Source organism: Desulfobacterales bacterium, assembly GCA_028704555.1.
In the GTDB taxonomy this organism is placed as follows: Bacteria; Desulfobacterota; Desulfobacteria; order Desulfobacterales; family JAQWFD01; genus JAQWFD01.
In genome coordinates this window covers 1-45,504 of sequence record JAQWFD010000032.1, presented here as the reverse complement: position 1 = coordinate 45,504, position 45,504 = coordinate 1, and the positions used below count along the sequence as shown (strand labels likewise).

At 46.9% G+C, this 45,504-nt stretch carries 38 protein-coding genes; 22 read left to right on the top strand and 16 right to left on the bottom strand.

The features are described from left to right. Positions 1 to 165 precede the first annotated feature (165 nt). The 5 genes from PHQ97_11975 to PHQ97_11955 are packed head-to-tail and all read left to right on the top strand — an operon-like array spanning position 166 to position 4,967. A complete protein-coding gene (locus PHQ97_11975; GenBank protein ID MDD4393449.1) occupies positions 166 to 1,749 on the top strand; it encodes a restriction endonuclease subunit S in 1,584 nt (527 codons plus the stop codon). Beyond that, the gene (locus PHQ97_11970) at positions 1,749 to 2,321 is read left to right on the top strand and encodes a zeta toxin family protein (protein ID MDD4393448.1); all 573 of its coding nucleotides are present in this window, start codon (positions 1,749 to 1,751) and stop codon (positions 2,319 to 2,321) included. Before PHQ97_11975 ends, PHQ97_11970 begins: the two co-directional genes overlap by 1 nt. Further along, positions 2,318 to 2,494, top strand: a complete 177-nt coding sequence (locus PHQ97_11965) for a hypothetical protein (GenBank protein ID MDD4393447.1) — start codon at positions 2,318 to 2,320, stop codon at positions 2,492 to 2,494. The genes PHQ97_11970 and PHQ97_11965 overlap by 4 nt, the downstream gene beginning before the upstream one ends. 2 nt (positions 2,495 to 2,496) lie before the next feature. Continuing rightward, complete coding sequence (locus PHQ97_11960) at positions 2,497 to 4,101, top strand: AAA family ATPase (GenBank protein MDD4393446.1); 1,605 nt, start codon at positions 2,497 to 2,499, stop codon at positions 4,099 to 4,101. Continuing rightward, positions 4,098 to 4,967, top strand: coding sequence for a hypothetical protein (locus PHQ97_11955; GenBank protein ID MDD4393445.1), 870 nt, complete (start codon positions 4,098 to 4,100; stop codon positions 4,965 to 4,967). The genes PHQ97_11960 and PHQ97_11955 overlap by 4 nt, the downstream gene beginning before the upstream one ends. Positions 4,968 to 5,657: 690 nt before the next feature. Here the strand turns inward: PHQ97_11955 and PHQ97_11950 are convergent. Next, a complete protein-coding gene (locus PHQ97_11950) occupies positions 5,658 to 7,199 on the bottom strand; it encodes a YifB family Mg chelatase-like AAA ATPase (protein ID MDD4393444.1) in 1,542 nt (513 codons plus the stop codon). 555 nt (positions 7,200 to 7,754) lie between these two features. Between PHQ97_11950 and lpxC the strand changes: the two genes are divergently transcribed. From lpxC to PHQ97_11915, 7 genes are all read left to right on the top strand, one after another. After that, positions 7,755 to 8,666, top strand: coding sequence for a UDP-3-O-acyl-N-acetylglucosamine deacetylase (gene lpxC / locus PHQ97_11945; protein MDD4393443.1), 912 nt, complete (start codon positions 7,755 to 7,757; stop codon positions 8,664 to 8,666). A gap of 152 nt (positions 8,667 to 8,818) precedes the next feature. Continuing rightward, complete coding sequence (locus PHQ97_11940) at positions 8,819 to 9,388, top strand: DUF4390 domain-containing protein (protein ID MDD4393442.1); 570 nt, start codon at positions 8,819 to 8,821, stop codon at positions 9,386 to 9,388. An 18-nt stretch (positions 9,389 to 9,406) separates the two neighbouring features. Next, positions 9,407 to 11,644, top strand: coding sequence for an ATP-binding protein (locus PHQ97_11935; GenBank protein MDD4393441.1), 2,238 nt, complete (start codon positions 9,407 to 9,409; stop codon positions 11,642 to 11,644). A gap of 101 nt (positions 11,645 to 11,745) precedes the next feature. Then, positions 11,746 to 13,116, top strand: coding sequence for a sigma-54 dependent transcriptional regulator (locus PHQ97_11930; protein MDD4393440.1), 1,371 nt, complete (start codon positions 11,746 to 11,748; stop codon positions 13,114 to 13,116). 24 nt (positions 13,117 to 13,140) lie between these two features. Then, positions 13,141 to 13,692: a 16S rRNA (guanine(966)-N(2))-methyltransferase RsmD gene (gene rsmD, locus PHQ97_11925; GenBank protein MDD4393439.1), complete on the top strand. Its 552-nt coding sequence runs from the start codon at positions 13,141 to 13,143 to the stop codon at positions 13,690 to 13,692. Between the two features lie 54 nt (positions 13,693 to 13,746). Further along, positions 13,747 to 14,244: a pantetheine-phosphate adenylyltransferase gene (coaD, locus tag PHQ97_11920; GenBank protein ID MDD4393438.1), complete on the top strand. Its 498-nt coding sequence runs from the start codon at positions 13,747 to 13,749 to the stop codon at positions 14,242 to 14,244. A gap of 1 nt (position 14,245) precedes the next feature. Next, complete coding sequence (locus PHQ97_11915) at positions 14,246 to 15,142, top strand: selenium metabolism-associated LysR family transcriptional regulator (protein ID MDD4393437.1); 897 nt, start codon at positions 14,246 to 14,248, stop codon at positions 15,140 to 15,142. A 43-nt stretch (positions 15,143 to 15,185) separates the two neighbouring features. Here the strand turns inward: PHQ97_11915 and PHQ97_11910 are convergent, their stop codons facing one another. Next, the gene (locus tag PHQ97_11910; protein MDD4393436.1) at positions 15,186 to 15,767 is read right to left on the bottom strand and encodes a DedA family protein; all 582 of its coding nucleotides are present in this window, start codon (positions 15,765 to 15,767) and stop codon (positions 15,186 to 15,188) included. Next, positions 15,768 to 16,409, bottom strand: coding sequence for a protein-L-isoaspartate(D-aspartate) O-methyltransferase (locus tag PHQ97_11905; protein ID MDD4393435.1), 642 nt, complete (start codon positions 16,407 to 16,409; stop codon positions 15,768 to 15,770). Positions 16,410 to 17,053: 644 nt separating this feature from the next. On the opposite strand from PHQ97_11905, the gene PHQ97_11900 reads away from it, so the two are divergent. Continuing rightward, on the top strand, positions 17,054 to 18,052 hold the full coding sequence (locus tag PHQ97_11900; GenBank protein MDD4393434.1) for an NAD-binding protein: 999 nt from the start codon (positions 17,054 to 17,056) through the stop codon (positions 18,050 to 18,052). 98 nt (positions 18,053 to 18,150) lie between these two features. Here PHQ97_11900 and PHQ97_11895 read toward each other — a convergent pair whose 3' ends face one another. Continuing rightward, positions 18,151 to 18,738 (bottom strand): 5-formyltetrahydrofolate cyclo-ligase, encoded by a 588-nt coding sequence (locus PHQ97_11895; GenBank protein MDD4393433.1) that lies wholly within the window; start codon positions 18,736 to 18,738, stop codon positions 18,151 to 18,153. A 380-nt stretch (positions 18,739 to 19,118) separates the two neighbouring features. Here PHQ97_11895 and serS point away from each other — a divergent pair, with 380 nt between their 5' ends. From serS to PHQ97_11875, 4 genes are all read left to right on the top strand, one after another. After that, complete coding sequence (serS, locus tag PHQ97_11890) at positions 19,119 to 20,399, top strand: serine--tRNA ligase (protein MDD4393432.1); 1,281 nt, start codon at positions 19,119 to 19,121, stop codon at positions 20,397 to 20,399. Next, on the top strand, positions 20,389 to 21,891 hold the full coding sequence (gene thrC, locus PHQ97_11885) for a threonine synthase (protein ID MDD4393431.1): 1,503 nt from the start codon (positions 20,389 to 20,391) through the stop codon (positions 21,889 to 21,891). Before serS ends, thrC begins: the two co-directional genes overlap by 11 nt. 120 nt (positions 21,892 to 22,011) lie before the next feature. Further along, positions 22,012 to 23,721, top strand: a complete 1,710-nt coding sequence (locus PHQ97_11880; GenBank protein MDD4393430.1) for a hypothetical protein — start codon at positions 22,012 to 22,014, stop codon at positions 23,719 to 23,721. A gap of 113 nt (positions 23,722 to 23,834) precedes the next feature. Next, positions 23,835 to 24,590, top strand: coding sequence for a tetratricopeptide repeat protein (locus PHQ97_11875; GenBank protein MDD4393429.1), 756 nt, complete (start codon positions 23,835 to 23,837; stop codon positions 24,588 to 24,590). Between the two features lie 279 nt (positions 24,591 to 24,869). Here the strand turns inward: PHQ97_11875 and PHQ97_11870 are convergent, their stop codons facing one another. The 6 genes from PHQ97_11870 to pilM all read right to left on the bottom strand — a co-directional run bounded on the left by PHQ97_11870 (position 24,870) and on the right by pilM (position 32,698). Then, positions 24,870 to 26,954, bottom strand: a complete 2,085-nt coding sequence (locus tag PHQ97_11870) for a hypothetical protein (GenBank protein MDD4393428.1) — start codon at positions 26,952 to 26,954, stop codon at positions 24,870 to 24,872. Between the two features lie 89 nt (positions 26,955 to 27,043). Next, a complete protein-coding gene (gene pilQ, locus PHQ97_11865; GenBank protein ID MDD4393427.1) occupies positions 27,044 to 29,761 on the bottom strand; it encodes a type IV pilus secretin PilQ in 2,718 nt (905 codons plus the stop codon). A 1-nt stretch (position 29,762) separates the two neighbouring features. After that, positions 29,763 to 30,440 (bottom strand): pilus assembly protein PilP, encoded by a 678-nt coding sequence (locus PHQ97_11860; protein MDD4393426.1) that lies wholly within the window; start codon positions 30,438 to 30,440, stop codon positions 29,763 to 29,765. A gap of 6 nt (positions 30,441 to 30,446) precedes the next feature. Next, entirely contained in the window at positions 30,447 to 31,076 is a 630-nt protein-coding gene (locus tag PHQ97_11855) for a type 4a pilus biogenesis protein PilO (GenBank protein MDD4393425.1), read from the bottom strand. A 27-nt stretch (positions 31,077 to 31,103) separates the two neighbouring features. Further along, a complete protein-coding gene (locus PHQ97_11850; GenBank protein ID MDD4393424.1) occupies positions 31,104 to 31,646 on the bottom strand; it encodes a PilN domain-containing protein in 543 nt (180 codons plus the stop codon). Beyond that, positions 31,643 to 32,698 (bottom strand): type IV pilus assembly protein PilM, encoded by a 1,056-nt coding sequence (gene pilM, locus PHQ97_11845; protein ID MDD4393423.1) that lies wholly within the window; start codon positions 32,696 to 32,698, stop codon positions 31,643 to 31,645. Before pilM ends, PHQ97_11850 begins: the two co-directional genes overlap by 4 nt. 889 nt (positions 32,699 to 33,587) lie before the next feature. On the opposite strand from pilM, the gene PHQ97_11840 reads away from it, so the two are divergent. From PHQ97_11840 to PHQ97_11820, 5 genes are all read left to right on the top strand, one after another. Beyond that, the gene (locus PHQ97_11840) at positions 33,588 to 34,361 is read left to right on the top strand and encodes an ABC transporter permease (GenBank protein MDD4393422.1); all 774 of its coding nucleotides are present in this window, start codon (positions 33,588 to 33,590) and stop codon (positions 34,359 to 34,361) included. Continuing rightward, positions 34,358 to 35,098 (top strand): ABC transporter ATP-binding protein, encoded by a 741-nt coding sequence (locus PHQ97_11835; GenBank protein ID MDD4393421.1) that lies wholly within the window; start codon positions 34,358 to 34,360, stop codon positions 35,096 to 35,098. The genes PHQ97_11840 and PHQ97_11835 overlap by 4 nt, the downstream gene beginning before the upstream one ends. Before the next feature lie 115 nt (positions 35,099 to 35,213). Further along, entirely contained in the window at positions 35,214 to 36,710 is a 1,497-nt protein-coding gene (locus PHQ97_11830) for an MlaD family protein (protein MDD4393420.1), read from the top strand. Positions 36,711 to 36,895: 185 nt separating this feature from the next. Continuing rightward, positions 36,896 to 38,317: an ATP-binding protein gene (locus tag PHQ97_11825; GenBank protein ID MDD4393419.1), complete on the top strand. Its 1,422-nt coding sequence runs from the start codon at positions 36,896 to 36,898 to the stop codon at positions 38,315 to 38,317. A 1-nt stretch (position 38,318) separates the two neighbouring features. Continuing rightward, positions 38,319 to 39,701, top strand: a complete 1,383-nt coding sequence (locus tag PHQ97_11820; protein MDD4393418.1) for a sigma-54 dependent transcriptional regulator — start codon at positions 38,319 to 38,321, stop codon at positions 39,699 to 39,701. Between the two features lie 479 nt (positions 39,702 to 40,180). Here the strand turns inward: PHQ97_11820 and PHQ97_11815 are convergent, their stop codons facing one another. From PHQ97_11815 to PHQ97_11790, 6 genes are all read right to left on the bottom strand, one after another. Continuing rightward, on the bottom strand, positions 40,181 to 40,873 hold the full coding sequence (locus PHQ97_11815) for a tetratricopeptide repeat protein (GenBank protein ID MDD4393417.1): 693 nt from the start codon (positions 40,871 to 40,873) through the stop codon (positions 40,181 to 40,183). A gap of 117 nt (positions 40,874 to 40,990) precedes the next feature. Then, positions 40,991 to 41,443, bottom strand: a complete 453-nt coding sequence (locus PHQ97_11810) for an SH3 domain-containing protein (protein MDD4393416.1) — start codon at positions 41,441 to 41,443, stop codon at positions 40,991 to 40,993. Continuing rightward, the gene (locus PHQ97_11805) at positions 41,416 to 42,042 is read right to left on the bottom strand and encodes an MBL fold metallo-hydrolase (GenBank protein MDD4393415.1); all 627 of its coding nucleotides are present in this window, start codon (positions 42,040 to 42,042) and stop codon (positions 41,416 to 41,418) included. The genes PHQ97_11810 and PHQ97_11805 overlap by 28 nt, the downstream gene beginning before the upstream one ends. 339 nt (positions 42,043 to 42,381) lie before the next feature. After that, entirely contained in the window at positions 42,382 to 43,017 is a 636-nt protein-coding gene (locus PHQ97_11800) for a metallophosphoesterase family protein (GenBank protein MDD4393414.1), read from the bottom strand. Between the two features lie 72 nt (positions 43,018 to 43,089). After that, positions 43,090 to 45,270 carry a ferrous iron transport protein B gene (gene feoB / locus PHQ97_11795; protein MDD4393413.1) on the bottom strand — a complete coding sequence of 727 codons (2,181 nt, stop codon included), beginning with the start codon at positions 45,268 to 45,270 and terminating at the stop codon, positions 43,090 to 43,092. A gap of 6 nt (positions 45,271 to 45,276) precedes the next feature. Further along, positions 45,277 to 45,504, bottom strand: a 228-nt coding sequence (locus tag PHQ97_11790; GenBank protein ID MDD4393412.1) for a FeoA family protein, incomplete at its 5' end; no start/stop codon positions are given.

The following is a 45,504-nucleotide window of genomic DNA, read 5'->3' as shown; positions in this document are numbered from 1 at the left end:
TCTGGCAAACATATGAACGCGAGAATCTGGGGGAACTTTCAGCCCTCGCCTTCTCTCAGGTACCGAGCAGCAGCTTAACGATAACCGGATTTTTCGTCAAGCTCGAAAAACTGGATCATCGAGTATATACAATTAATTCAGATACGCGACTTAGGGCCAAATCCTGTGCCTGTGTATATTCCAAAAGACCTGGCATCAAAGTTTTGCACCAAAGGGGATATTCTACTTGGACGATATGGCGCATCAGTAGGAAAGCTTTTTTGGGCATTCGATGGTGCATATAATGTTGCTTTAGCAAAAGTTATACACTCACCTAAAATTATCTGCCCTAAATTCTTATTTTTGACGCTTGAATCAAATGTTTTCCAAAGACATCTCTATTCGGCGAGTAGATCAGCACAGGCTGGTTTTAACAAAGGGGATATTCATCCAATTGTTCTTCCTTTTCCTCCATTTGCAGAACAAAAACGCATCGTAGCCAAAGTCGATGAGCTGATGGCACTGTGCGACAAACTGGAAGCCCAGCAGCAAAAACGCCGCAAGCTGCAAGCCCTCACCCGCACCACCGCGCTGGACGCACTCGCCAACGCCCAAAGCTCCCACGAACTCAAAACCGCTTGGTTGCGGGTTCAGGATCATTTGCCGTTGCTGTTGGATGGGCCGGATAGTGTCGATGCCTTGCAAAGCTTGCTCGCGAAACTTGCGGTTCGAGGTTTTTTTTCTAAATCCTCACAGGATAATGTACAACTTGAATCTATTATCACAACAACGAACAAGGTACGAAAAGAGTACATGAAAAAAAAGTGGCTGAGGAAACAAAAGGTCGTTGGCAAAGCTAAAATCGAAAATCATATCTATCCCAGACACTGGGCGGTTGTTGCGTTTGATGAAGTTGCCATTGTAATTGGAGGAATCACTAAGGGCAGAAATTTAAAAAATCGGAAGACAGCTTTTTACCCATATCTTCGGGTTGCAAATGTACAAAGGGGTTACTTTGATCTTTCTGGAATGAAAGAAATTGAAGTACCAATGGATGAATATGAAAAGTACCAGCTTATGGAAGGAGACCTACTGATAACCGAAGGTGGTGATTGGGATAAAGTGGGTCGTACGGCCATCTGGCATGAACAGATTGGACATTGCTTACATCAAAACCATATTTTTAAGGCTCGCGTGCCCTCAGAATTGATTCTGAATGAATGGGTTGAGTTAGTCTTTAACTCAGATGTCGGCAGAGACTACTTTGCAGGTGCTTCAAAGCAAACAACGAATCTATCCTCAATTAATATGACCCAACTTAGAAATTTTTATTTTCCGGTTCCGCCTCTCTCGGAACAAAATGAAATTTTAAAACGCCTTAAACTTATGATAGAAATATCCCGAACACTGCATAACCAATTGCTAAAAGCACAAACCGTTTCTGGATTTTTTGCTCAATCCGCCATCGCCGCAATCACCGGCACCCACATCAAGGACAAAGAGACCATGAAAGCCCCTGAAACCGAACTGGTAACCAAGCTGAAACTGGCGGCAAGTCCCAACAACCAGTACCATGCACCGCTTTGCGCCATCCTGGCCGGACACCGCGGTGAACTCTCGGCAAAAGCGTTGTGGAACTATTCGGGACTTACGATCGACGGATTCTACCAGCAACTGAAAACCGAAATGGCACGCGGATGGATCGTGGAACCCCAAAAAGCGCGGGTCATTGAAAAGGCGGTTGCGCTGGAAAACGCGGGGGTGCCCTGATGCCCACCTGTTGGATCATCGCCGGTCCCAACGGCTCGGGCAAAACCACCTTTGCCCTGGATTATCTGCCCAAGGTGGCCGGTTGCACCCATTTTCTCAACGCGGATTTGATCGCCTCCGGTCTTTCGCCCTTGGCACCGGCGCGTGAGCTTGTGGCGGCAAGCCGAATTTTTTTGAAAGAAATTGAAGCGAGCATTGCCGGGGGTGTGGACTTTGCCTTTGAAACCACCCTTTCGGGCCGGGGGCATTTAAAACTCATCAACCGCCTGAAAAAGGCCGGCTGGCAGGTCGAACTCATTTATCTGGCACTGCCCAGTATTGAAATGTCCAAACTGCGCGTTGCCGAGCGTGTTGCCCATGGGGGTCATGACATTCCGATAAAGGATATTGAACGCCGCTTTCCGCGCAGTCTCTGCAATTTATTATCCGATTTCAGCAGTGCGGCGGACCGCTGCGTCTGCTTTATGAATGATAGCGACGACCCGGTGCTGGTTTTCGAGCAACAGGGAGAAATCCGGAACATTCTTCATGACGAATATTTTACGCTGTTATCAAAGGAGTCAGGATTATGATTTCCACCCATAAAACAACCCCTTCGGAAAAAAACAAAGAGATATTAGAAACACTCAAAAAAACGGTGGCAGAAACCCTTGAGAAAAAGCGTAAACTTGGCCACTATTCGGTAATCTGGGATGGTAAAAAGCCCGTACAACAAGGTGCCGATGCGCCACTTTCCAAGGATTGACCATGCATATTCAACGGTTGAAGATCAGGGATTTTCGCAATCTGAAGGATTTTGAAATTTCGTTCACGCCATCGACAGAAGATCCTGATGGGGGCAGGCGCAATTTTAACTCCCACGCCGTTATCGGCCAGAATGGTTCGGGTAAGTCCAACCTGCTGGAAGCGATCATCACCATCTTCCGGGATCTGGATTTGAACAATGCCGCCAGCCTGGACTATGAGATGGATTACTCCCTGCGCGGCCATAGCATAAACTTGGTAGCCGCATCCGGAAAGAAACCCAAGGTGGTCATCGACGCTGAGCGCAGCTCTGCGGTTGCTTTGGCCGAGCATGCCCGGGAGTACCTGCCGTCCCACGTTTTCGCCTATTACTCCGGCAAGAACGAACGCATCGAGCAACTGTTTCAGGCCCACCAGAAACGATTCACCCAACTGCTGCGCAATGATCAGGACGAACTGATCCGCCGCCTGTTCTATTGCCGGGGCGGCCACAGCCGGCTGGTATTGCTGGCCTGTTTGTTGTCCCGGGATCCGGTGTTCACAAGCCTGCTGAAAGACCTGAACATTCTCGAGCTGGATTCGGTCTTGTTCGTATTGAAACAACCCTATCACCTGAAACGCACCCTGAATGAAGACGACCTGCTCAATGGCGACAATCGCTTCTGGTATGCCCGGGGCACGGTGGTAATCGGGTTTCTGGACAAGTTATGGCAACTGGCCGTCGCGCCAATAGACGAAGTCAAATCAAAACAGCTGGATTTCCGGGGCCGCAGTGAAAAGCAAGCGCAGCTGTATCTGTTTCTGCCCGACAAGCAGGCGCTGGAAAAGCTCGGCGAACTGGTCGGCCCGCCGGAAATCTTTTTCCGCTATGCCGAAGGCGCTTACATCGGAGATCTCATCGACGAGGTACGCATCAGCGTCAAACACAAAGACAGCCAGGGCAATATCAGCTTTGACCAACTCTCCGAGGGCGAGCTGCAACTGCTGACCGTGCTGGGGTTGATGCGCATCACCAGTCAGGATCACTGTCTGTTCCTGCTGGACGAGCCCGATACCCACTTGAACCCCATCTGGAAACTGCACTACTTTGACAAGATTCAAAACGTCCTTAAACAGAATGAAGACAAAACCCTGACGGGCGATTCGCAAATCATCATCACCACCCACGACCCCATGATGGTGGGTAGCCTGCGCCGTGAACAAGTGCGTATTTTTCACAAAGAAAACGGCAGATTGATTGTTGACATGCCGGACCAACATCCGCAAGGCATGGGGGTCACAGGCCTGCTCAAGAGTGAGCTGTTCGGCCTGCGCTCCACCGTGGACTCGGAAACCCTGCGCCGCCTGGATCGCCGCAACTACCTGTTCGCCATCGGTGATCGCTGTACCAAAGCAGAGGATGAAGAGCTCAAGCACCTGAGCGACGAACTCTCCGATCTGGGTTTTGCCAAAGATTTTAAGGACCCCTATTATGCCAAATTTGTGAGCAAGATGGCGCAACACACCAAATTTCACAAGGAGATTCTGACGCCGGAGGAACAACAAGAGCAGGATGCCATCGCCGATGTCATCATCGATGAAATTTTGCGGGAGGAAAAGGCCGAATGATCTTTATTGATTTTGAAGGCAAAACGCCCGCTAATACCCCGGCACACCCCGATTTCCCCAGCTGGAAGCCTTGGACCCAGGAACGCTGGAATCAATGGCTGCAGACATCCCAAGACTATGCCGAACAGTTGCAGTCGCTGCATCAACAGGGAAAAATGGCAGAGCGCAACCAAATTATCGACGATCACGCCGGCCATTGGGGCAAGCTGAAGCTCTGGTTGCAGGTGCTTTCCTTAGGCAAGTGCTGGTTTTCCGAAGTGCGTGAACTCTACTCCCATTACGATGTGGAACATTTCCGTCCGAAAAAAGAAGCCAGAGAATTGGACGGCACCGTGCGCGATGGCTATTGGTGGCTGACGTTCGATTCCACAAACTTCCGGCTCTGCGGCAATGTCGGCAACCGTAAGAAAGGCGGCTGGTTTCCCCTGAAAGCAGGGACCAACTGCTCGGTATTCGATAATCAGTGCGAAGAGTCTGAATCTCCCTACTTGCTCGATCCTACCGACCTGTATGACGTCAATTTGATTGCATTTGACGAAGAAGGCAACGCCATACCCGCCCCACGCGACTCCGAATGGGAGGCACAACGGGTGGATGAAACGATCAAGCGCTTGAAGCTCAACGAGCATGAGCCTTTAACTGAAGAACGCAAGAACATCTGGCAAACTGTTTCCCGCGAGATCGAGCAATATCTCACAGCAAAATTACGTTGTAGCGGAGGCAATAACCCGGCTGCAAAAGAGAAAGTGCGATATCATCTCAAAACCATTCGAGCGATGACCCGCAGCAGAGCAGAACTGTCAGCCGTTGCTAAATGGTGTCTGATCTTTCGTAACGATCCGCAGTTGTTGAGGTTGATAGCGTGAACATCCGATACGAACCACCATGCATGATAAAACACAAAAAAAACAGGTAAATTATGCTATTTTACCAAAGAGCACACCAGATTGCTTAACGTGCTTTCCATGATTGTAACGTGTCCTAACGTCGTCCTTTCAGGACTCATGCCCGTATGGTTAATTCAACCGGCGGTTAAAACCACCGGCTATACGACTCAACCCCTGTCGGGGTTCCTGTTGAAATCAATTTCGTTTAACTCCATAATTGTTTTGCATAACGGATTGCGTTTTATCCATGGCCTCGAATGACAATCCAGCTACAAAATCGCGGTGGCCCCCTATCGCACAATCAGGAACCTTCTCCAAAAATAAATCCTTTCCCATCCTCTGTGATCGCTGAGAGCTCTGTGGCAATTTTTCCCTTTTCGAACAGATAACCAATTCCCCGACAAACCAAGAAAAGTTTCTTTATTCACCGTTTACTCCATGCTGCCGACTGCATACTCTCTTTTTCCTGGCGAATCTTCCCATTTCGGACGTCACGAAATATCCCCCCCCCCCTCCGCGTTCCTTGCGCCTCAAGCAAAGCGGGCGGGGAATCTTCTTTTTTTGCGCCTTCGCGCCTTTGCGTGAGATATCTTTCATCCTGTCTTAACCACACCCAAAAAGGCTGTATTAACCTGAACCGCAGAAACAGAAACAACATTCCCCAAAATTTCAAATTCCGCCCACTCCCCTGCCCCGGTCAAGGCTCCGGTACTGAATCGCCTCGGAAACATGTTCCATTAATATTTCCGGCCGGTTTTCCAGGTCCGCGATCGTCCGGGCCAGTTTAAGCACGCGGTTATAGGCACGGGCTGACAGCGACAGTTTTTCCATGGCGACTTCCAGCAGGTTTGAAGCGGTTTTATCAATCCGGCAGAAGGCATTGATATGCCGGGTGCCCATCTGGGCATTGCAGTAAATAGGGGCGCCGGCAAAGCGGTCCGACTGGATCTTCCGGGCCGCGGCCACCCGTTCCCGAACGGTTTCCGAAGATTCGGATGCGATTTTTTTCTTCAGATCCCGATAGGGAACGGCCGGCACATCCACATACATATCGATGCGATCCAGCAGCGGACCCGATACCCTGGAGCGGTATTTCTGAATTTGATGCAGACTGCAGGTGCATTCATGTTTCGGATCTGAATAGTATCCGCACGCGCATGGATTCATCGCGGCGACCAGCATGAATGAAGACGGATACGTAATGGTGAACGATGCGCGTGAAATGGTAACCTGCTTATCTTCAAGCGGCTGGCGGAGTACCTCCAGCACATGCTTCTTAAACTCGGGAAGCTCATCTAAAAACAGCACCCCGTTATGCGCCAGACTCACCTCCCCGGGCCTGGGGACATGGCCGCCACCAATCAGGCCGGCATCGGATATGGTATGATGCGGTGCCCGGAACGGCCGTTGCGTGACCAACGCCTGATCTTTTTCAAGCAGGCCGACCACGCTCAGAATTTTGGTGGTTTCGATGGCCTCGTCAAATGTCAACGGCGGCAGAATTCCTCGAAGCCGCCTGGCCAGCATGGTTTTCCCCGAACCCGGAGGCCCGGTCATCAGTAGATTATGCCCTCCGGCAGCGGCAATTTCCAGTGCCCGTTTGGCATGTTCCTGGCCCAGCACGTCAGAAAAATTTTCCTCTATTCGGTCCGGTCCGTCCAGAATCCCGTTCGAATCGATTTCTTCAGGGATAATAGCCGTCCCGAAACGGAAATATTCAACGACCTCTGAAAGATGATTTGCCGCCAGGACTTTAATCCCACTGACCACGGATGCTTCCTGACGATTATCGCTGGGCACGACAATCCCCGAATATCCCGCCTGTTTTGCCGTCAGGGCCATCGGCAGCACACCCCTGACGGACTTGATACGCCCGTCCAGAGAAAGCTCACCCAGAATCAGATATGCTGACAGGGTGTTTTCCGGAATAATCCCGGTAGCCGCCAGTATTCCCAGCGCAATGGGCAGATCAAAGCCCGTGCCTTCCTTTTTAATGTCGGCCGGGGCCAGATTTAGCGTAATTCTGTCATCCGGAAAGTTATACCCGGAATTGTGTATCGCGGATTTAACCCGTTCCTTGCTTTCCTTGACGGATGTTTCCGGAAGTCCAACCGTTGTAAACGATGGCAGACCGCATGCGATATCGATTTCAACTTCCACCAGATACGCATCAATTCCGATCACCGCACTGCTTAATACTTTGGCCAGCACACTTCCTCCTTCCGGCTCTTTTTAACGCACGGGTTACATTAATCCCGATTTATTTATCCCCCTGTTAAAAAACCTGAGTTTTCAATCATATTGCCGAGACCCTTACTGCCCGTAAAATTTTCTTTCCTTATCAAACCAAAAAGGCTATTATTCCTACAATTAATCGTTAAATATTATTTCAGTAACCAAGACGGGGTGTTGCTGCCGGCTGAAAAACAATTCGTCATCCGCCGGATACTTTTTTTTACCGGTTTGATTGTAGCGGGGCAGCGTTTCATCTTTACACATAACTATTTAAACCGTAATACAATATAGCCATAAATTCTTTGTACATACTTAATTAAACAATCGCTTTAAAAGCAATATTAAATATGACATATGAATTGCTTGCAAGTCAATCCTGACAAAGTATCAAAAAAAAAATATCTGCGGTTTTGCCCGCGTCAGGCCAAAAAAACAAGCCTTAAAACACATGGACCATACATACTGTCAAACGCATTATCTTATCAAAAACATGTCTACCCGATTCTGGTCCCTGAAGAGGATACATTACCCATGAGTATATATTTACGGCAGCGAACGATTTCCAGACCGGCCACCTGTTCAGGAATAGGCGTCCACTCAGGCAGAGAGGTCAGCCTGACAATCAAACCGGCACCCGTTAACCATGGCATCAAGTTTATCCGAACCGATCTTCCGGGCAGACCGGAAATAGCTGCTCATTTTAATAAGGTCGTGGACACCAGCCTCGCCACGGTTATCGGATATGACGGTGTTATCATATCCACTATCGAACATATCATGGCCACGTTTTCCGCGTTCTCGATCGACAACGCGCATGTTGAAGTCAATGACTATGAGTTGCCCATCATGGATGGAAGCGCCGCCCCGTTTGTATCCATGATCAGACAGGCAGGCGTTATTGAGCAGGAAGCGCCAAGATATTTTTTTATTGTTAAAAAAACCATCGCATTGCATCAGGGGGACAGGAGCGTCGTTATTTATCCGTCACCCATTTATAAAATTACCTGCAACATCGATTTTAAACATCCCCTGATCAATCAACAGTCCCTTACAATCGATGTCACTGAAAAAACGTTTGAAAACGAAATTGCCGGAGCCAGGACATTCGGGTTTCTTCATGAACTAGAATATCTGAAAAAATATGGATTTGCGCGGGGAGGGGCACTGGATAACGCGATAGTGATCGACAAGCATAATATCCTCAATCCGGATGGGCTGAGATTTCCGGATGAATTCGTGAGGCACAAGATTCTCGACTGCATAGGGGATTTTTCTCTCCTGGGAATGCCCATTTTAGGACATGTGGTGGCAACGCGATCCGGACATTTTTTCAACCACGAATTCCTTAAGCAGTTTTTCAATCAGAAGGGGTCATGGGAAACGTCGTGTCTTCATAAACTCAGTGAACCGGGCAGTTGCGCAACAAAACATCTTGCCATTTGAGGGGGCTTTCGCTATGAACCTGAAGCATATCGTATAACAATAAGAACGGCTGAATGTTCCATGAGGATTTTCTGCAGCATCACAGTCAGATGCCTGAACCGGTTTTAGCTGCCATTGATATGGCCTTACTGAATTTGCACCGACGATTTATTATGATAAAAAAGACACATCGAACCATTGCAATGTTGATAGCGGGGCTGCTGATTTTTTTACAGGTAACCGCTTTTGCACAGGATGCCAGGCTGGCCGATATTATCGTGACAAACACCCGGGATGATCTTCTCGTCTATCTGAACGTGGAGGGGGCATTCAGGGAAAAAATAAAAACAGCGATTTTCAGCGGCGTCCCCACCACATTCTCATTTTTCATAAACCTGTACCAGACCCGTGGATTCTGGCTTGACAAGCGTATTGCCGATATCGAGGTCAGCCACACGATCAAATACAATACGCTGAAAAAAAATTTTGTTATCACCCGCTCCTGGGACACGAATAACCCCGCCATCACCGATTCATTTACCGAAGCCCGAAAACTGATGACCGAAATCGACAGCTTACGGATCATCTCTCTGAATAATCTGGAAAAAGGGCGGCAGTATCAAATCCGGGCAAAAGCCGAACTGAGCAAACGCACCCTTCCTTTTTATCTTCACCATATTTTATTTTTCATGTCATTATGGGATTTTAAAACTGATTGGTATACCATCGACTTTATTTATTAACCATACAGGTATACCGTTATGATTCCCAAAACTCCGCTCTTACAATCACTGTCTGAAATTTCAGAAGCTGACCGCAGACGTAGAAAACGCGAATGTATAATAATCATTGCCATTATCGCAGTGGTTACCGCGCTTACCTTTGCCGAAAACAGAGTCATCCACTTTGGCGCGGACTTTCCCGTTTCAAATACGATTCTGATGTTTGTTTTAATCAACATCAATCTGCTTTTATTGCTTTTATTGATTTTTCTCGTATTCAGGAATTTGGTCAAACTCCTGTATGACAGAAAGCGCAATGTAATGGGGGCGAAGCTCCGCACCCGCCTTGTGGTGACGTTTATATCCCTGACCCTCCTGCCGGCAGTCATTCTTTTTTTCTTTTCCATCAATTTCATCACATCCAGCATCGCCTTCTGGTTTAACGTACCCGTTGAACAGGCACTTGAAAATTCAATAAATGTCGGCCGACGTCTGTATTCGTACACAGAAGAAAACAACCGTTTTTTTCTGGAACAGATTGCCTGTCAAATCCAGACCAAAAATTATCTGGCGCCTGAAAAACTCGACGAGCTGTCTCATTATATTCAGGTAGCTCAACGGTCATTTAACATTCATGCCGTAGAAGTATACGCCCAGAATTATAACCGCATCAGCCTGTCTGTTTCTCCCCAGCTGGAACAGCAAACGATTGAACCTGTCTCAAGAGATAGCCTTCGTAAAAATCCGGAAAAAATGCCTGTCAGATCCATTTCCCAGGCCGTTGACTCCGGCGAGCTCATCCGGACCATCGGAACCGTGCCGTTTGGAGAACCGCACGCTCAAGCCAATGCATTTGTCGTGCTCTCCGTACTGATTCCACCGGATCTATCCGCACACATGGCATCCATATCAAGAGGCGTGGAGCAATATCAGCAGATCAAACTGATGAAAAAGCCCATACAGGTGACGTATTATATTACATTGTCCATTGTCGGGCTTCTGGTTGTTTTCTGTGCCATATGGTTCGGCTTTTACCTGGCCAAAACCATCAGCATCCCATTAATGGAACTGGCAGAAGGAACCCGGAGAGTGGCCGAAGGCGATCTGAGTGTCAGCATCAGCCGGGTTGCCGATGATGAAATCGGAACGCTGGTTGAATCATTTAACAAAATGACCCGGGATCTGAGAAACAGCCGTGAGCAGCTGCAGCTGTCCGCCCACAAACTTCAGGAACAGAATGCGGAAATCGAGGAACGACGACAGTATATGGAAATTGTACTGAAAAACGTCTCTGCCGGGGTCATCACGCTGAATGCTAACGGCATCATTACCACCATCAACACATCAGCCGAAAAAATGCTGACCCTTAAATCCTCGGAGATTCTCAACAAAAGCTATAAAAATCTGTTAAAAACCCATTTTTTGGACATGACGGACGAATTGATTGAAACGCTCAGCGTTTCCAGATCCGATGCCGTGGAACGCCCCCTTAAACTTAAAATCAATGGACGGCCCAGAAGCTTTCTGGTGCATGTCAATGCCCTGAAAAACGATATGGGCAATCATATCGGCATCGTAATGGTGTTTGACGATCTGACCGAGCTGGAAAAAGCCCAGCGAATGGCAGCCTGGCGCGAAGTGGCCCGCCGCATCGCTCACGAAGTAAAAAATCCGTTAACACCGATCTCGCTCTCGGCACAGCGGCTCCAACGAAAGTATTCAGGGAGCCTTAATGAAAAAGTGTTTGACGAGTGTACTCAAATGATCATAGATCATGTGGACTTGATTCGTAACATCGTCAATGAATTTTCCGCCTTTGCCAGATTCCCCACGGCCTCCCCCCTCAGCTGCCAGCTGCCACCCATTATCAACGAAACCATTGCCCTTTATAAAGAAGGGCATCCTGACATTCATTTTGACTTTCACTTGCCAGACCAGATACCTGAACTGAAAATTGACCGAAAACAGATCAAGCAGGTCTTTATCAATCTGATTGATAATGCCGTCAGCGCGCTGAAAGAACAGGGCTGTGTTATGATCTCTCTGTCTCACGATCCGATTCTGAACCTGATTCGGGTGGAAATCGCCGATAACGGCCCCGGTATAACCGATGAGCTGAAGACCCGGTTATTTGAGCCGTATTTTTCGACAAAATCATCCGGTATGGGGCTGGGCCTGACCATCGTCAATACGATTATTACCGATCACAACGGAATGATCCGGGTTCAGGACAACCAGCCGCGCGGGGCAAAATTCATCATTGAACTGCCGACATGATTTTTTGATTAAAACCAATTCAGCTCTTGGTTGAAAAAGCACATTATGATATTTATCATTAATTTCTCGGATCCATCCAACACCATACAAAGGAATGACTGATGTTTCCTTCTATTTTGATTGTTGACGATGAACCGTCGATCCTGCAATCGTTAAGCGGGCTTCTCTCGGATGAAGGCTTTGAGGTCTCTACAGCCTCTAACGGATATGAAGCATTGAAAACGATAGAAATGGAATCCCCTGATCTTGTTTTACTGGATATATGGATGCCGGGTATTGACGGCATTGACACGTTAAAAGAAATCCGGAAAATCAATCCGCATATCCCGGTCATCATGATTACAGGTCACGGCACCATTGAAACCGCTGTAAAGTCATCAAAAATAGGCGCTTATGACTTCATTGAAAAACCGCTTTCTATCGATAAAACCATCGTCTCCATCAACAATGCCCTGAATTTCAGGCGGCTTGAGGAAGAAAACCACTATTTACGAAAAAAAATGATTGAAAAACATTCGATAACCGGAAACAGTCAACCGATTATTGAACTGAAAAAACAGATCGCGCTGGTTGCACCCACGGATGAGGGTATTCTGATCAGCGGCGAAAACGGAACCGGCAAAGAACTGGTCGCCAGAACAATTCACCAGTTCAGCCGCCGTTCAGAGCATCCAATGATTGATATTCATTGCGCCATGATTCCGGATGAGCACATCGAAAGTGAACTCTTCGGTCATGAAAGAGGGGCATTCCCCGGCGCTGCCGCTAAAAACATCGGAAAATTTGAACTGGCTTCCAAAGGAACCATTTTTTTTGACGAAATCGCAGATATGAGCCTGAGAACCCAGGGCAAAATCCTCCGGGTGCTGGAAGAACGCAAATTCCAACGGCTGGGCGGCACACGAACCTTTAACGCAGATATCCGGGTCATCGCCTCGACGAACAAAAATCTGGAAAAAGAAATCGAAAAAGGATCGTTCCGGGAAGATCTGTATTATCGTCTCAATGTCATACCGATCGAAGTTCCGCCACTGAGACATCGACTCGATGATCTTCCACTGCTGATCAACCTGTTTCTTGATGAATCGGCCATACGGCTTCCATCTCAAAAAAAGACCATATCACCAGGGGCGGTTCAAATGCTCCGCCGCTACGACTGGCCCGGGAATATCCGGGAACTGAAGAACCTTGTTGAACGGTTAACCCTGATGGTCACCACCGCCATCATTGACGAGTCTGACATCCCGACGCCCTACAACCCGATTGACCGGCGTTTAAATGATTCCATCGAAGACAGGCTCTTTTCCGTTGATAAACTCGATGAAGCCAAAGCCTTGTTTGAAAAAGAATTCATTCGGAGGAAACTTGAGCAGCATCAGCATAACATCGAAAAAACCGCCGCTGTTTCAGGTATCGAAAAAAATTATTTATACGCCTATGTCAACAGGTTAAAACGCCAATCGCCTGTTTGACGAACAGGTTATAAGGATGTTGCTTTGAGAGTCATCGCGGGAAATCTGAGAGGCAAAACACTTTATTCGGTTCGGGGCACAGATGTCAGACCGACGGCAGACCGTCTGAGGGAGTCTATTTTCAATATTTTATACGGACAAATCCATAACAGAACGGTACTGGACCTGTTTTCCGGAACAGGGGCGCTTGGAATCGAATCTCTGAGCCGGGGAGCCGATCATGCGGTGTTCATCGATAACAATACCGCTGCATTGTCTATAATCAAACGAAACATCGAATCCTGCGCGCTTGAAAAGCAATCAACTGTCGTCAGATGGGATATCAGCAAAAATCTGCACTGTCTGGCATCCTTACAAAAAGAGTTTGATCTGGTATTAATGGATCCGCCATATAATCGAGGTCTTCTCAGGCCGGCGCTGTACCATCTTCATCTGAGCAGGCTGCTCACAGCCGGTTGCCGGATCGTGGTGGAGCACAGCCCTCTGGAGACGGTTCCGGAGGATTTAACCATGTACACATGTGACGATCAGAGAAAATACGGCCATACGCGGGTCACTTTTTTGACCTATCAATAACGATGACACCCCGGCATCCGTTCGATGCCGGGATTATACAGGAAAGCGGAGCCCATGCAGAGAACAGCGATCTATCCCGGTTCGTTCGACCCTGTCACCAACGGACATATTGACATTGTCAGAAGAGGGTTAAAATTATTTGACAGGATCATCGTGACCATTCTTCACAATCCGGCCAAGCAGACGCTTTTCAGCGTAGACGAACGCCTGGAACTGATGGAACTCAGCCTGAAAAAATATCCAGACGTCGAGGTGGCCGCCTTTGACGGTCTGCTGGTGGATTATGCTGTCAAACGAAACGCCCATGCCATTCTCAGAGGTATGAGGGCTGTATCCGATTTTGAACTTGAATTTCAGATGTCGCTCATGAACCGAAGGCTGAACCGGGAGATTCAAACCGTGTTCCTGATGACCGGACTTCAATGGATCTTCACCAGTTCTTCTATTATCAAAGAAGCTGCCCGGTTTGGGGGAGACATCAGCCGGATGGTTCCGCAGGTCGTGAATCAACGGTTGAAAGAAAAATTTGCGGCAATGAAAGAATCCGACTGATATGGATATTTGGCAATTATCGATATTTTGTAAGGTAGTCGAATTGAAAAGCTTTTCCAATGCGGCAAAAGCCGTCTGTCTTTCCCAGCCGACCGTCAGCAGCCACATCAAGGATCTGGAAGAACATTTTTCATGCCGGCTCATCGACCGGCTATCCAAAGAAGCGGTCCCGACTCAGGCAGGCAAACTCCTCTACGGTTACGCGTGCCGGATCATTGCTTTAAAAAAACAGACAGAAACCGCTCTGTCTGAATTCCATGGAACCATCAAAGGGCATCTGACAATCGGGGGAAGTACGATCCCCGGTGTTTATGTCCTTCCCAGATTAATGGGCGCATTCAAGACAAGTTATCCCGACGTCACCCTATCCATACAAATCGCAGATACGGAAAGCATCATTCACGAAATTCTGGCCGGCAATCTGGATTTCGGTATTGTCGGCGCCCGGACCGGCAATAAAAGCATCCATCAGGAGCTGCTGATTGAAGATGAAATGCAGCTTATCGTTCCTTCCGATCACAAGTGGGCGGGGAAAAAAAGCATCGCTTTAAAACACATCTTCAAGGAACCCTTTATCGTCCGCGAACGTGGCTCCGGCACTCTGGCCTCACTTCAGTTCAGTCTTTCTCATATTGGATATGGTATCGATCACTTTAATATCAGCGCAGAGCTGGGCAGTACGGAGGCAATCCGGCAGGGCATCAAAAATCATCTGGGCCTTTCAATCCTGTCTTCTCTGGCGGTTGCAGAAGATCTGCAGACGGGCAGCCTTAATGCGGTTTCTATTTCCGATTTGAATTTAAAACAGTTTTTTTATATCACCCGGCACAAACATCGCAGCCTGCCCCCGCTTTGTGAAACATTTATTGACTTTATCTGTCATCAAATCAACCCATAAGGGTCTTGCCGGACACTGGCATGCAAACCGGGGACATGTCGGGTTAAAACAAATATTTGATCAGTGCAAACCCCGCCACGATCAGCACGGTAACTCCCACAGCCAGCATATTGAAATATTTATCAATAAAGGTCTGTATTTTCGCACCGAAGGTGTATATCAGCGCGCCGATCAAAAAAAACCTTGCCGATCTGGACACCGCTGAAGCCACTGTAAATACGAGAAAATTAATATCAAACGCACCGGCGGAAATCGTAAACACCTTGTAGGGGATCGGCGTAAAGCCGGCAACAGCGATGGCCCACGCGTCATATTTTATATAAAGGGCTTGAATATAATCGAATTTATCGGCCAATCCGTACAGGCGGATGATATGATCCCCGATACCGGCCATAAACTGCCAGCCAATAAAATACCCCAGGCACCCCCCGGTAACCGAACCGACGGAACAGATCAGCGCATATGAAAACGATCTGGCAGGAGCGGCGATTGCCATGGCTATCAATAATATATCGGGCGGTATCGGAAAAAAAGAAGACTCGCAGAAAGCAAGAATAAAAAGAGCCCATGTTCCATATGGAGTTTGGGCCCATTTCAAAATCCAGTCATAGAGATTTCTCAGCATCTACGCTTCCCAGCCATGCTCACCCACCAGTTTTACAAACCGGCATCCCCCGAGATTTTTCGTATGAATCCCGTCTTCATCCCGGGTGATTCTGATAAGTTCCTGAGAATATTCATTTCCAACGGGAATCACCATACGTCCCCCGTCCGCCAGCTGATTCACCAGGGGCTGAGGAATTTCCGGAGCGCCTGCGGTCACAATGATAGCGTCAAACGGACTCTCATCTTCCCACCCGGTTGTGCCGTCGGAATATTTGGTCACGATATTATGGTAACGCAATTCACTGAACAGCCTGCGCGCGTTGACAAGCAAAGGATGGATACGTTCGATCGTATAGACACGAAATACAATCTGAGCAAGAATTGCCGCCTGGTATCCTGAACCGGTTCCGATTTCCAGCACCCGATCATCTTTGGTAAGTTCCAGCGCCTGGGTCATCTCGGCGACAATATAGGGCTGGGAAATGGTCTGCTGCTCACCGATTGGCAGGGGATAATCCCCGTAAGCCTGATCCATCAGTGCTTCACTTACAAACAGATGCCTCGGAACTTTACGGAATGCCGCCAGAACATTCGGATCGTTAATTCCTCGTGGCTCCAGCTGCCGTTTCACCATCTCTTCGCACAGGCGTTCATAGTTCATAATGGTTGTTTCCTCAATTCATGCGGGCCGGAATTATCATCCGATGGCCGCCGCCATCATCGGCACAATCCGCTTTCATAATGCCCTCAGGACTTCAAAAAAATCCGTCGGCAGCGCTTGCGATTCATTCTGATCCAGAATGTGGGGCGATGACGGGCTGATGTCTCAGTCCGCCCATAAGAGAGCTGGTTTACAGAAAAACAGCTCCCCTTTGTTTTATCAGGGATGAAACCGGCTGACCGGCTCTTTTATCCGTCTTATCCGGGCCCCTTCTTTTTTTCACACTATAGAATATTCCATGATTTTTCAACACAATGTTACTCCATCGCGAATGATAGTGATTGCCGTTTTTAAATTTTATCCATATATTATATCATTAAATCAGCGCACTGCGGGCGGACTGATGAGCACTTCTTTTGAGGAAAAAGACAAGCGGCTTTTATCTTATAATCTCCTCAAGGGTACAAAGCACACGGCATCCAAACGTAGCGCCACTCAGCCTGTAACAGACGGATAAAAATAATTAAAAAATAAAAAATCCCAATGCTGTCAAACTGCCAATCCGGGCCAGGGCAAACCAAACCCTTGGATCAGGATAAAAAGCATTTTTTTATAAAAACCGCAATGAAAAATCAGGAAACCATATGAATCGTGCACATCACCTTATCATTGTCTCAATACTGATGATACTGGTAATCGCAATCGGAACTGCCGGATACATGGCCATTGAAGGATGGGATCTTATCGATTCACTGTATATGGCGGTCATAACACTGACGACCGTCGGATATGGAGAGATTCACAAGGTCAGTAAAGCCGGACAAATTTTTACCATTTTTTTTATATTTACCGGCGTAGGCATTTCGATGTATGTTCTTGGGGCCGTTGTACAATTTGTGATTGAAGGACGGATTCAACAAATTCTCGGGAGAAGACGCGTGGACAAAAAGATACTGCAGCTGTCAGGTCATTATATCGTTTGCGGATATGGACGTATCGGACAGGTGCTGTGCAAAAAAATGACAACCCGGCACAAAGAACTCGTTATCATCGAAAATGATGCGGCCATATCCGAGGTACTGGATAAAGACACCCTGCTGCATATAATCGGTGACGCCACGGATGAATCCATACTGTTGAAAGCCGGAATTAAACAGGCGGCAGGCCTTGTCGCAGCACTGGGAACCGATACGAAAAATGTGTTTCTGGTTCTGACCGCCCGGCAACTGAACCCGTCCATTTATATTATGGCCAGAGCCAGTCATCACACCTCAAAATCCAAGCTCACCGCCGCCGGCGCAAACCAGGTGGAATTTCCGTACGATATCGGTGCCGCCAGAATGGCACAGCGGATCCTTCGCCCAACGGTGACAAGCTTTCTGGATATGGCATTTACCCATCACCGCAAAGACATCCAGATGGAGGAATTCCCGGTCGGTGCCCATTCACCGCTGGCAGATGTCATGTTGAAAGCCTCTGGCATCCGCCAGAATTACAATCTGATCATCATTGCCATTAAAAAAGACGACGACACCATGATGTTCAATCCTTCATTTGACACCATCCTCCGCCCCGGCGATACGCTTGTAGCCGTAGGAGAAGAGGCCAATCTCAAAAAACTGGAAAAGATTTTACTGCCCTGATATTTATAACCATTATCAATCGAGGGGCAGCTGGTTTTCGGATATTTTCAAATGACACCGCTTTTTTCGATAAAATCGGAATAAAATGATTGAAGCCGCTATATCTTGTAGATTACCCGTTCTTCTGTCACAATGATATCAACCTGTTTATCATGAGATTCCATTGGCACCTGGTCTACAATCTGGCTCTCAAACGCTAATGATACTTTTCGGGTCGTCATTGACAACTTTGGAATCAGTCTGTCATAATATCCTTCGCCTTTTCCGAGTCTGCTTCCCTTTTCATCGAATACGATCCCCGGAATGATAGCGATATCGATCCGATCGATGGGGACTTCTTTACACAGGGTCTGTTCCGGTTCCGGAATTCCCCTCACGCCGGGCTTCAAATCGGTGGCCAGCGTATCCACCTTGAAAAGTTTTATTTGTCGTTTTTCAGACCGGAATGCCGGAAGAACGACCAATTTATTTAAAGCAAAGCACCTTTCAATAATTCTTTTTGTCATGATCTCATGAGCACTGTTAATATAGAGCAACACAATGTTAGCCTCCAGAAAATTGGCAAATTCAAGCAACCGCTTTTCAACTTGACTTGTCTTTTCTATCAGCTCTTTTTCTGACAGCGCGTCTAATTTTTTTGCTACTTCGTCTCGTAAATTTTGTTTTTTTTCCCGAATTTCATCCATATCTCTTCTCCGTAGCAGTTAATTTTCAAATCTTGTAAGATATACATAATATTACAATAATGTCAACTTCCGATAATCATTGACTCAACTGACCGTACATGGTACTTTTTTAAGCGTATTTAGTCGAAATCAATGCCCCTGATTTCCAACGCTGTAAACAGTGTCTGAACGAACATCCGATAATTTTTACAAGCTCAAAGCGGCCGAAAGCTTTAACTGATTGAATGTATTCCGTATTCTCTGGATCTAAATTTTCGTCCGATGCGAAAACCAGAGATAGCCAGCGGTTTTCATTCGGACACTGAATGCATAAAAAGGACAGGGCAACATAACCGGATAAACGTTTCAAATTATAATTTTCACTAAAAATAGGAACTGTTATGCTGGAAATCAAGTACGTCAGACAGAATCTAATGGAAGTCCAAAAATCGCTTTCAACACGGGGAGAAATTGCTGCCCTCGACACCTTTATTCATTGCGATAACCAGCGCAGATCGATATTGGTTGAAATTGAGGATTTGAGACACAATCGAAATGTCGTATCGGATCAGATCGCCCGGATGAAAAAAACCGGTGAAGACGCTGAAGATCTGATGTCACAAATGCGCGAAGTGTCCACAAAAATCAAAGAACTGGACAAGTCACTGTCGGAATATGACGAAAAAACCAATGCCATTCTGATGCAACTGCCCAATATTCCTCACCGATCTGTTCCCATTGGCAAAAGCAGTGAAGACAACCCGGTCGTCCGGAAGGTCGGGGACCCTCCGGTCTTCGATTACGATCCCCTGCCCCACTGGACATTGGGCGAATCATTACAAATTCTTGATTTTGAACGGGCAGCCCGAATTACCGGCGCCCGATTTCCACTCTATTTCGGGGCCGGCGCCCGAATGGAAAGAGCCCTGATCAATCTGATGCTCGATACCCATACAACCGAACACGGTTATAAAGAGGTTCTCCCGCCGTTTATCGTAAACCGGGACAGCATGACGCATACCGGACAGCTTCCGAAATTTGAGGAAGATCTTTTTAAACTGGAGGGGTTGGATTATTTCCTGATCCCGACGGCGGAAGTTCCTGTCACCAATATCCATTATAACGAAATATTGGATGAGGATAAACTGCCGATTTTATACACTGCCTATACCCCCTGCTTTCGTTCCGAAGCCGGGTCATACGGAAAGGACACCCGCGGGCTGATCCGCCAGCACCAGTTTAACAAAGTTGAGTTGGTTAAATTCAGCGTTCCTGAAACCTCCTATGATGAGCTTGAAAAGCTTCTCATCAATGCGGAAACCATTCTGCAGAAACTGGAGCTCCCCTACCAGGTGGTTAACCTGTGCACCGGGGATCTGGGATTTTCAGCCGCCAAGACATATGATATTGAAGTATGGATGCCTGCTCAGGGCGTTTACAGAGAAATCTCATCCTGCAGCAATTTTGAAGATTTTCAGGCCAGGCGATCCAATATACGATTTAAGCGAAAAGGGAAAAAAGGGACCGAACTGGTTCACACACTCAACGGATCAGGACTGGCGGTCGGACGCACCGTAGCGGCTATTCTTGAAAACTGCCAGCAGGCCGACGGATCGGTCATTGTACCAAAAATCTTAAGACCCTATATGGGGGGAATGGAACTTATAAAACATGAAATTTGAAGATTTTCCAGAACATATTCAACCTTATTTGATACCGGAGCCCAAAGGCTCCCTGATTTACCGCTGTCTGGGTTGCGGGCGCGAGTACGGTATTGAAAAACTGCTTTATATATGTCCGCACTGTGGACAGGTGCTGCTCATCCATGATGAAAATTTTGACCGGTTAAAGCGGATTCCCGGAAAAACCTGGCATCAAATTTTTGATTACCGAAAAATGGTAAATATCCCCGCGCTTAAGGGGATCTACCGATATCACGAATTTATCGGATCGGTGATACCGCTCGAGGCCGTCATCTACCTCGGAGAAGGCCATACACCGGTCATCAAGGCAAACGATTTGCTGCAGCAGCAGGTCGGAATGCCGTTTTATTTTAAAAATGACGGACAGAATCCAAGCGCGTCATTTAAAGACAGAGGAATGGCAAGTGCATTGACGTATATCAACTTCCTGATCCAGCAGGGAATTGTATCCGACGTGCTGGCGGTATGTGCCTCTACCGGTGACACCTCTGCATCGGCTGCTCTTTATGCGGCCTATTTGCAGCCGCACATCAAGTCGGCGGTACTGCTTCCTCACAAAAAAGTTACTCCCCAGCAGCTTTCCCAGCCCCTCGGCAGTGGCGCGCGGGTATTTGAAATCCCGGGTGTATTTGACGATTGCATGAAAGTTGTCGAAGCGCTATCGGAAAACTACAATGTGGCGCTGCTGAATTCCAAAAATTCCTGGCGCATCCTTGGGCAGGAATCCTACGCCTATGAAATCGCACAGAATTTTGAATATGACATGGCAGACAAAGTCATGGTTCTGCCCATCGGTAATGCCGGCAATATTACCGCGGTGATGAACGGTTTCATGAAATTTTTCGAAGCCGGCATTATAAACACACTCCCCAAGATCATCGGGGTTCAGTCCGAGCATGCCAATCCGGTTTACCGATATTATCTGGAGCCGGATGCATCCAGACGAAAATTTATTCCCGTCACCGTAAAACCCAGCGCGGCTCAGGCGGCCATGATCGGAAATCCTGTTTCAATGCCCCGGGTCATCCATCTGGTGGATCAGTATAATACCCTGTCCGGCAGACAGAATGTATTCTTCGAGCAGGTCTCAGAGCAATCCATCATGGACTGGCAGATTACTTCCAACCGCAACGGCCATATTGCCTGTACCCATGGAGGAGAATCGCTGGCCGGACTTATTTGCGCGTTAAAGCGCGGAACCGTTACCGACCGGGAAACGGCGATTGTCGATTCTACGGCACATGCACTCAAATTTTCAGGGTTTCAGCAGATGTATTTTGAAAACGCGTTCCCGGAAGAATTTGGAATCACTGCAAAGGCACACTTGATCAATCGCCCGGAATTAATCCATCCCAAAAATCTGAAGGACGTTCCGGCTCCCGGCAAACCCCTGACAGGTGAGGCCATGGATCGATTTATTCAACGGGTATCGGATGATATCGCTTCAAAACTGGATTTGAAAAAAGTGTAATTTTCTATGATGCCAAACCGCCGCACCCTGTTATTCATCGGTTTAGTTCACATATGCATTTTTTGTTTCCCGGGTTCACCCGGATTTACATACAGTCGTGCACTGTCGTATAAAAGTTATGTGGTTCTAAAGGACGGGGGGCGGGATATTCTGTGTGATGCGTATACGGTACGCAGAAATGACTATGTACTGAAACTGTTCAGGGAACGCGGGGAAATCTCCCAGTCGGATTTCCCCGCGTTCCTGGCTATTTTCCAGCGTATCAACCCGCATATTCCGGACGTCAATCAAATTCAGCCCGACCAGGATGTATATATCCCCCTGAAGATATTATCCAGCGGGATGCTGCCCGGACAAGCCTCCGGAGTAGTAACCCTGCCGTTTGTCACCGTATCCAAAGCATGTGATATTATTAAAGCCTATTCTAAAACCTGTCAAATCAAAAAAGGCGATTATGTCTCACGCCTTATCTCAAATGAATTCGGAGCGTTTAACTCCCGTCAATACCGGGAAGGGATCAAGCTGTTTAAACAGATAAATCCTGAAATTACCGATATCAATAAAATCTACCTCAATCAGATTGTGCTTATCCCCCAGCGATCCCTTACGGATCGGCCCTGGTATTCCGAGCTGTTTGACCCATCCGGAAATGCAGTCAGCCGCCTGAAACATGGAAAAGCCGGGCCGCTGCCCCCCACGGGGACCATAACGGCCGAATTTAAAACATCGCCGGCGATTTCCGCGGCCGCTCCAATGAATCCACCCGAAACGCCGTATCACCTGGCCGCCTCCATCCTGCATGCCCGCTTGGACAAAAACGGAACGACCTATTTCCCCAGAAAGGGGCGTCAGGATTTCAAGCTGGATCTTTCCCGGTTTCCGGTCATGAATTTTGAAAAGGGCCGACGGCTCCTGTTTATCGAATCAGATGACAGAAATAATGAGACGTTGGATCTAAACTGCGTTAAATCCTTCTGGAAAAACGTCAGTACCGTCAAAATTGCCCCAAATCCTTCGGTGGCGCAACTGATGGATGCGATTTTTCAATCTCTGGATGCAGATGTCGCCAAAAACAAATTGACCGTTGCAGATGGCAATATAAACATTGATGTGTCGGCACGCTGGATCATTCGCCAACCCATGCCGGACACCAACATAACCGGCGACCGGATCTGCATCACGTTGATCGATCATCCCGAGCAGCGTACGCCCGACTCCTTATGCCGATACCTCAGAGAACATCTGATCGAAGTACAGGACAAACTGCCAGGCACTCAACCCAATACTCTAACGCCTGCAACTGATAGCCAACAGTCATCCAGTGCAGGAATTACCATTTCATCATCTGATCGGAAAAGCATCGTCAGCCAGATAGCCGAGGTCATGGGATCTGACTATGATCCCAATGTTACGTTCACATTCCCATACGCCGGAATCCAGATCAGCGCCATTTCCAACCTCATCACCGACCGTGACGGCCGATGCCTCCTGGTTGATTATGGTAATTTATATGGTGACGCCATCGACTCGATCCAACAGAACGGAATGCGGATCATTCAGATTCTGCCGGGCGATACGTTGCAATCGATTATCACAAAACTTATTTCCGCCATGGAGGTGCAATTCACCGAAGACCCGATATTTTATGGCGCCAGACGGCCGGCCCTTTACAATACGGCCATCACGATCCCGGGTTTTTTAGTTTCAGACTCAAAAAAGCGTAAAATGCTGTTAACTGCTGAAACGGTCAACAAGCATCTGCATCAATTTTTAAATGAACAACACATGGATGTCATCCAAATTCGTTATACGGACCATCATAAATTTTAAAGAGCAATGAACATGCTGACGGGCGGTGCGCCAGATGCGATTACTCGGCCCCTGATGCCTGTGAAAGGATAAAGACGCATTTTCTGCTATATACTGTCAAAGGAATCACAAAAATGAAACAACGCCATATCTGCTGCCTGTTAATGATTATCTGTCTGCTGACGATTTTATCCTGCGCCTCCGGACCTGACCGTGTACTTTTACGACAACAGGGCGAGGCATCGAGAAATCTGGCCGAAGCCTATATGGCCGATGGCAACTTCACATCGGCGTTGAGGGAGCTTTTAAAAGCGAAACCGATAATCCCCGACGATCCTTTTCTGCATTATGATCTGGGGATAGTCTATATGGCGAAAAAACGACATGAGTTGGCTATCGAAAGCTTCAAAAAAGCAATTGCGCTGAATCCGGATTATATCCCGGCCCGCAATAACCTCGGCACCGTATACCTGGCGCAAGAACACTGGGATGCGGCCATTGAAGTTTTCAAGGAACTTTCCGGCAATCTTCTCTACGGCACACCCCATCTCCCCCTATTCAATTTAGGATGGGCCTATTACAACAAAAAAGAGTATCGACTGGCTGAAAAATATTATCTGGAAGCATTGAAAATTGAGCCCAAGTTTGTCATCGCGATGAAAAGCCTGGCAAAGACCTATATTAAAATGGGAAAAATTCCAGAAGCAATTGATAGACTGGAAGCTGCCGTAACCATGGCGCCAAAGTTTCCGGAGTTGTATTTTGATCTCGGGGAGGCATACGAACTGGCAGGCGACAGGAATAAGGCCGTTTCCGCCTACCGGAAAGTGGTTTCCATCAACCCGGAATCTGATATTGGAGGCAGGGCCGCTGACAGATTAAAAAAATGACGCGATCGGCATATGGAAAGCAGGAATATATTGAATATTTTATAAGATCATTTTTTCAGCATGTTACATTCAAAAACCTAACCGGACACGACTGTGACGGAATGGGAGTTTTTCTGATATTTTTAGCCCGATGGCGATAAATTTTCTCCCATTCCCCACCCCCCAAGTGACAAAGCAGTTACCCGTTTCGACATTCCCTCTAATACTGGTAATATTCTGAAATAAATTAATATTTTTTGAGGAACATCTGATAATCAGACACCGTCTGCTTTACTTGTCCTAATCGACCGTGCCAGTAATAATCGCCGTATAAACAACGCCGTCCCAGGTGACTTTCGCTTCAACTGTTGTAATTTCAGCTGCATCTGTATCACCTGAATCACTGTCCGATAGAATAAATTCATATTCAATCAAGCCAAGCTGGCCCACAGCATCCGGCCCAACGGCATTCGTGTCAGCATAAAGATAAGACTTATTACCGGAAAGAGTTCCGGCTCCGGCGGTTTTTGAGACGCTTAATTTCGATCCGGATGTTAACGTATTTAAATTCCGGTCGCATACCAACAATTTAAACGTCTGTGATCCGCCATCGGGAATAGAAAAACCATCATCGACGGTTTGAAACAAGACAATCGGTGACCCGGTGATCAAAATCGGCATATGGCCAAATATAAATTTATTAGAATCCCATTGACCATTTTTACCCGTCCAGACGCCATCATCTATCGCATCGATGTATATTTCTTGGGGGTCAGGATTTCCAAGGGGAAGGGTTCCATCATCATATGTCCCATTTCCGTTATAATCGATAAACGGCTCTTCAACGGTATCAATAAAAAACTCTCCCGCGTCATACATGCCGTTCATATTCCCATCGACATAATGCTCCTCGCCTTTCGTGTAGACGAGGATATCGCATACCCCATCCCGGGGATTACCCGTTGAAACCCCATAGGTATTGAATACATAAGTCTGCAAAGCAGTTTCCCAAGCAAGCGGGGCCACATCCTCCGGAGCGGAAATACCGGAATAAATCGGTTGTTGCGTCCTGGCCACAACTGTCGCCGTACCATCAGTAACGAGTGCTTGGACATTTGTTGCCTCACCTGAGAATAATGCCAGACCAACCTCACAAGCAAATGAAACCTCTGTTCCATCAAGAACATTATAATTTCCAAATCGATCCGCCAAATAGGCTGAGATCAGAGTTTGTTCATCATTATATTTAAACCCCGGGAGATTGAATGTGCCAGCCGAGAGGCTGAACCATTTTGCGGAAGGCATGCCCCCCCCGATCGATACGACCGGGGCCTGGACCGTAATCGGTATTCCTGACGGGTTGATGGTGGCTCGGATGGTAACCGGCCCTGCATATGTACCACTGACCAACTGCACCTGGGCGATTCCGCCCGCATCGGTAGATACATCTATTTGATCTGGCGTGCCATCCCCGGACGGGTCGATATACTCACCGCCATTCGGTCCAGCCATCTGGATCGATACATTTTCTCCGGAAAGCGGATCACCATTGCTGTCTTTAACGATAAATTTTATAATCGATATCATGGCACCTGCGGTCCCCTGAAGTGCTATGATCTGAGGGTCGGCAGAATCAAATTCAATAGATGTGGCCGGCGCGTCAGATACGGTGACCGGAATCGTCCGGGAAGCGGTTCCCGAAGAGGCCACAATCGTAGCGATTCCCGGAGTAACTGAAGCTTGAAACGTTGCGGTTGCAACTCCACCGTTTGTGGTGGCACTTACTGATATGGTGCCGGATTCGGTATTTTCGACATCAAAGTTTACGGTGGTCCCGTTTTGCACCAGCGCCCCTTGGGCATCTTTTACAGTAGCGGTGATGGTGGACGTCCCCCGGACGATAAGTTCCTGGGGGCTTGCACTTAATTCAATGGACTTTGCCACCGCAGTTTCTATAATATTAATGGTAAAAACCTGATCGTTTTCTATCGTCCCTGCAGTTGCGGTGATTTGGACTTGTCCTGTTCTGCTTCTTGCGGTAAATGTGGCGGCAGCCACACCACTTCCATCGGTCGCTGCACTGCTGGTGATAAACCCTAAGGTTGGATTATCCAGAGTAAACAAAACGGACTGTCCGGCGATTGTATTACCGTTTGCCGAATATACGGTTGCATACACATTTGATGAATCACCGGGATTAATGTAATCTGAAGACAAATTTTCTGTTGATAGAATATTAATTGTATCCGGAGTGATACTTGATGAATCGACTTCAGACACGCCTGATCCGGACGATCCGGACGATCCGCAACCAGCCGATAAAAAAGAAAATACAATTAAGACCACAATTAGAAATACTTCCGTATTAATCCGAAATAACCTCATGAGATTTCCTTTTCAATTCTTCTTTCATTACTTATTTTAAACTTTTTTTTACAAAGCCATCAACATGTCACTCAGCGTGATCTTAAAACTTACAAAGCCCTTTGTTCCATCTTAACTATCCGCGGTGTAATGAAAATCAACAATTCTTCCTTGATATTACTGTCGCTATTGGATTTAAACAACCATCCGAATCCCGGCACCTTGGATAGTCCCGGCACGCTGTCTTTACTTTCATCTGTTTTAGATCTTATGATTCCACCAATGACCAACGTGTCTCCATCTTCAACCAGGAGCTCCGTTTCAGCTTCTTTAATACTGATAAATGGTTCCCCTGTTGAAAGCACGCCGGCGACATCATTTTTCTCAATTTTTAAAATCATATTGATTCGATTGTCGGGTGTGATATGGGGAGTAACCTCAAGAGTCAGATTGATATCCTTGTATTCGACAGAAATCGATCCATCCTCATCTTTAACCTGATAGGGATATTCAAGGCCCTGCGTTATTTTAGCCATTTTATTATCTAATGTTATAATTCGTGGGGCAGAAATTATCTTAATATCGTTTTCTGTTTCCAATGCCATGAGCTTAGCACTGATTGTAAGTGGGCTACCTAATATTCTGCTGAAATTCACACCAATGCTTCCCCCTTTTGTTTCATCAACAAGCGGAAGGTTCATGGCCAGATTCCATCCGTAAGTTCCCCCCAGCGTATCAAAGCCTCTTTGAGGACCAAGGCCCGCGTTATCCGCTGTATTTTCGATTCCTCCATCTGCCGACCATGAGGTACCGATTTCTTTTGCAATATCAGAACTGGCCTCAACGATCCGGGCTTCAATCATAACCTGCGGGGTAACCATATCCAGATGATTGACAATTTCTTTGGCTTTACGGATCGTTTCTGCCACATCCGTCAAGACGATCTGATTGGTGCGCTCATCAACGCTGATCGATCCCCGATCTTTGGAAATGATTGTCTCAAGATGCTTTATCAAATCATTGGCAGTGGAATAATTGACGGAAATATATTCTGTTACCAGAGGCTCCACCGCTTTTACCTGTTCCTTTGTTTTCTGCTCGGATGCAAGCCGGGCTCTTCTGGCATCTTCTTCTTTTTTAAGGGTTGCAATGGTGGCGATCCGGATAATATCGCCTTCCATGACGCTATTCAGCTGATTCATCCTGAGGATCAAATCCATCACCTGATCCCATGGAACCGGTTTGTCCAGGCTCAAGGTGACCTTGCCTGACACCTCTTTATCAATCGCAAAATTCTTACCGCTGACCTCCATCAATATGCGGAATACATTCTTGATATCGGTATCATAAAAATCCAGAGCGATCTTTTCACCGGTGTATTTTTTCCCTTTCGAAACGGCGTTGACCGACGGTTCAGATTCTGTCAGGGGCGGCAACGGCCTGTCATCGGCAACCCGGGCGACGACCTGCTTCCATGCCGGCAGGCCGGCATCTTCAAACGGCTTGGGAGGGATGGAGGATGCGTCAAAATGGACATTCAGAAGGCTGGCGGTTTGCTCAACATGATAAGGGACCGCTTCTCTCAACTCGATGGACACCATGGAAACATTCTTCATCTCCGGCGTCTGGATAGGGATAATTCGATCGACCGCGCTTTCAAACCGGGTGGTGATCAGTGCACGCTGACGGTAATCGGCAAGATTGGAATTATACAATTTGAGTTGAAGCAATTTGTCCGAAACTTTATTGATCTCATAATTAACAGGACGGGTGCTTCCGATAACAAGGGTCGATTTCCCCTCATCACCGGCGGAAAAATCTATGCGATTGATCCATACTGGCGCTTGCGTCTGATTTTTTTCCCGACGGGCTTCGAGGCTTGTAACCAGCCCGTTCAGCGGACCGGAGTCAATTTTTTCCGCAGCGGCATCTGAAACCGTTGTTTCCGTACCAATAAAGATCTCAAGGCCGGCATCGACCGGATGGACGGCCGCAGCGCCCAGATATGGATCATAGGTATCCAGTACCAGTCTGAAATTGCCTGAATCGCCATAATGCCGGATTCGTCTTACCCATCGTGTGTCGACATCGACGGTCTGCTCTCCGGAAAACGGGCTTTGAAGCCGGGATATATCAAACACGATTCGGGCGGGCTTTCCTTCGCCGCTTTTGATTGTAAAAGATTTATAATCTAAAACGGGCTTCCGGGCATTGAGCATAATTTTAAGACCGCTGTTCAGACGCTCAACGGTTATGGTCTGCAGCTGATTATCATCAGAAAGCGGTTTATTTTGATTTGAAACGGTAACGCCTTCGGCAGGATTAAGGGCAATGCCCGGTTTTTTTTCTGTCTCTCCGGCCATCTGGCGCTGTGCGGATCTGGCAAAGGAGAGGTCAAGCGTTGTGCCGTCCCGTGACACATCATATACGGCGTCTTTTTTCAATACGATTTCAATTCGTGACGTATTGTCATTTTCCCCCAATTTGGTTGCATGAATGCCTGAAATAATATCATTTTCCGGAAGTTCTGAAATATCGATTCCGTCTATCACGGTGTCCGGAAAATACAGAACAACCGCCCGGGGAAAGGGTTGTTTGATTGAGGTATACGTAAGCAGTTTGTTTCCCTGAATCAAAATATCGATTGAATCCGGATTCAGCACCGAACAGATACCCTTGATAACTTTGGAGGATGACGACGGGTCAATCAGTCGCTCGCCGGTTTTTACATGCTGCGGAGCGATGCAGCCTGTAAACATAGTGCTCCATGCCAGAAGGCCGACAAGCAAAATTCCGATTCCTGCCACTCGATCATTTTTATAGCTCATGTTACTCTTCTCCAGGAGGTTTCTGAAGCTTCATTTCTCGTTTTCTGACAACCACTTTACCCGGAATATCTTCAAATTCCTCTTCAACAATGACCCGATCCTTTAAGATATCGGTCACCTTGCCGGAATGAATCCCGATAAATGTACCTTCGACAATGATGTATCCTTTACCGGAAGATTCTTCAACCAAGGCTTTATTAGCGCCTTTTGCCCGGATGATGCCTGCCAGTTTCAACTGGCTCAGGTCAATTTTTTCAAGCGGCGTCAGAGGAATTCTCTTTTTTCTCTCACCGTTTTTTATTTCTTCACTATCGGAGCCAATCCCTCCGATCAGGGGCATAAAAGGATTCACCTTTCCTTCAGGATCATAGACGTACACCGGTGGCTGTATTTCAGCCGAATTTGAGGCGGATTCTGCCGGTGTCGCTGATTGACCCGACGGCACACCGGATTCGTCCCCTGTGGCCGGGGCCGGTTGAGGCGCAGCCTGCTTCACTTCAGGGGCCAACGGTTCTGCCGCCCTGGCCGCTGGTGGAGGAGAAGTCGGAATCGATATCTTTTTCACCACCACCATCGGTGTCCGGACCGTTTCCTCGGTTTTCCGGCATCCCCCACAGGTAAGGATCAACACACACAACAGACAAACGATTCTTAGCAGAATAACCGCAAAATTTTGCATAACAGTCTATTTATTCTTTTGATTCGAAGGTTGTTTCTCATCCTTAACCGGATCAGAGATAAATCGATAGGTTACCGCTTTACAGGACGTAAGGAGCTTTCCCTCTTTTGGGGAAAAAACCATCCTGATATCCTTAATATTGACGATTCGGGACAATATCGACACGTTATCGAAAAACTGTGCCACATTGTGATAATTTCCTTCCACCTGAATGGAAACAGGAATTTCGGCATAAAACTCCCTGCTCTGTTCGGCTTCCGGCTGGAACAATATAAAATCCAGCCCGGACTCCTTTCCGGACTGGGAAATGCTTGCAAGCAATGAGGGAATATCTTTCTTCTCCGGAAGTTTTTTCAGCACTATTTTAAACTCGTCTTCAGCTTTCTCCCTTTTTTCCCGATAACGCTCAAGTTGTGCGGCCTGGATTCTGGAGGAAGACAACTTTGCTCCCAGCTGCTCATATTGCTCGGTCATATCCTTAATCTGGCTTATCTTCGGCAGGTAGGAAAAATAGGCAAAAGCACCTATCAGCAGCACGAACACACTGACGCATATCAGAATTCTCTGAGCTCTGGAAAGATTTCCGATTTTCTCAAATACGGGATCAACGGTTGATGAGATATTCACGCTGTTCATAGGATACCGCCCTTTTAACGTTCAGACTCAGCCCTTCATTTTGCATGAAATATCGAAGTGTTTCAGTTTCATATTATTGATAGTCGTCTGTTTCAGGGTCCTTAAATTGACGCAGGGAAACAGGGTTGAATTTTCCAGCCGGGTCATGAAGTCGGCAACTGTTTTATTATCCAGCGCAATCCCGGCAATGGAAACTTCATTGTCTGTTGCACTCAGGCTCTCAAACCACATCCTTTTCTGGACAATGAGCCGGGTCATGGCATCGAGGAGTTTCACCGGCACTTTACGGCTGGAATCCAGCTGGCTGATAATCTCCATTTTTTTTGACAATACGTCGAGTTCTTTTTTTATCTTGTTGATCTCTTTGACTTTTTGCTCATATTGAGCGATTTGTTTTTTGGTATCTTCAACCTTTATTGTCAACTCGGACAATTTGCCATTCAAATATGTATGGGCATAGACACAAACGATGGAAACCAGAATTAACATCAGAAAAAAAATGGACACCTGACGTCTGACATTTTCTTTCTTTCGAGCGGTTCGATATGGCAGCAGATTAATTCGTATCATTTGTCATTTACTTTTCTCAAAGCCAGCCCTAAGCATATAGCCGCCTGGGGTGCAATTTGCTGGAGATAGGATGATTCATACTCGCCGCTGTCAACAGCAAGTTGTTGAAAGGGATTGATGGTTTCAACTTCCGCCGATGTTTCAATTGCCAGAAGGTGACGGAATTCCTTGATATGCCCGCCCCCCCCACTGAGTATGATCCTGTGAATTTGATCCTCCGGATAGGTTGAATAAAAAAAGTCCAACGCTCTCCTGATTTCCAGACACCAATCCGATACAATGAATCCCACAATCTCCGTCAACTGCTCTCCGGATATCTTGTCCGATTCCTGACCGAGTTTAATTTTATCCGCGGTTTCAACCGAGCAATCAATCAACGAAACGATCTGCTGATCAATCTGACCACACCCAAGCGATACATCTCTCATGAATACCGATGTATTGCCTTTTAATATATTTAACGATGTCTTGCTGAACCCGATGTCGATCAGTGCGATGTTTTCCTCTGTCACATCATAATTGAATTCAAATATATTCTGGAGGGCAAATGCATCCACATCAACGACGCAGGGAATAAGATCAGCCATTTGAACCAGATTGACAAACCCGTCAATTATTTCCTGCTTGGCGGCAACCAGAAGGACATCCATCTGGTTGGAATTATGCTCATTGGGACCAATGATTTCAAAATCCAGATTTACCTCGGCTATATCAAACGGAATGTATTGTTCGGCTTCAAACTGAATGGTTTCCTGTACCTGGTCTTCGCTCATGGCGGACATGACAATCTTTTTCACAATAACGGAAGTCCCGCCGATCGAAATTGCCACATTCTTATTTTTAAAGTGATTGTCCTTAAACAGTTTCCGGATAGCCTGAGAGGCCCCCTGACAGTCCTTGACAGCTCCCTCTTCAATCATGCCCGGAGCGATATCGATCATTCCGAATCGTTTCAGGCTCACCCCTTTATGGGTAGCCGCTATCTCTCCAGCCTTAATTGTTCTGGAACCGATATCAAGCCCAACCAGTGTGTTTTTTTCTTTTAATATCATAGGACACCATCTCTGACTGTATTCGGGACAATTCCTTTACTACCGGTTTATTCAATCGTATCTGATAAAATCCCCTGACCATGAGCCGTCACGAAGCCCCGGCCACTGAAACGATCTGACATCTTTGAGACAGGCAGAAAATACCGCTTCCATATTTTCTGAGGCAGAATATTTTCCATTAAGCAGGCAAACAAGCGAAACAAACGCCGGAGCTTCATCTGTACACAGCGCCCCTCTCGTATGTTCGACATTTCATCCCGGCGCATTCCTACACTTCAGCGTAATTAATTTATTTTGAAAAAAATTTATAATTACCTTGTCCACAAATCAAGTCAAGAAAATTATGATATCTCACCAAATCAAACTTGATTATTTATTAAAGTTTCAACCGCTGGAAATCTGTGAACAACCTTCCCGATAATGCCGCACTTTCCTTATATCTTATCACTCGGTTTTCTGTTTCCATTCCCAATCGATATCCACACACAGAAGCCGTATCACATTTAAAAGCCTGAATTTTTTGTACAGACGTCACCCCGCCATTGGAGGAACATCAGCTTTACCTTGACTTTATAACTTAGTTTTCTTATAGCATAAAGAAAATAAACGGCCATAAAATAGTTCCATCACCCTTTTAATTATAATCAAACCTTCATGAGCGGTTTTTTTAGTCAATATATAGTCCAAAGACTTTTAAACCAACGGGTGTTGCATGATGTTATCTCAACATCTGCAAGCTGTCATCCAGTCAATAATCCGGCTGTGTCCGCCGGAAACCGTTTATTTCTTCACCTTCTGTAATCAACCTTATTCATGGAGGTTCCGGATTTAAATATCACGGAATTTTGTCTGCCGTAAACACACATAACCTCAAAGATTATAGACCGTTATGATACGCTTCCTGGAACTTGCCGGAAAACCGATTATTGCCATATGTGAAGAATTCGGAAGAATTGTTCTACTGTTATTTTCTGCCATTGGTTGGTTGCTGCGTCCGCCACTGCGCCTTCGGGTCATTATAAAACAAATGGAATTTGTGGGCGTAAACTCATTGTCCATCGTCATGATCACCGGCGCGTTTTCAGGGATGGTATTCGCGCTTCAATCCTATTACGGATTCAGGATGTTTGGCGGAGAGGGCCTTGTGGGAGTTACGGTCGCGCTGGCCATGACCCGAGAACTCGGCCCTGTGTTTACCGCACTGATGGTAACAGGCCGCGCCGGATCAGCCATGGCTGCCGAACTTGGCACCATGCGGGTCACTGAACAAATCGATGCCTTGTATACCATGTCGGTCAATCCGGTGCAGTATCTGGTTCTACCCCGAATACTCGCAGGCACCCTCATGCTTCCGGTACTTACCATCATCTGTGATTTTATCGGGATTGCCGGTGCATATTTTGTAGGGATAAGTTTACTCAAAATCAACTCCGGAATATTCATGTCCAGAATCTATGAACTCGTAGAAATGGAGGACATCCTCAATGGACTGATCAAATCGGCTGTTTTTGGATTGATTCTGTCTCTGGTAGGGTGTTACAAAGGATTTTATACAAAAGGCGGGGCAGAAGGTGTGGGCAAATCCACCACTGAATCCGTCGTATACGCTTCGGTTGCTATTTTAATCAGCGATTATTTTCTTACAGCGGTCATGTTCAGATGATCAAGCTAATCAAAATCAGCAAATCCTTCAAAGGCCAAAAGGTACTGGACGATCTTGATCTGACCATAGAGGCGGAAAAAATCACCGTTATCATCGGTCAAAGCGGGGGGGGAAAAAGTGTATTGCTCAAGCACATCATCGGATTGATTCGCCCTGATACCGGTCAGATACTCGTTGATGGCACAGACATCGGAGCCGCCAGCGAAAAGCAGCTCAACAACATACGCAAACAATTCGGCATGCTGTTTCAGGATGCCGCATTATTTGATTCAATGACGGTGGGAGAGAATATTGCCTTTCCCCTTAAAGAGCATACACGGTTAACTGAAAAAAAAATCATGGAAATTGTAGAATCCAAACTGGCCCTGGTCGGATTGAAAAATATATCCCATAAAATGCCTTCCGAACTTTCAGGGGGCATGCGCAAACGTGTTGGCCTGGCAAGGGCCATTGCACTGGATCCTAAAATCATCCTGTTTGATGAGCCTACCACCGGGCTGGATCCGCTGATGTGCAATGCGATCAACAATCTGATTGTAGAAGCCCAGCGAAATACGAAAGCGACCTGTGTCGTGATCAGCCATGACATTGAATCTACATTCAGGATTGCTCATAAAATCGCAATGTTGTATCATGGGAAAATTATTGAATCCGGCACCCCGGATGAAATACGCCGATCGAACCATCCCGTAGTACAGGAATTTATCGGTTCATGGAAAAATAAAGCACAACAATGAGCTGCCAGGTTCCCGTTTAATTTGAGTCAAGAAACGTCATTATCTTTTTATTACACTATCGAAAAGGCATTAAGTAAGGTGCCTTTTACACTTATTTTATAATGGTTCGGACAATATGGCCAAATTCAGCATAGAAGCAAAAGTCGGTGTTTTTGTTCTCATAGGCATCCTCATTCTTGGATATATGTCCATGAAAATCGGCCAACTGGCTTTTCAACAAAACGCCGGCTATGACATTCAGGTACAATTTATCTCCGCATCGGGTCTCAAGGAAGATGTGTCGGTTGAAATAGCGGGAGTGGAAATCGGCAGGGTCAGTAAAATCTCCCTTGACGGAAACAAAGCCCTTGTCACCCTGACGATTCGTCAGGATGTCAAACTGACCCGGGATGTGACAGCCGCCATCCGGACTAAAGGCATTCTGGGCGACAAATACGTTGAGCTGATTCCCGGCTCCGCTTCAGCGCCTCCGGTTCAGGCAGGTGAAAAAATTGTCCGGACAAAGGCGGCTACCGATATGGATACGCTGATCAATACCCTCGGGGAAGTCGCTGATGATATCAAACTGATCACCACGGCATTTACCCACGTGGTCGGGGGCGATGAAGGCGAAGCTTCCATTCGTGTAATTATGGACAACCTGAAAGAACTGGTGATTACGCTCAACGATACGGTCCGGAAAAACCAGGCGGACATCACAAAAACGGTTCGCAATTTTTCTGATTTTTCAGGCAAATTAAAAGACATCAGCGATGAGAATACCGACGACGTCCACACGATTGTGGCAAATATCCGCCAGGCCTCTGAAAACATCCAGACCCTTATAGCCGACTTAAACCAGATCACCTCAACCATAAATACCGGTCAGGGAAGTATCGGCAAACTGATTCATAAAAATGAAACCGTTGACAACTTGAATACCGCTCTTGTTTCTCTGAACCATATCACCGAAAAAATCAACCAGGGAGAAGGCACGCTTGGCAAGCTGGTCAACGATGAGGAGACGGTTGACAATTTGAACGCGACCTTATCGGGCTTGAACGATTTCATGTCCAAAGAAAAACGCTTCAAAACATTTCTCAGCTACAGGGGCGAATACCTGTTTGACAGCCAGGATGCAAAGTCCTATCTCTCACTTCGCATCCAGCCCAGAGAGGATAAGTATTACCTGCTTCAGGTGGTAGATGATCCCAGAGGCGATACGGATATCACGGATATTACGGGAACCCGGAACGGTACGCCGTTCAGCGAACATATCGAGGAAACGGATAAGGATGAACTGAAATTTTCAGCTCAGATTGCCAAGCGCTATTACGATATTGCCTTCAGAGGCGGTTTGTTTGAATCTACGGGAGGGGTCGGCATTGATTATTATCTGTTCAACGACCGGCTGACCTTCTCTTTTGAGGCCTTTGATTTTGATTCCGAAAAAAATGCCCATTTAAAATTCAAGGCTGATTTTACGCCGTTTCAACATATTTATCTGACAGCGGGCTTTGATGATTTTATCAGTGACGAGGGGGACGAATCCCTTTTTATCGGAGCCGGAATTGATTTTTCCGATGAAGATATAAAAACGCTGCTGCTCAGCGTTCCATTGCCAACCAATTAAAGATCCGTTTAATTGGAAGCCGTTGCGGCCCTCCGTATGCGACTGCCGCAGCGGCCGACCGACTGCCATAACATCATTTGAATTAATATGTTAATGTATCTGTCTGACAGTGCGCGAACGACACACCGTGTTTTGCACTCAGGCACCTAACCACTCAACATTTTTTGCATACACAGCTTGATTGATTGAACTCACACGTTACAGAAGAAAAAGTCAAACCGTTCAGACTGGTTAAATACTTCACCTTTACGAGTCTTATTGTTATCTTTATTGGCACGATGGTGCTGGCTGTTTTAAATTCTCACTGGGCGCGAACCATGCAGCGCAAAACCAGTGAAGATTACGCCCTGCTGCTTGCCGAAAATTTAAATCATCAGGTATTTCTGCAATTCGTTATCCCTGTGGCCCTCAGATACGGTAAAATCCAGCTCAGAAACCCGGATCAATTTGAACGAATGGACAAGGTGGTCAAAAACACCCTTCACAGCTTCAAGATCGACATGGTCAAAATCTACGATATGAATAATATCATTTCATATAGTATCGACAAAACCCTGGTCGGCAAGGAAAATCTTGGCGGAACCGGATATTCTCAAGCGATTGGCGGGAAATGCTCCTCCGAATTGATTCAACGGGGCAACTTTATGCAAATTCTGATGGGATTTCCTGAAGAAAGCAAACTGATCACGTCCGTTCCCTTTCGAGCCGAAAAACCCCTTTCAAGAGCATCCGGACCTGTCTTGGGGGTCATCGAAATCATTCAGAATTTATCTGATGACTACAAAGTCATCTCCGGATACCAGATTCTGGTGATCAAAACCTATGCACTGGTGATGGGCCTTATTTTTCTGGTACTGCTGTTTATTGTCAAGCGCGGTGAAGGCATCATCGAAAAACGGGCTCTGGAGCAGATGGAACTCAAAGAACAGCTCAGTCTGGCAAAGCACCTGTCTTCCCTGGGAGAAATGATCGCCGGAATTTCCCATGAAATCCGCAACCCGCTAGGCATTATCAAAAGTTCGGCCGAACTGCTGAAAAAAAAGATGGCCGACGTTGATCCATCAAACGCCATCCCGGATATCATTGTTGAAGAATCCATGCGGCTGAATCATATCATCACGGATTTTCTGGATTGTGCGAAACCGAAAAAACCGAATCTGCTTCCCTGCCGGATCATTGACGTCCTGGAAAAAAATATCACCTTCTTATCGACGCATATGCAGCAGCAGGGCTATTCGATCATAAAAAACCTCCAGGATGATGTTCCGGAAATCTCTGCGGACCCGGGCATGCTTTATCAGGCATTTCTGAACATTCTCATCAATTCAATGCAAGCCATGCCCGATGGGGGAAAAATACACATCGATATCAGCGCTTCGGCATCGGATGTTATCATTGCCTTTAAAGATGAAGGCGCCGGCATCCCTCAGGATGTTCTTGAAAACGTCTGGAACCCGTTTTTTACCACCAAGGAAAACGGAACCGGCCTTGGCCTGGGTATTGTCAGAAACATTATCGAATCCCATGGCGGCACGATCCGGATTGAGAACCGGCCGGTCTGGGGTGCACAGGTAACGGTCTGGCTCCCTGTCCTGAAGGAGACATAATATGGAGACAATTCTTATTGTCGATGATGAAAAAAATTATCCGCTGATTTTAAGCGCTGTTCTTGGAGAAGAAGGGTTTGAAACATTAACGGCCAACAATGCCTTCGATGCGCTGGACATTCTGAATGTTTCCGATGTGGATCTGGTGCTGACAGACATGAAAATGCCTTCGATGGACGGCATTGAAATGCTTGATAAAATTAAAAGCAAACGGCCTGACATTCCCGTAATCATGATGACCGCATACGGTACGGTTGAAAAAGCCGTTGAAGCCATGCAAAAAGGGGCGTTCAGTTATATCACCAAGCCGTTTGACAATGACAAGCTGGTCGCTTATGTGAACAAAGCACTTGACATGTCCCGCGTCGTCAAGGAGAACACCCGGCTTCGCGATGCCGTCGAATCCCGATACAGCTTCGGCAACATCCTTGGCAAAAGCCGTTCGATGCAGGATGTCTTTGAAACGATTCGCAAGGTGGCAAACTCTACGGCAACCATACTGATCGAAGGGGAAAACGGAACGGGAAAAGAACTCGTCGCCAAATCCCTTCATTTTAACAGTCCCCGACGGGACAAACCTTTCATTGCCATCAACTGCACCGCCTTGGCTGAAAATCTTCTGGAAAGCGAACTTTTCGGCCATGAAAAAGGCTCATTTACCGGCGCGGCTTCCATGAAAAAAGGCCGATTTGAGCTGGCAGACGGGGGCACGCTGTTTCTGGATGAAATAGGAGAGCTTTCTCAACTGCTCCAGGTCAAACTGCTGCGGGTACTTCAGGAAAAAGTCTTTGAAAGAGTCGGCGGCATCAAAACGATCTCTGTGGATATCCGGATTATTGCCGCAACCAATAAAACATTAAAGCAGGAAGTGGAGCAGGGGCATTTCAGAGAGGACCTTTTTTATCGGCTGAATGTGCTCCATATTGCATTACCGCCTTTGCGGGAACGTCCCGAAGATCTTCACCTGTTGACCCGGCACTTCATGAATAAATATTCTGATGAACGGCAATCCGACATTCCCGTTACCGGCATTGATCAGGAAGTTGAACGGCTGTTTCATGACTTCAACTGGCCCGGTAATATCCGCCAGCTTGAAAATGTGATTGAACGAGCCATGATTCTATGCCCGGGCGGGCTGATCAAAGTTTCCGACCTGCCCAGAAATTTCAAGAAAACCGCCTACAACGTGCTTCATATCGAAGACGTCCCGGCTGATGCAAAATTATATGATACACTCGCCATGGTGGAAAAAAAAATGATCGAGCGGGCCATGAAACTCTCAGATAATGTACAGGCACATGCCGCACAACTGCTGGGGATCGGGAAAAGCGGACTGAATCAGAAAATCAAAAAATATCATCTGGACTTTGGTTCAAAATTTTAAACTTGTGTCTGACGCAGAAACGGGCGGGAATCCAGCCTGACAAGCACCCGGTGTTTTCGGGTTCAAAATTTTGAACCCGAAAACACATCCATAGTCTTTAATATATTCAGCAGGTTAGAGATACCAGCATCTTTTTCCGTTCAAATATTTGAACTCCATTGCCCAAACGCAGGCAATTACCATTTATATGACCGCTTTATTCTGATAGACCTAACTGCTTGTATTTTTTATACTTTTCATTAAAAAATAAACTTTTTTTCTTCACAGTTCCGATTTGGCAAAAAAATTGCATTAAATTAATTAAACCTAATACATATTAAACCTAATATTTTTCATCTGTCTTTCTCCTTAATGGCTGATCGGATATAATTCGATCAGCCATTTATTTTGCATCAATCCCGCTATCTATAATGATAGTCCCCGGCAAAAACAAATTGTGCCCATACGCCCGAATTTTTATCCGTCTTTGCCCCTCAGGCCTATCCATTTGCTTTTTCTTTTGCCAGCTCAAAGTATAATGAGCCTTCAGCACCAGCGGCAATCTGTTTGAACGCATCCGCACTCTGATCCGATTTTCCGGTTTTCTCGTAAAGAAGTCCCAGATGAAACAGGGCTTCATTTTTCATAAAAGAGTTCTCATCCGGATTTGCAAGCATCTCAAACCAGGTAATCGCGGCAGGCAGATCCCCCTTCGCTTCACTGCAATAGCCGAGACTGCTGATAATCAGCTCCCGGGAAGGAGATATACCGGAGAACTGATCCAGCAGCTCCCGATACAGGCCGGCAGCCTCATCGATCTTCCCGGCATTGTAATTGATATTGGCCAGTGCGACTTTTGCAAATTTCCCACCATACCGACCGGGATAGGTATCAACAATCTTCTGGAAATCACCTGCCACATCGGCTATCGCTTCCGGCCCCCCCTTCTCATTAACCAGCGCTTGATACCGGTTCGTGGCTTTTTGAAGCAATGCAAAGGCGTTGTTTTCATCCCTATTCGTGACGTGCCGATACCCGACAATCACCGAAAGCAAACAGATGCAGATTATCACCACCGATAAAACCGCTGTTTTGTGTTCCACTGCATACCGAATCAATTTACTGGAGAACGTCAGAAATTCATCGGGTCCTTTTAATAATTGTTTACGTGATATTTTTGTTTTCCTGGCCATCTTTCCTCCCCTGTTTCAACATATTTTTCCCCGGATCTGCAGATCTTCGGCTGAAACATCTGCAAAAGTTGATTTTATCGAATCACCGCCCTCTGAGCCGATGCAAAAGCCGGGGTCCTACCAGACCAGAGACGCATGGATCCATCCCTGATCTCCGTCAGCGTGCTGGATATGAAGCCAACTGTCTTTGCGTTGCAGCACTTTGAACGGGACCCCTTTATCGACAGTAAAAACGACAGTGGATCCGGTTCCCGCCCCGGACCGAACATTACAGTGATCTTTTTTTACAATTACTGACGCAACGCTGGAAACCAGCGCCTCATTGATCCAGCCTTCATCTCCTTCAAAATCGCTGAACAAATACCAATTACCACTTTTTTTCAAAATAACAAGCGGATAAAATTTTTCAACCCGCCACAATATGTCATACGTCGTGCCCGGGCCTGAACGGATATTCGCTGTAGCCTCTTTAACCGAGAGCCGCTCAGCCAGTGCAGTTGTACTCAGCATAAGCAAAAGGCAGCTGATTATCAGCACCAGTTTCAGGTTGAAAAAATAACGACGTCGCATAATCCCTCCAAAGCTTTTTTAAACTCGATTGCATCCCGGGTTGATCCGATGATCAGGTCATAGTGCATGGGAATCGCCACCGTGGGCTGAATCAGTTTCACCGCTTCAACGGCGGCTTCAACATTCATAACATAGGTGCCGGATACAGGGAGCATGGCGATGTCAGCCGAAAACGTCTCCATTTCCGGAATCAGATCCGTATCTCCGGCATGGTAAATTCGAATCGTGTCCACCGTGATGATAAAACCCAGCCAGTTTTTCCCCTTATGATGGAAATTTTTATTCACATTATAGGCACGGACCGCTTCAATTTGTATCCCGTAAACCGACAACTTGTCCCCGGGCGCTACGATACGGATATCGCCCGAAAGTTTTTCTGCCGAGTCGGATTCGGTTACAATAACCGACGAGGGCTTTTGAATCCGGCGGATATCATCTATGGAACAATGATCAAAATGCGGATGGGTAATCAATATAATGTCCGCAGGCACAATGTCCGTGACTTTATAGGGATCAATCACGATCACCGTTTGACCGGACCGGATCCGAAACCCGGAGTGCCCGAGCCACTTAATGTTTTTCAGCAGTTGCGTTATCATAACCCGCCTCTTTTTATATGGATAAGAAATTCAAACCGCCTTCCGTTGATAATCATAACATTGATCGCCTTGTAAAAAGTCATATTCAGCCCTCATTTGTCATTCACATAAAATAAGAAATCCCGTCAGTTAAGCACGTTATAGATTCCCGCCTGCGTGGGAATAACGGGCGTGGGTACTTTTTACGGGTTCATCACCATTGGGTTGCTTCAAAAACAGGTGGAATCAGAAGCGCTGAATTATCTGCTTCGCCATTTCGGCATCGCGGCCTGAAAACTGCCCAGGTTCCAATGCACCATCCGCTCCACGGATGGTTAGCCCTGAACACCGTTTACGAGGTCAGGAAAAATAAAATTTACAGGCCGGCAATTCCAGACAGGTGAGTTTATTACCATATACTGCGCCCGTATCGATTCCGATTTTATTCGGAAGCACCAACGGTTCGGCAAATGGCGTGTGGCCAAAAATAATCCGCTTACCAAAATCATGATCGGATCTGATAAACAAATCGCGAATCCAGAGAAGATCTTCAGGCCGCTGTCGTCTTAACGGCACATTATCGCGTAACCCGGCGTGCACAAATACATAATCATCGGTTTCATAGTACAGAAGCAATCCGGAAAAAAATTTCAGATGGCTATCGGGTATCAGGGGGGAAAGCGACCCGGCACGATGCGCCTGATAATTCTCCAGCGTCTGAGCCCCCCCATTGACTATATAAACGAACCGCATGGTCCCGGCCAGATAATTTTCAAGCATCTGTTCATGATTGCCCTTCAAAAAAACAATTCGTTGCCGCCGGGCACTCAACCCCGCCAGATACTGGACCACGTCATACGATTCATATCCCCGGTCAATATAATCCCCCAGAAACACGAGCGTATCCTGTTCGCCATCATAATCAATCCGATCCATGAGCGTGCACAGCTTTTGAAAGCAGCCATGGATATCACCAATGACAAAAATCTTTTCCATAGCCGGGGTTCTCCTGAAAGCACATCATCGAAACGGCAAACGAGGCGCAACCGGATGGATGCCGGCGGCCATTCAACCCAGCCCCAGGATCTTGCCTCCCTGATAAATGCAGAAGGAAACTCCCCAGGCAACGCCGGTGCTGTACGTGATGCTGAACCATGTCCATTTCCACGAATTCGTTTCCCGCCGGATCGTGGTTAACGTTGCCAGACACGGAACATACAGCAGCACAAAAAACATCATCGACAGGCCCGCCAGGGGGGTCATATCCGAAGCCATCAGTGCGGATCGAAGCGCATCGGATTTTTCTCCGGCAGCATAAAGGATTCCCATGGTGCTGATCACTATTTCCTTAGCGACAAAGCCGGTCATCAACGCCACACTGCCCCGCCAATCGATACCCAGAGGGGCAAACAGCGGCGATACAATTTTTCCAATACGGCCCATATACGACTGTTCAATTTTTTCAGCGTTACGGGCCGAAAAAATCCGTTTTAGCGCTTCATCGCGCCGGCCCTCCAGTAAGGATATCTGCGCAGGAGGCGAATTGATGATGCTCTGCTGATAGGATGTCTGCAGCTGAAGAATCTGCGCATCATAGTCCTGAGAATAGAGCGTCTGCTTCGGAAACGCGGCCAGTGCCCAGATAACGATGGAGCCGACCAATATAATGCCTCCCATTTTTTTCAAAAACATTTTGCTGCGGTCCCACATATGAATCAGGAGGCTTTTGAGCATGGGCACTCTGTACGGAGGCAGCTCCATGACAAAGGGGGCATCCGCCCCTTTTAACAACGTGGACCGAAGCAGACGGCCGGTTAAAATGGAAGCCAGGATGCCGGACAGATAAATGCAGAAGATAACGGTTCCGGCCCTGGCACTGAAAAAGGTACCCGCAATAACGATATAAATGGGAAGCCTTGCCGAACAGGACATAAACGGAGTAATCAGTATGGTGAGCAGCCGGTCTTTTTCGCTTTCCAGGGAACGGGCCGCCATGATGGCCGGAACATTACAGCCAAATCCCATCAGCATGGGAATAAACGACTTTCCGTGAAGCCCGATCAGGTGCATGATTTTATCCATTAAAAACGCCGCCCGGGACATATACCCGGTATCTTCAAATATGGCGATACAGAAAAACAGAATCAAAATATTCGGCAGAAACACGATCACGCTGCCCACGCCGGCGATGATTCCGTCGATGACAAGATCTTTCAACAGAGACTCCGGCAGGATCCCTGTCATCATTTTCGAAATCCACTCCACGCCGGTTTCTATCCCGTTCATGGGAACCGCGCCCAGCGTAAAGGTCAACTGAAACATGGCCCAGATGAAAAAAATAAAAATAGGAAACCCGACAAACCGATTGGTCAATACCAGATCAATATTCCGGGATATATCCACCCGCTGTTGCGTAGAGATTGTCTGGATTTCTTTAATGACGCCGGCAATAAATCCATACCGTTCATCGGTCATCACTATTTCCGGATCATCGTCAAAGCGATTGATCAGACGATCCCGGCACTGACCGGCCTTGCGCAGTATATGTTCACTGTGGTCACCCGCATAATCAGCGATTCGGTTCCGGACAATCGTATCATCCTCGAGCAGTTTAACGGCTGCCCATCTGAAATTATACGGCAGGCGGGCACCGGCATACTGTTTTATCTCGTGTTCCAGCTCAGTGATAGATTGTTCAATATCCTTGCTGTATTGAACCCGGCGGGGATTTTCCGACAGATTTACATCGGTTTCGGCCAACTCTATGGCTGCTTTCAACAGCTGGTCAATCCCCTCGTTTTGATTACCCACGGTAAACACGACCTTAACCGCCAACAGTTCGGAGAGTTTTTCAGCATCGATTTTGATGCCTCTGGAACGTGCCAGATCGGTCATGTTCAAGGCAAACAGCACCTTGCAGTCCAGCTCTCTGAGCTGGGTGGCCAGGTACAGATTTCTTTCCAGGTTGGATGAATCAATGATATCCACCACAACATCCGGATGCTCGTCAAGAATAAAATCCCGGGCAACGATCTCTTCGATGGAAAACGGGGTTAAGCTGTAGGTTCCGGGAAGGTCGACGATTTTGATCTCATACCCGTAACGGGATATATGCCCTTCTTTTTTTTCTACGGTAACGCCGGGCCAGTTGCCTACTTTCTGACGGGTTCCCGTAATGTTATTAAAAATCGTTGTTTTACCGGAATTCGGATTACCGGAAAGGGCAATGGTCAAGCAGTTTGATTTCATAATTAATTACTTCACCTCATCTACGGTGATCTGTTCAGCCTCTTCAACCCGAAGAGAAACATGATAGCCTTTTACGATCAGTTCCAGCGGATCCTTCAAGGGAGCATATTTTTCGACATATATCTCGACGCCCTTACCCATTCCCATTTCAAGAACTCTGCGTCGCAAAGCACCTATTCCACCCACCCGAACAATTGTTGCGCGTTGTCCTTTCTTCATCTCACTTAATTTCAT

Excerpts from the sequence above, each read along its gene's own strand:
- PHQ97_11970 (MDD4393448.1), top strand. The coding sequence starts at position 1,749 with ATGCCCACCTGTTGGATCATCGCCGGTCCCAACGGCTCGGGCAAAACC.
- PHQ97_11965 (MDD4393447.1), top strand. The coding sequence starts at position 2,318 with ATGATTTCCACCCATAAAACAACCCCTTCGGAAAAAAACAAAGAGATA.
- PHQ97_11960 (MDD4393446.1), top strand. The coding sequence starts at position 2,497 with ATGCATATTCAACGGTTGAAGATCAGGGATTTTCGCAATCTGAAGGAT.
- PHQ97_11955 (MDD4393445.1), top strand. The coding sequence starts at position 4,098 with ATGATCTTTATTGATTTTGAAGGCAAAACGCCCGCTAATACCCCGGCA.
- lpxC (MDD4393443.1), top strand. The coding sequence starts at position 7,755 with ATGAGTATATATTTACGGCAGCGAACGATTTCCAGACCGGCCACCTGT.
- PHQ97_11940 (MDD4393442.1), top strand. The coding sequence starts at position 8,819 with ATGATAAAAAAGACACATCGAACCATTGCAATGTTGATAGCGGGGCTG.
- PHQ97_11935 (MDD4393441.1), top strand. The coding sequence starts at position 9,407 with ATGATTCCCAAAACTCCGCTCTTACAATCACTGTCTGAAATTTCAGAA.
- PHQ97_11930 (MDD4393440.1), top strand. The coding sequence starts at position 11,746 with ATGTTTCCTTCTATTTTGATTGTTGACGATGAACCGTCGATCCTGCAA.
- coaD (MDD4393438.1), top strand. The coding sequence starts at position 13,747 with ATGCAGAGAACAGCGATCTATCCCGGTTCGTTCGACCCTGTCACCAAC.
- PHQ97_11915 (MDD4393437.1), top strand. The coding sequence starts at position 14,246 with ATGGATATTTGGCAATTATCGATATTTTGTAAGGTAGTCGAATTGAAA.
- PHQ97_11910 (MDD4393436.1), bottom strand. The coding sequence starts at position 15,767 with ATGCTGAGAAATCTCTATGACTGGATTTTGAAATGGGCCCAAACTCCA.
- PHQ97_11905 (MDD4393435.1), bottom strand. The coding sequence starts at position 16,409 with ATGAACTATGAACGCCTGTGCGAAGAGATGGTGAAACGGCAGCTGGAG.
- PHQ97_11900 (MDD4393434.1), top strand. The coding sequence starts at position 17,054 with ATGAATCGTGCACATCACCTTATCATTGTCTCAATACTGATGATACTG.
- PHQ97_11895 (MDD4393433.1), bottom strand. The coding sequence starts at position 18,738 with ATGGATGAAATTCGGGAAAAAAAACAAAATTTACGAGACGAAGTAGCA.
- serS (MDD4393432.1), top strand. The coding sequence starts at position 19,119 with ATGCTGGAAATCAAGTACGTCAGACAGAATCTAATGGAAGTCCAAAAA.
- thrC (MDD4393431.1), top strand. The coding sequence starts at position 20,389 with ATGAAATTTGAAGATTTTCCAGAACATATTCAACCTTATTTGATACCG.
- PHQ97_11875 (MDD4393429.1), top strand. The coding sequence starts at position 23,835 with ATGAAACAACGCCATATCTGCTGCCTGTTAATGATTATCTGTCTGCTG.
- PHQ97_11870 (MDD4393428.1), bottom strand. The coding sequence starts at position 26,954 with ATGAGGTTATTTCGGATTAATACGGAAGTATTTCTAATTGTGGTCTTA.
- pilQ (MDD4393427.1), bottom strand. The coding sequence starts at position 29,761 with ATGAGCTATAAAAATGATCGAGTGGCAGGAATCGGAATTTTGCTTGTC.
- PHQ97_11860 (MDD4393426.1), bottom strand. The coding sequence starts at position 30,440 with ATGCAAAATTTTGCGGTTATTCTGCTAAGAATCGTTTGTCTGTTGTGT.
- PHQ97_11855 (MDD4393425.1), bottom strand. The coding sequence starts at position 31,076 with ATGAACAGCGTGAATATCTCATCAACCGTTGATCCCGTATTTGAGAAA.
- PHQ97_11850 (MDD4393424.1), bottom strand. The coding sequence starts at position 31,646 with ATGATACGAATTAATCTGCTGCCATATCGAACCGCTCGAAAGAAAGAA.
- pilM (MDD4393423.1), bottom strand. The coding sequence starts at position 32,698 with ATGATATTAAAAGAAAAAAACACACTGGTTGGGCTTGATATCGGTTCC.
- PHQ97_11840 (MDD4393422.1), top strand. The coding sequence starts at position 33,588 with ATGATACGCTTCCTGGAACTTGCCGGAAAACCGATTATTGCCATATGT.
- PHQ97_11835 (MDD4393421.1), top strand. The coding sequence starts at position 34,358 with ATGATCAAGCTAATCAAAATCAGCAAATCCTTCAAAGGCCAAAAGGTA.
- PHQ97_11830 (MDD4393420.1), top strand. The coding sequence starts at position 35,214 with ATGGCCAAATTCAGCATAGAAGCAAAAGTCGGTGTTTTTGTTCTCATA.
- PHQ97_11820 (MDD4393418.1), top strand. The coding sequence starts at position 38,319 with ATGGAGACAATTCTTATTGTCGATGATGAAAAAAATTATCCGCTGATT.
- PHQ97_11815 (MDD4393417.1), bottom strand. The coding sequence starts at position 40,873 with ATGGCCAGGAAAACAAAAATATCACGTAAACAATTATTAAAAGGACCC.
- PHQ97_11810 (MDD4393416.1), bottom strand. The coding sequence starts at position 41,443 with ATGCGACGTCGTTATTTTTTCAACCTGAAACTGGTGCTGATAATCAGC.
- PHQ97_11805 (MDD4393415.1), bottom strand. The coding sequence starts at position 42,042 with ATGATAACGCAACTGCTGAAAAACATTAAGTGGCTCGGGCACTCCGGG.
- PHQ97_11800 (MDD4393414.1), bottom strand. The coding sequence starts at position 43,017 with ATGGAAAAGATTTTTGTCATTGGTGATATCCATGGCTGCTTTCAAAAG.
- feoB (MDD4393413.1), bottom strand. The coding sequence starts at position 45,270 with ATGAAATCAAACTGCTTGACCATTGCCCTTTCCGGTAATCCGAATTCC.